Source organism: Bradyrhizobium manausense, assembly GCF_001440035.1.
GTDB classification, from domain to species: Bacteria; Pseudomonadota; Alphaproteobacteria; order Rhizobiales; family Xanthobacteraceae; genus Bradyrhizobium; species Bradyrhizobium manausense.
Genome location: NZ_LJYG01000044.1, coordinates 79,463 through 130,890, shown reverse-complemented (window position 1 = coordinate 130,890; position 51,428 = coordinate 79,463). Strand labels below are relative to the sequence as shown.

Below are 51,428 nucleotides of genomic sequence, written 5' to 3'. Positions count from 1 at the left end.
AAGCCGTAACCAAATTGCGGTGAACGTCATGTCGTCGAGCAACTTCGACAACACTCGCCCCAGGAGCCAGACTCTCCTCCACGATCCGAAGCTTCTCGGCACTCGTCCACCGCCGTCGCCGCTCAGGACCGGACAGAACCGTAACCGTCGTCACGTTTGCTCATTTGCTTGCGAATTAATGCGCAAACCATCTCACGCCCGTACCCGATCCGGGAAGGCGGCCTCCACCGGAGGCGTACACGGGGGTGGCGATACTTGCCTTGCATCCGAACTCGTAAGGCGCGCGGGCTTTGGCCTTCCCGATGCACTCGGCCAGAACGCCTCGCCGCTGGGCGAGATCAAATCGGAAAGGTGGGCGACATCGCCTCGGAATCCACGGGCGACTTCACATCGGTACGCCTGGGCGACTTCGTCGGAATCCGCAGGCAGAAGCACCGCTCTGCGCTGGAGATCGCGGAGCGCATTCTTTGGCTTGCCTCACAGGGAGAGCGGGAGGCCGCAACAATTAAAGAGCACTTGCTGAACGAGTTTTTGGCGAGCGGTAGCTGTAGCGTAAGAGCTGAGAAGGCCATCTCGATAGCAAGCACGGCTCCGCGTTTATCTTCGCACATAAGCTGTCGGGGATACTAGAGCGGTTTCCAGTTGATGTGAATCGGAACGTCACAGTGGGCTGGCCTTGGACTCGCAAATCAGATTCGGTGTCATCTGCGGCAACATGCGGGGGCATACGATGGCGAAGGGGTACTCCAAGGACCTCAGGGTACGTGTGGTTGAACTTGTCGAGTCCGGCGAAAGCGCCCGCGAGGCGGCGCGCATTCTCAATCTTGGCGCTTCGACGACGATCCGATGGATGGATCGCTGGAGGAAGACCGGGGACGTCAATGCCAAGCCCGGCGGCGGGCACAGCCGCTCGCCGTTGGAGCAGCACAAGCAGTGGCTGATCGAGTTGATTGCCACGGAACCGGACCTGACGCTCGACGAGATCCGCGTGCGTCTGCGCTCTCAGAGAAGGCAAAAGGCCGGCATCGGTTCGATCTGGCGCTTCTTCGACCGTCACGACATCACCTTCAAAAAAAACATTGCACGCCGCCGAGCAGGATCGGCCTGACGTTGCTGCCGAGCGCGCCGCGCTGAAAGCCGAGCAGCCCAAACTGCGTGCGCCGCGCCTCGTCTTTATCGATGAGACCGCTGTCACGACGAAGATGGTCCGGCACTATGGGCGTTCTGCTCGCGGCAAGCGTCTCGTCTCTGGCGTACCCCACGGTCACTGGAAGACTCTGACGCTTGTTGCCGCGCTGCGCATCGACGGCCTCACGGCGCCCTATGTCATCGACGGTGCAATGGACGGGCCGTCGTTCCTGGCTTATGTCGAGCAGGTCCTGGCGCCGACCTTGCGCAAGGGCGACATCGTCTTCATGGACAACTTGCGCACTCACAAGATCGCCGGTGTCCGCGAGACGATCGAGGCTGTTGGCGCCTGCGTGCGGTATTTGCCGGCCTACTCGCCTGACCTCAATCCAATCGAGCAGGCCTTCTCCCGGTTGAAGGCTGCACTGCGCAAAGGCGCAACCCGCACGGTCGATGCCCTGCTCAAACTCATCGGCAAGCTCGTCAAATCGGTTGCCCCGCAGATGTGTGCCAATTACTTTAGACATGCTGGATACACCAAGTGACCCACATCATGTGGAAAACGCTCTAGCAAGTAATTGAGATCCTCTGCCGGAAGAAATTCGAGCCCTGATTCAATTGCAGTTACGCATCGCGGCCGAAATCGCGGCCGCGGCGCCAACTGCCGACAGACTGAAATTGAAAAGCCATTCCACGGAATGCGTTTTGGCCCTAACCGATAAATCGTAATCACTCTTACCCTGCAGCCCTCTCGGATCAAAATCGGCTAGTGACATGTCGAGCGCCGACGCTCCATTCGACTCCTGAGACAATTTTATCGAAGTGACATCCGCACCGAGAGCCGCCTCGATAGGCATATAGTTATCTACGTCCTTTAATTCTTCTTTGATTTCACTCACGTGCTCGACCCCCTGAATCCTCATCTTCGGGTGTTTATCAGAATTGCAGAAGACAAACGCCGTCTGCTTCTTGTCGTGACTCTCGGCAAATGCGTAAATTCCATTTCCCCAAGGCCTTATTCCCCAAGGCCCGAACGCCTTGGAATCCCAGCGCACGTTTAAGTTAACCAGCTCCTCCTTCGAGAGATAATGGACGTCTTCCGTACTCGAAGCGACAGACACAAATTTTGGATCTACTCCCATTTCTTGGACATAGGTAATCAGAAAGCCCGCGATGACCTGCGCCGTGCTCAACGAGAACCCGGCGCTCGCCCCAGCGGCATCTTGAATGTCTGCACTTGGTTGCTGCGCAAAGTTATTCAGCTCCCATGAGAACTGGTGAATCCCAATTTGATTGTTGTCAGCTTCCCGTACGACGCCCCCCAAAAAAGCATACGAACAGGCCGAGACGCATTGCCCCTCATCAATGTCAGCAGTACTCGACAAGTCAGGGTCGGTTGGGGCGGTAGTATGGCCCACGGCGACGCGCAAGGAGTACTTCCGAAACAAGCGCCCTAGTTGAACGCCCGCAGACAGATTTCCACCCGGTGAGTTTAGGTACACGTTCGGGTACTCGGGATGGGTCTTGAAAAATTCTTCGGCCTGTTTCGGCGTCTCGGCAACAATAGTTCCTTCCGCTGCTATCCAAGAGCACTCAGCGCAGTTGCCGCCCCGGCTTGCTGTCCAAAAGTGCATTGGCTCTGCCCGCAGCGAAGAACTCGCGCTAACAAGCAGCGCTACGGAGAACAGAACACCAAGGAGCCGGTCAGAATGGTGGTCCATGAGCGCACCGCAGCATTTCACAATATTGTAGCCCTGCGACTGCCTTCTGAAAAGTACATTTCAACCACAGCGCGACGGAATGATGCACTTCCAGGCCGGCCCAACCAGCGTGTAAGCTTCGGCTGGTTTTCGCGATGGCCCGGTCCCGAGCGCGTCGTCTTAGAGGAGCTTTTGCACGCCCGCCATTCGCTCTCGTCGAGTGTAAGCGTGGCTCGGCGACGAACGCTCAACTTTATTCTGGATTAGCGCCGTGCCGTGGGCACGATAGCCAAAGGAAAGCACTCAAACTCGTTGAGGAAGAACGTGCGCACGGTTTCATTCCTCGCCTGTCGCGTAATCTTGCGCGGCACTTTTGGTCGGACAGTACGCGCAGCACGTCATGCATGGTCGCGCTCGGCACCCCAGGCGAGAACGTTGAACCGGTATTTCAATTCACCCGAAAACCATCCGAGCCTGCTACGGTACGGAGTAATGGAGGCTGATATGATTTCTCCGCAAAACGTCATCTGGGGGCCGAGAGAAGGTCGTGATCCTGGCATCCGCGTGCTTCAAGATGAAGTCGAGGCAAAGTTCATTCCGTGGATCGACTTGGAACGTGAACTTCGCGATCGACTGATGCCGCAGCTGTTCGTCGATCCATCAGGATTTACATTCGTTACGCGCGATTACCACGGCAAATCCAACTGGCTCGTGCAGCTTATGGACGAGGATGGCGAATGGTATTGCGATGTATGGTTTGGAGTAAATCCAGACAACGGTTGGGCCGTTGACGGGATGGTGCACTTTGGGGAGGCCGACGAGGAGCCGCATGTTTGGCAAAGCTACCAACGCTACTCGGACGGCACATATAGACGGCTACCGTCTTGGGCCTCGAGTCTCGATGAGTACAAGAGAAGGGAAGGGAAACCGACGTCCCAGCGATGATGGAGATTGAAGCTCAGAAGAGATCACGCCGACCCAAGCAGGACGAGGCGATCGAGACGCCCATTTCAGTCGTAGCAACGCGAGGGTTGGCGGCGCGCCTGCGGCCGAACGATTGAGCGTCGTCATCCAGCTGATTCAATTGGAGCGTTAACGCATCTTAGGAGGAGGTCTGCCGATCTTTGGGCGTGTCTCTCGTGATCGGGCCGCGGGGCAAGAATATATCTCTTCATGTTGCCTCCAGGGAACGCAGCTTTCAAAAAACCTAACCTGCACTCTATACCTGCGACTTATCGCTGTAATCTACTTGAATTGCATCGTATTCGCCACTCTGAGCCTTCGCATCAGCGGCATGACCGGCGTTAACGCGACTCCTGCGCCCGTGCTGGTTCGACAGCCATCGGCGAAGGGTGAGCCTGCATTGGAGGCGTACCATTCACTCATTTCGCCCTGCATCGACGGGACTCAATGTAGCGGCACTGAAGGGACGCATCGGGCCACATCTTCTTAAAGACTTCGATGAAGCCGGAAGCGGCGAGAGCAATCCGATCCTCACGAACGCGACGCAGTGGATTGTATCCGTATGGCTGTGATGGATCGCTGGCATTCAGATAGATCATGTCTGATGCGCGCCTCGATGGTAAGCGGTGTGTCTCCCGCACCTTGTTCGGCGTGAGCTGATCGGCAACATGCGAGCCGTCATATACAGTAAGGTTCGCATATATGGTTGACCATATAGTTGACGCTTCAGAGCCACGGGGCCGGGTGGATATCCAGGTCGGAGCGGGGCGTCGGCGGCGGTGGAGCGCCGCAGTCAAGGGGCGGATCGTGGCGGAGTCATATGCGCCGGGCACAGTTGTGTCCGAGGTGGCGCGCCGGCACGACCTCTCACCGCAACACCTGTTTGCTTGGCGCAAGGCCGCGCGTGCGGGTCTGCTGAGCTTGCCGGCGGAGGATGCGCCGCTCTTCGTTCCGGTGGTGTCGGAGCTTCGTCCCGCTGGGATGTGCATGGAAGCGGCAATGCGGAACGGGATAACGATCAGCATCGAGATTGGTGATGCGGTGGTTCGCGCAGCGGCGGGGGTCGATCCGGCCTGGCTGCGCGATGTGCTGCGGGCCGTGAGGGCGACGACATGATCGCGGCTTCGGCGGGCGTGAAGATCATGGTCGCGACGCGGCCGGTCGACTTTCGTAAAGGTGCCGATGGTCTCGCCGCGCTGGTGCGCGAGCAACTCCACCATGATCCGTTCGCGGGAACGATTTTCGTCTTCCGTTCAAAGCGAGCGGACCGTTTGAAGATTTTTGCCTGGGACGGGTCCGGGCTCGTGCTGCTGTGGAAGCGGCTGGAGCATAGCGCGTTCCGCTGGCCGCCGATCAGCGATGGCGTGATGCGTTTGTCTGCCTCACAGCTCGCCGCGCTGATGGACGGCCTGGATTGGTCGCGCCTGCATGTCCGCGACATTGGTCAGCCGAGCGCAACGTCGTGAACCCTGTGACCAATTGAACCATGTCGGCTGCAGTCTTCCACAAGGGCCCGCGAATCAGCTTGAGTACCGGGCGTGAGCGAGACCACGGATCAACTTCCGACCGATATCGAGGCGCTGCAGGCGCTGGTTGCGGCGGCACGCGCGGAGCGCGACGCGGCGATCGCAAAGTGCGACGCGGCGATCGCCGAACGCGATCAGACGCTGTCGCAAATGGATCGCCTTCAGCATCTCTTGCGCCAGCTGCAACGCGCACAGTTCGGTCGCCGCTCGGAGAAGCTCGATCCTGAGCAGTTGCAGCTGGCGATCGAGGACATCGAGCAGGCCATTGCCGGCGATGAAGCGGCCCAGGACAGGAAGGACACGGCAGGCGCACGCCAGCGTGCTGAACGGCGCCGCGCCAGCCGTGGTGCGCTTCCGGCCCATCTGCCGCATATCGACGTCACGATTGCCCCGGAGGATACCAACTGTCCGTGCTGCCGCGCGCCTCTACATGTGATCGGTGAGGAGACCTCACGGCGGCTCGACGTCGTCCCGGCGCAGTTCCGCGTGATCGTCACCCATCGTCCCAAATATGCCTGTCGGGCCTGCACGGATGGCGTGGTTCAGGCGCCGGCACCAGAGCGGCTGATCAAGGGCGGCTTGCCGACCGAGGCGATGGTCGCCCATGTTTTGGTCGCCAAATATGCCTGGCACCTGCCGCTGTATCGGCAGGCTCAGATACTGCTGGCGCAGGGTATCGACATCAAGCGCTCGGTTTTGGCGTTCTGGGTGGGCTATGCAGGCGCAGAGCTTCGTCCGCTTTGGCTCAGGCTGCGCGAGATCATTTTGACCGCGAACAAGATCGCGGTGGACGAGACCACAGCGCCTGTGCTCGATCCCGGCCGCGGCCGCACCAAGAAAGGCTTCTTCTGGGCGATCGCGCGCGACGATCGGCCGTGGGGCGGGGCCGATCCGCCGGCAGTGGCCTACACTTATGCACCTGGTCGCGGCGCCGTCCACGCGCTCAAGCTGCTCGACGGTTATCGCGGCATCGTGCAATGCGACGGCTACACCGTCTACAAGACCATTGCCGACACCGCGCCTGACGCGGCGATCACGCTCGCCTTCTGCTGGGCTCATCTGCGGCGGCGCTTCTTCGACGTTGTCCAGGACGGTCCTGCCCCGATCGCGAGCGAAGCGCTCGAGCGTATTGCCGCTCTCTATGCGATTGAGAAGACGATCAGGGGCCGTAGCGCCGACGAGCGTCGTGCCATCCGCCAGGAGCGCAGCAAGCCGCTGGTGCTGGCGCTCAAGGCCTGGTTCGAGCAGCAACTCACCCGCGTCTCGGGCAAAGCGACAATCGCCGAGCACATCCGTTACGCCTTGAACCACTGGATTGGCCTGATGCGCTTCCTTGACGACGGCCGCATCGAGCTCGACACAAATATTGTAGAGCGAAGCATCCGTCCTCTTATCCTCAACCGCAAGAACGCACTGTTCGCGGGGCATGATGAGGGTGCGGAGAACTGGGCCTGCATCGCTTCGCTTATTGAGACCTGCAAGCTCTGCGGCGTGGAGCCGCAGGCCTATCTGACCGACGTCCTCACCAGACTCGTCAACCTCTGGCCGGCCTCGCGTCTGGACGAACTCATGCCCTGGGCGTGGAGCGCCGAGCAAGCTAAAAGCCTCGCCGCTTGATGAACTCGCTTCCTGGACCGCGACCGCTCCAGCCGGCCTCGTCGCCACCGGCTCCGTGTGTTCCGACAACGTCAACAACCCGTCGCGCACCGCCTTGCGCCAGGTCGACAAAAGCTGCGGCGACAGACCGTGGCGCCGCGCGACGTCCGAGACGATCGCGCCCGGAACAAAGGATTCTGCGACGATCCGTCCCTTGACCTCGCCGCTCCAGCGCCGCCGAACCCGTAGCTCCGATGCGTCGACAACACGCTCGATCATATATGCGAACCGTCCTCTTCAAGACGGAACGCATATTGCCGGTCTGCTCAACAGCAACAAGGTGCGGGAGACACGCCGCTTACCCTCGATGGCACTTGGGCCACAATGCGCTCCACCAGATCGCGGTGAGGGTCGATGAGCGCAAGTCCGTTGCCGCGCTCGATGTCCTGCAGCGCCATCATCTCGAGCAGTGTCGACTTTCCGGTACCTGTCTTGCCGATGATGTAAACGTGTGAGAAGCGGTCTTCGTCTTTGATACCGAAAACTCGCTTGTCGCCGTGAAAATCGGTGCGCGCGAAGTGCGTCAGATTGTGCGTATGCATACCTCTATCATCAGGTAGTTGCCCGACGATCCGAGAGGTGGGGACGTGCCGCACTGCGTCGGCAGCATCACCTAACCATTTTGTACAACCTCTTTAGAACTGTCTCAAAAAGGAGTACCGTGCAGGCTTCACTTGTAAGGGAGTCAGTCATGAAGCCCTTTAATCGCCTCGTCCTCTGGGCAGGTTCAGTAGGTCTCAGCCTAGCATTCGCGAGCCATAGTGCAGCGCAGTACTATCAAATAACACCGAGGACGATGGTCTATCCGTACTATCAGGGAGCCAACGCGATTTATCGACATTATCGAGCTTATGATATCGGCTCACCGATGTTCTTCCGACGCAATCTCCCCCCACCAAGCTGGAATTACTATTCTCGATCAACCGGCGGGATCTTCGTAAGGCCTAGAAACTGCTACGGCCCATACTGCTAGCAACTCTCATTCCACCATCCGCTCTTTTTTTCGATCGAGAGTTCACCGAGCAAGAAGACGCTTGTGATCATGAGAAAGAGAAGCCACGCGAACTGATCGTGAGTGAACAGTGGATCTCTGCTAGCTAGCCAAAAGAAGAGAAGGAGGCCCAGTGCATACGCCGTGTGAAACGGATATCGGCGAAGTAGCTTCTGCTGTAGCTGCGGTCGGTATATTGAATAGATCCAGACGACAAGCATTGCACCCTGGGTGCACACTAAGACAATTGTCATTGCTGCAATTATACACCCCCGTAAGATTTTGAATATTCAAGCGTATGAACTTATCCGGCCCCAGAATACCGACGTGTCGTTCCTCGCACGAACTCCAATGACGTTAGGACAAGGTGGCGATATACCCGGCGAACACGCACGAAAACGTAACCTGCTCCACCTGCGCGCTTTGTCAGATGCCGAGATCGGCGATCATTGGTTTCCTGCGCACGGCCCGGCCAAAGACAGAAAGACTGGATAGTACCTCGGCTAGCGCCGAACTCTCGCGTTTCCGCGTTCTCGTGCCGATCTGACACGAGTTCGCGTCTCCACCGGACCGGAGTTGAGGGCGAATATTGGGTCAGAGTTGATCTTTCGACGTTCCGCCCCGCGATCCGGGACCTGCATGCGTGTCCGGGTTTCGGTGGCGAGGCGGAGGCATCGGGACGAGCGTCCATACGGTCGATTAGGCATTTATTCTAGTCCCGCTCAGTGATGGACGCTCGCCTCCGCCTCGCGATCGAGCACCCGAATGGGTCGGGCGCTCGTAGCGAGGAGGACACGATGTCCAACATTGCTCTTTCCCAAAAGTCCATAAAGCTGATGAAGCTGTGCGAGATTGAAGGCTTCGATAAGCTCGATGATCTTCTTCTCTTAGCGACTCTTGCGGACACTATGTGCCCAGCCATCTGCATGATGGAAGGGTGCGACCACACCGCCGAGATGGAGCCCGATCAAGACCAGGGGTTCTGCGAGGCCTGCGGCGGCAACACCGTCGTATCAGTGCTTGTGCTCGCCGGCCTGATCTAGGAGGCCGACGATGCTGGTTCGAAACTACTACCACTGCGCAGAGTGTAACCGCGAGTGGAGCGACGTGTCGCCCGTGCAATGTGACGAGGATTGTCCGCATTGCGGCGGCCGACACATGTCCCCGTACAAAAGCGAAGACGCGGAGAAGCGCGATGATGAATAAAATCGCCCTTCTCAACGACGCCTTCCGGCAGACGTTCCGCGGCGGCAAGATCATGATGACGATCGGCGTCGCAGAGCTACCAGACTGCTTAAAGGCCGAGGCGCTGCGTCAGGTCGCGGACTTCTCCGGATTTACGGAGGAGAACGATCCGTATAGCGAACACGACTTCGGAAGCTTTGACCTCGTCGGTCGAAAGTTCCTCTGGAAGATCGACTACTACGACGAGAATATGAAGTACGGCTCAGAAGATCCGAGCGATCCCAAGCGGACCACGCGTGTGCTCACGCTGATGCTCTCCAGCGAGTACTGAATAGAGCAAGAAGTGACCGCCTTCCATCTAGACACAGCGGACAAAGGCTCCAGCAGGAGGAGTACCGCTGTGGGGACCATCGGAAGGCCTGCTGAATCCTTGTGGTTAGGCGCCCGATCAGGGCGGAATTGACTCGGACACGATCTGTCCAGCCCTCGCTAGTGCGAGGGCTTTTCTTTATAAGAATAAACCCCCAGCTTTAGCTGGGGCGTGCGTTTAAAGGCGAAGCCCGTGAGAGCATCACTGTTGGTCGATATTACCAACCAACATTAATGGATCATGAATAGGCGCCTCTACCAGCAGACCCACTCAACGTGGGTCTGTGATTACCATATCGTCTGGTGCCCGAAGTACCGTGGAGCAGTACTGAAGGATACGTACATCAAACAGGAACTAAAGCGAATGTTCAAGTACATCGCGCAGTGGAAGGGCTGTCCCATCCACCAGTGGCACATCGGAGACGAACATCTGCATCTCTACCTTTCCATTCCGCCAAAATATTCAGCGGCGTACATCGTGCAAGTCCTGAAAGGAAAGAGCTCCATGTGGCTCAAGAAAAAGACGAAGAAATTCCCGCAAGGCACGTTGTGCGCACGAGGGTACTTTGTTTCTACCGTCGGACTGAACGAGCAGCAAATTCGCAACTACATTAAAATCCAACGCCACCACCAGCGAGACATGCCCACACTGTTTAGTCCGCCTAACGGCGGACAAGAAAGAAACCACCGGCTTTAGCCGGTGGTTTTCATTTATGTGTAAAAAGCATTACCCGAGCGGGGAAGCGTGCCACAAACGTACGATTCGCACATTATCGGAGCTTTGGAAGTTTGATCCTGAGCAAATGTTGGAGATGAATAAAGAGAAGGGCAGCGGATATTTCCTGCATTCGACAATCTCGCATCTGTGTCATGTGTCGTGCCGCGTAGGGAGATTCGCCTGAAGAGTATGCCAATATCCCATGCTGCTGATGAGCGAATCGTTCGGGCGAGGGAGTGTGTCGCATTTCCTGCAAGGGACTATTTGCGATGCTCACATGAATCTTTCCTTCGCGGGGAAGTTGAATTGACCGTTTCCTGCTCCTACATTCTGCCAAGCCATACTTCAATCGCTCTTAGTGTAAGATTCAGATTATGGATTTTGAGATCGATTTTCTTCCAGTGGGTGACGCCTCGAAAGCTGGCGACTCGATCGCCGTCCGTTACCAGGACGGCAACGAGTACAAAGTGATGGTCATCGACGGTGGGACAGATGACGCAGGCGACGCGCTCGTGGCCCACATGAAAGCCACCTACGGTGACCGGATTGTCATTGACGACGTGATCTGCACGCACCCTGATAGCGATCATGCCTGCGGTTTGCGTGCCGTCATGAGAGAGATGCCTGTACGGCGGCTCTGGCTGCACGGAGTCTGGCACCATGCAACCGAGCTCCTGCCGTATTTTGCGGACAAGCGCTGGACTGCGGACGGCCTCGAAAAGAAGATTCGATCGGAATACTCGGTCGTCGCTGAGCTAATTGATCTCGCTGATGCCCAGAACACGCCGGTTTACGAACCGTTCGCTGGCCAGAAGATCGGGCCCTTCACGGTTCTGTCTCCGACGCGCTGGCACTATTTGCGACTCGTGCCGCAATTCCGCAAAACGCCAGACCCTGACGTGGATCAGCTCAAGGCGGAAAACATGTGGATCGAGGGTGCGAAGCCCGGCATTCTCAGCGGACTGATGAAGACTCTTGCCGAGAGGGTGGTCGAATGGATACCGGAAGGTTGGGATGTCGAACTGCTGAAGGACGGAGCAGTCACCGCCGCAGAAAACGAGACTAGCACGGTACTGTACGGCAGCTTCGGCAACTTCTCGGTGTTGCTTACCGGTGATGCCGGCGTGAACGCCCTCTGGTGGGCGATGGATCACGCGGGCAACGCGAGCCTTGATCTATCCAACGTTAACCTGGTGCAGGTACCGCACCACGGCAGCAGAAGCAATGTCGGCCCTGCGGTTCTCAATCGGCTTCTCGGACCCCGGCTGCCGAAAGGATCGGCGAAGAAGCGTGACGCGATCGTGTCTGCGCCGAAGGACGATGCGAGCCATCCGCGTAAAATGGTCATGAACGCCTTCTTGAGGCGAGGAGCGCCCGTCTGCAAGACGCAGGGGACGTCGTATCGATACTTCGTCGGTATGCCTGCTCGTCCGGGCGAGCGCCCTGCCGTGCCATTCGATTTCTTCGATCAGGTAGAAGCATATGACTAACGGTCTCGGGCTCTTCGACGAATATAACCGGCAAGCACGGCTCTTTCCGGCGCTGCTTGCCTTGCTGCCACCGCTCCTCGCCCTCCTCGCCTGGTTTCCAAATCTACTGCTATCGAACCTGGGCAGTACGCTGCTGACGCTTCTGTGCAGCTGCGGCATTCTCTTCGCGCTCGCCGTGTTTAGTCGGGCGACCGGCAAGAACGTGGAAAAGCGCCTCCTGAAAGAATGGGGTGGCTGGCGCACGACGTTATGGCTTCGCCACAGCGACATCAGTCTCGTCGCGCCGACAAAGCAGCGCTACCATCAAGCGCTCGCAAGGCACGTGCCCAACCTCAAACTCCCGACCGCGGTACAGGAACAAAACGATCAGGCCGGCGCGGACGCCGTGTACGCGTCTGCCGTCGAATGGCTCAAGGAGTATTGCCGAAAGGGAAAATACCCGCTGGTCCAAAAAGAAAACATCGAGTACGGATTTCGTCGCAACATGCGAGGAGTGCGGCCGTTTGCGATTGCTGTGACCGCCGTCGCGCTGGTGCTGAGCATCGGAGCTATGATTCGCGAAATTTCGATTTCGTCCGCGGGCATGACGGCTGCGCTACAGAGCCTCCCGATTGTGGTGTGGGGATCAACACTGCTCCTTCTCATCGCGCTCGGCGCCTGGATGATTGCCGTCACCGATGCTTGGGTGCGGGAGGGAGGAGATCAGTACGCGCGTGCTCTGCTTGCTACATGCGAGGGTTTATAGCCCTACTCGCAAATTGCGTGTTCGCGGCCAAAATTCTAAAGCTGCGCGCAATACGGCTAATTCAAAACACACAAAAGCCGCCCCGGAGGGCGGCGCCTGTGTTTAATCGTCCGATCAGTTTTTCCTGCATTGCTCTTTGCTGGTAATGCCGCGGTCAATCGATCGAAATCGGTTGCCCACGGGTTGCCCAAAAAACTGATAAAAACGAATTTTCCTAGCTCACTTTTGATCGCCGCTGCGCATCGTGAAGAGTTGCCATAGAGGCAACAGCTGAGCCATTTTTCGCTATACCGAGCGAAGAATTCGACTGCCTCCGCTACTGTCGATCCCGCGGTTCGAGTCCTACCCGGGGAGCAAAAGTAATATTCGGTAATACACCGAACACGCACCTTCGCTTGTTGGCAGATGCTTCGACAACGCTCAAAGAGGGAAGTAGAAGCTATCGAACTAGACGCGGAGAAAACAAGACCGAATCGATTTTACCTCTATCCCATCTTTCATATTTCCACTTCACGAGAGCTGAGACGAAGTCGTTAGACCTTAGCTGCTCAGCAATGTGTGCCTGTACGTGTGGATCAACGAGCGCACGAGCAGCTCCGATTGTCCCTTCGGCACCTAAGCCCGCTAGCCACACGAGCCATAAGTCTTTCGCTTTCGGATTCCGTCCGACAAAGATGACCCCATAATCATCGTTGCCGGAGTTGGGATGTGTAATTCGCAAATCGCCAAACAAGCCATGAGAAATAATCCACTTAGCTTTTCCCTTTGGGCGGTGTGCGGTCTGCTCGGCGTCTTCAAGTGCCGAAAAATAAAATGCATTTGCGCCTGCATCTTTCAGACACTGATTCAGCTCTCGACTGAGCGAATTCCCGACGGGACCGCAAATCAGAATCACGTCTTCGGACGAAAATGCTTTCGGAGAAACGTCATCGTCAGAACATGAAATAGTAGAAATCGTCTTGAAACCAACTTGAGCCAACTCCGATTCAACCAGCTTTGCGGCACGCGTGTCGCATTGATTCACATGGGTGAGAGTGCTTGATCCATGCTCTTCATAAAAGACCCCTGTAACAATCTTCGGTTTTGACGCGAACCGGTACACCGAAAGTTTCTGCGCATACGAACCCTCACGGTCAAGACGAAGTACTCTGACTTGCAAATAGAATGCGAGTAGCAAGGCAAGAGCTAGAAGAATAAAGGCAATATAAGGATGGTCCGCAAATTGCTCTCTAAAAAGACTACTAAAGAGGACAAGAACACTGGGTATGGCAAACGCGATCCATTGAACAGTCAGCCGCTGGCGGTGGATAAAGTGGTCCATACAACACCCATGGCGTAGTAAACGAATTCCCCGGCGATACCGGGGAATTTACTGCAACTAACGTCTGCTGTAACGATACTTTTGAAAGGCCATCTCAATTCGTTCGCTAAGAATTACAAGTAGCCAGGCAATAGTGCCTATCAGAATGAGGATGCCAAAAGCGCACCAAACGTTTGCTGCTATCTGCAGGAACTGATTCATCGTCATCTCCCACTTTCACGGGTTGCAATATCCTGCGTAGGCAGGCGTCCGGCGTCGCCTAGCCAAACGTCTGCCAGCGAGGAACAACCAACGGGAGAGAAACTCTGGCCACACTATACCTATGGTTCCGCCAGTCAAGAAACCAACGCTGAACGGCGTTAGGGAAGACCTCATCTCGCCTTCATTGTGTGACTGCGGGCACTTTTCCGCGTCTAGCGCTTCGCCTCTGCGCGAAAGAAAATCGATGTATGACTCGCAAGACCATCGTCGTCTCAATATCGCTGTCGCCCGAGGAATGCGATGACGTTGATCGCATCAGAAAACGAGAGATGCGAACAAGGACCGGCCTTATCCGAGTAGCTCTGCGAGACTACATTCGCAGACAAACGCCCGGTCCTTCGTGACGGAGCAATTATCCACACGCCCCGCTCCACAAAACCCGCCAACCGAGTCAGAATCCAGATTCAATGGATGTAGAACTTCTCACTATAAAGGAGGCGGCGCATATATTGAGAATATCCGTACCATCACTACGACGCCTGCAGAGTGATCGACACATTCCGTTCATCAAGATCGGAGGATGCGTTCGCTTCGACAAGAAGGATATTATCGACTATCTCAATAAGCGCAGATATCCCGCGATGCATTAAGCGACGCGTGAATCACAATGTCGTTCAAATCTATTTTGAAATACCGACTTTTTGCTCGAGGACAGAGATGCGGGACATCAGTAGATCGATCTCTTTTGCATAACCCTCGACATTGCCGATCCTATCTCTCAATTCCTCTACATCGCGACGAAGATCAGCGACTTCAGCGCGCAGATCACGGAAATTTTGATTAGTCTCATTGCGGAAATCATTAAATTCGTTGCGGAAGTCGGACAGCTCTGTTCTCAGGTCGGCGATGTCCTCAGCAACAGCAGCGAATCCTGTCTGAATAGCTTTTTCAATAGAGGCCAAAGTCGGTTCTGCCATATCGATGCAGTATACCACGCACAAAAGCCGCCCCGGAGGGCGGCATTTTGTGTTTGTTCGCTCATCAGCTTTTCCTGCATTGCTCTTTGCTGGTAATGCCGCGGTCAATCGATCGAAATAGATTGCCCACGGGTTGCCCAAAAACTGATACGAGCGTCCTTGTCTGGCTCTGTTTTGCCTACTCCTGATCATCGTGAAGACTTGCCATAGAGGCAACAGCTGAGCCATTTTTCGCTACACCGAGCGAAGAATTCGACTGCCTCCGCTACCTGCGATCCCGCGGTTCGAGTCCTACCCGGGGAGCCCGACGAGAAAAGTTGCCGCGCTGGCACATTGTAATTTCAGCGAATAAGTAAGCCAATCTTTCAATCTGCGTTCTTCTGAACAGTCAGTTGTTTGCGTGTCCTGTCAATTTTTGTTGCCCACGGGTTGCCCAAAAACTTTCCGTAGGTTTTTATCGTCGCCGATGCGCGACGTCATACCGCGAATGTGATACAATCCTTTCATATGAATGAAGCGCTGATCGACACGATTGATCTCTCCCGCATCCTTGATGCATCGCATGAGGACAAATGGGTCGCGATTGCGCCGGATTATTCCAAGGTCATCGCATCCGCGAATTCAGTCGATGAACTGATCCGGTTGACGGGGGAGGGCGATGTAATCTTTCATCGCGTCTTGCCGCATGATGTGAGTTTTATCCCGAGCGTCTTCTAGAGAATGAAATACAAATATTCCGTCGTTCCGGGGCAGTTGGATATCGGCGGCCGCGTCACAAGGCGTCCGGTAGTCGAAGTTGAAATCTCAAATGGCAAAGTCGCGAGAAAATTCCTTGCGCTCATCGATTCCGGTGCCGATCAAATCACCATGCCAGCAGCGATAGCCGAAGCGCTTGGCATTGATCGAGCGGCATGCAAGACACGATCGGTATTCGGTATCTCAATGGAGCATTCAGAAGGTTTCGTCGCCGAGCTCTCTTTTCGATTGCGGAATCAGGCGAGCAGTTTCACTGCGCCAGTCATATTCATTGACACGGATGTACCCGTGCTGCTTGGCCGCGAGGGTTTCTTTGACCATCACCGCATCAGGTTTGAACAAGATCACGACACGTTCGCAATTGCCCCTATCAATCGTCAGTAGCAGCGACCTCGAAAACACATGCGCGGCGCCTGCGGCACATTCATCGGCCGAGGAGGCGGCATGTACGAAGGGCGCGGACCGAGCTGCTGAATTTGTTGATTGTAATATGGCTGAGCTCGGAGGCGTTGTTGGTATCCCCAATCGACGACTCCTTCGGCAATGCGCACATATCTGCAGACTTGTCGAAATTCAGGACCGAAGGGGCCTGCGAAACTTAAGACGGTGCACACTTGCTGAAAGCGATCTGCCGTGGCTTCTGTGCAGGGAGTAACAATGCCTATTACAATTAAGCAGTTCCGTAGAAATGGGCGCATGAGCGGCCTCCATCAATCGGACATAACACCCTACTTTACGAGTCTCTAGGTTTTAAACAATGGCCTTTTCTTGCGTTAGCGAACACCAGTTTCCTTGCGAATAGCCAGCTCACCAATTCCTAGTATTCCGATGATTATGAATGCTGAGACAGCGAACCCGCTCATCGTGACTAAGTCCCATCCCGGGATGAGAACCACAAGAAAGAGCGTCCAGTCGTACACTGCTACGAAGTGGTAGCGCAGAAGCATTTTTCTCATTCGGGGTCTGGTGCTTGAAATGACCCACAAGACTAATAGAAGGCAGCCAAAGCCAAGGAGAAACCAATCGAACTCCATCATTGATGCAAGGATAACATGTAAAGAATCACAAACGCCGCCCTCAGGGCGGCGTTTGTGCGTAATCGTCTTATCAGCTTTTCCTGCATTGCTCTTTGCTGGTAATGCCGCGGTCAATCGATCGAAATAGATTGCCCACGGGTTGCCCAAAAACTGATACGAGCGTCCTTGTCTGGCTCTGTTTTGCCTACTCCTGATCATCGTGAAGACTTGCCATAGAGGCAACAGCTGAGCCATTTTTCGCTACACCGAGCGAAGAATTCGAGTGCCTTCGCTACCTGCGATCCCGCGGTTCGAGTCCTACCCGGGGAGCAAACTAAAACGAGGAGGCACGAAGCTGCCTTGGCTCATTTCAGGGCTTGGATTACGCATATTCGGGGAGCGTCCCTTTGGACATCTCCAACCGCTTCTGCTCTTCCTGCCACCGGTTGCCCGCGGGTTGCCCATGCTCGGCACGCGTGAAGCGTCGGGGATTCAGCAACTCGATCGCCGCACGCATCGTCGAGGGTGCGACATGGGCATACCTCATCGTCATCACGATTGTGGAATGACCGAGAAGTACTTGTACCGTGTTGAGTGGAACGCCCCTCATGGCAAGATGGGATGCAAACGTATGACGGAGAACGTGCCACGAAATTCGTCGCAAGCCCGCCTTCTTACATACCCTTTCGAGATGATCGCTCAACCAGCTATGGTTCAGCGGTCTACCCATCGGATTTGTGAAGACATAACCGGTCTTTTGTCTTCTTCGGAACAGAGTCTCGTAGACGTCTACATCGAGCGGGATGGACCGTATTCGATTATTCTTCGGAGGGCCTATATTCTTCTCGCGATCGCAGTAGGAGGCCTTCACGATCACCACACGATTTTCCCAATCGATAGCTGACCATTGAAGCCCCTTCAGTTCACCTTGCCGCATGCCAGTGCGAAGTGCCACTAGGAGCATCTCGCGCATGGTGCCGGTCGCGGAGGCGAGGAGCATCTCGCACTCATCTGGAGACAGATAATCCGTTTGAGGTGGCGGACATTTGGGCCACGGTATACCTGGTGGCCTTGAAGCAACCTCAAGCCAGTCATAGGCGCAACTAAGGCATTTGCTGAGCACAGTCAGATGGTTCTTGATGGACTTATTGCCGAGCCCGTTTTTGACCTTTAACGCTTTGTACTTCTCGATGTGATATCTCTTAATCTCTCCGACCGGTATCTTCCCGAAGAACGGAATGAGGGAACTCTTGAGTGTGTATCGCTTGATCCTCTGCTCGGAGAACCGGTTGTTCGGTACGACATAGTCGTCGAACCATTTCCAGGCGAACTCCTCGAACGAAACTCTTTTGTTATCCGTCGCTCCGTGGATCGATTCACCCCGCGCAAGTCTTTGTCGGAGGGTTGCCTCAAACGCCAGGGCGCCAGTCCGCGAGTTTTCAGGGCTCCGTTTTCTGTAGCGTATTCGGTCAGCTCGGAGATCTACCCACCATGATTGTTTGATCTTTCGTACAGCCATAATCTTTTTTAGTCGATCGTTTCTGTCCGCCGTTTCACCAAGTACGAGACGATGTCCCGTTTGCTGAAACGAACACTGCCACCGATTTTAATGGAGGGAATTAGCCGGCGTTGTTGTAGTCTCCGGACGCTCGGCACTGACATTTTTAGTAGCTCTGCCACCTCAGCAACGGTCAGCAGGTCGATTGTTGGATCGAAATCAGCCGACATATGTTTCAAAGAGCAATGCAGAATCGGCTTCAATTGCCGATGAGCAATATGACTCTACCATGAGGATCGCAATTACCGGGTTCATGCTAAGCATCATCTCTCGTTGCCAGGTTGTTTGTAGACGCGAGAAGTTGCCAATAAGGCAATTGAAAACGCCTGTTGAGTATCTGGTCTGTGAGAAGATCCAACTGTCGCGCTCGAGCCATGATGTCGAGTCCAACACTGTCCATAGGCATGGTCGGGACGCAACCCGACATCGTATTCCGTTTGAGCTTTGTATAGAGCTACCTCCTCCTCGCACCCAGAGGGTAATCTTAGCCCGCACTGAGAGGATCTCCTCCTCTGCGCCGCAGCCTGCGGCTAACGGATTACAATCGTGAAGCGACGCACGAGCAGGCAAAAGTGATGAGGCATACCGCAAAAGCCGCCATATGACGGCTTTTGCGTTGTAAGGCCCCTACCTATCCACGCCTAACGCCGACTTTGAAGGTCAGCGATCGCCGCTTCCTTCTCCGAAGGCGTCATGTGCGGATCACGGCGGATCATCTCGATCTTTCCTTCGATGAAAGCGCGTGCTTGGGCGAGATCTTCCTCAGTCTGCGGCGTCTTCCGGGCGAAGGCATCGCGCATATCAACAATCGGCGCGTCAGTTTTTTTCTGGGTCTCTTCAATCGCCGGCGGCGTCGGCGGGGGACCACGATCAAGCGGCATGGCACCTTCTCCTTCCGCCGGCGATCGCGGCGGTCAACTGTTGACGATGAAGGCGTAGTTAGGGTCGAGGAACACCAAATGGAAGCCCAGGTTATCAATTCGCAGGTTCGAGTTTGACGCGGCCAGCAGCGCCCAGCTACCCCAGTGGCCGTTGTTGTCTGCGCTGATGAGTTGCGTTCCGAGCGCGCCCATCGGTTGAGTGTTTAGATATGCCGCCTGAAAGGTTTCCACAATTGGAGCCCAGGAGCCTATGAAACCCGTCTTCTGTTGGGCATCGGTGGCATCATAGTCGTATTGATAGATTAAGTCCCAGCCACCGCGGGTGTGGTTGTAGAGCAACGCCTGATTGCGATACCTGTTAGCTCCGATCAACCAAGTGCTGTTCCACACCGGCAGCACTGGGTACGGATGGCCATGAGCGGATGCTGTCGTGAGGTAATTCGCCAGAGATGTGAAGGGAATGTCTGTTTGCCAGTGGTCATTCCGAGCCCAATCGAAGACCCGAAAATGAGGCGTGCCCTGAGCGTTATAGGCCACAAACGCCTCCACACCGAGCCCAGACCGGTTGGTCGCCGTGAGGTACAGCCATGTGTTTACATTGCCGCCTGGCGGCGATGGACACACGAAGTCGCAGGAGAACGACGTACCGTGACCCCACCCCGTCTTGAAGGGTGAGGTGTAGAAGACGCCATAACCCACTCCGCCGGGCGGGGGCGGCTTCTTCAGTTCGTCAGCCTGAGGACCCAAGCGCTCGACTAAACTCGCGACCGCTTGGTCGCGCGCAGCGAAGTTGGCATGGGGATGGGTGACCGCCATGCGCAGCTTGCTTTGCATGAACGCATTTCTAAAATTTTGATCCACCGGCGTCTTGGCCGTTATCTCTGCGAATTTCGCCTGATGATCCTCGATGGCCTTGTGCGCACGGTTTGATGGTGGAACTGGACTGCTTATCCCATTTTTCGACATAGTGAGGCCTCCTGCCTGCGCTCACGCCTTTCCTAGCGTGAGCTCGCATTCTAGTTCAGGCAACCGGTGGCATTTTGTGAAACAGATCACAATCGAACGTTGAGTCGCACACTCTTTGGCAAGCTTGAGCTTGTGAAAATGTCGGCCCGGCCCCTGGTTCGATGAATCGAGTTGGCCGAGGTCCTGGCAGATTCCATCATGTTCTAACTCCATCTGCGGTTCTCGAGTCTGGTTTGCCCATGATAACTGGAGCGCGCTTCATCAGCTTGAACTTCCCCCCGTTCTTCGGACAGTGTCCTAGACAGTTGTTTGCATTGTAGCGGCAGCGTGCAGTTGCGCAAACTGACGCGGCGGCATCTTCAGGGCGGTGTGGATGCGATCATTGTTGTAGTAGCGGATCTGCCGGTAGGTTTCCGCGATCAGCTCGCCGTATGAAGCGAAACGATTCGGATCGCCGAGCTCGACCTTGAACTTGTCGTAGAAGCTCTCCTGATACCCGTTCTCCCACGGGCACGCCGGATACGATCGCGAGATTGCCGAGCCGACCGTCTCCAGCGTTCTGACGAACGAATGCGCGCGGTACTCGCTGCCGTTGTCGGAGTGGAAGATGACGGGACGCGTATGACTGAAGAGCGCATCCTGGAGAGCCGCCATCGTGAGCGCGAGTCCCTTGCTCTTGGAAATCGACATCCCGACGATCTCCCGCGTATAGAGGTCGATGACCGTGGCGACGTACAGCTTCTTTTTCTTCCACCACAGCTCGGTGAAGTCGGCGGCCCACGCGTGATGCCGGTACGAGGGCGTCACCGCGAACAAGAGGTTGGCGTAGATGACCTGGATCTTCTTTTTCTTGAGCCATTTTTTGCCTCTGCGCCGGTACGCCTTGATGCCGAAGAGCTTCATCACGCGCTCGATGGCTTTGTGGTTCCGGCCAAGGACGAGCGCGATGCGTGGGGAGCCGTACGAGGGATGTTCGCGGAGCACCTCCTCGATCTTCACCTTGAGCATCCAATCCCGCCCGGCTCTCTTTTTCGCGTAGTACAACGTGGAGCGGGCAATGCCTAAGAGCCGCGCCTTGGCGCTCTTGGTGAGTGACGCATCCTCCATCACTTCTTTTTTTGGGACTCGGAGAGCTTGAGGGTGATCTCTCCGACAAGACGAAGTAACTCGTCGCGTTCGCGCCTCAGTTTCGCGAACTCCAAGATGGAGGGTACGTTCTCGACCTTGCTGCCGAGCCAGCCGTATACGGTCGTCTCGTGGACGCCGTGCTCCTTGGCCGCTTGCTGGACGGTGACGGATCCCTCCTTGATGCGGCTAATGACCTGCTCCCGGACATCCGGAGCGACTTTGAACTTTCTCATATGCGATTAATTCTAACGGGTAATCCCGTCCAGAATCAGTGTCCGAATTTTGGGGGGAGGGTCAAGCGAAAATGAACAACGTCGACCCATTCGCTTGGCTCAGCCTAACACTTCAGCGTATCGTTAACGGCTGTCCGAGCAGCGAAATCGACGCGCTTATGCCATGGAACCACGCCGCGTGAACGGCCTCAGCTCGCCGCTTACTAGTCAACTACCAACCCTGACAATTGATGGAGAAGACGTGCAACTGGCAATAATGGTCAATAAACCGCAAGGAAGTTGAATTTTGAATGAAAGCGTCCTGCTGAGCACGGTTGCTCTGCTTCTGCCGCTGACCTGGCCGCGCGACCACCCTCAATGGTAGCTCCGATCTGTGGCTTCTATACCGGGGTCAAGCGGCGGCTCCGCACATCATTACTGGGACGTGGTCAACGTCGGCGGAGCAGTCCAAAGGGTGTCGGCGACTAATCTGACCACGACACCATGGACTCTTGAGTTGTCGCGATGCGCCGCGGTACGTTGGAATGTCGCGGCGACAGCGTAGCGAACGTACGTTCGAGGAGACTCGATTGATCACTTAGACGCGTCCTCAGCAACTTAGCACGTACGGCAAGGCAAGTTATAGAGCCCATTTCTCCATTGAAGCATGCATAAACCCGCAACCGCGGACGCAGGCGCCGGAAGATTGTATGCCCAGCCAGCGAGAAGAGCACAGAATACTATATTGGTTGCGATTAGCATCTCGGGATGAAGAACCGCCATAAAACCCGTGGCGGATGAGGGATACGTTTGCCATTGATGTCCACAACAACAGAGGGTTCGATGTTGCTCTCTCTACACTCTGGGAGTCGGAAATGAAGCGGGTCTGCATTGTCGGAGGCGGGCCCGCGGGGCTCGGTGCGGCAAACATGTTTCGTAAGTCCGGTGTCGATTTCCAACTTTTGGATGAAGGCCCGCCCCTCGATGTGCGCCAGCACGATTGCGCCGATCACCTAGGTACCGGGATAGGCGGAGCTGGCCTCTTTTCGGATGGAAAATTCAGTTATTATCCGTCCGGAACCTCTCTCTATACGCTATCGCCCCCCTCTCGGCTCAAAGCGGCGTACTCCGAAACCATCATCGTCTTGCGAGAAGCCGGTATCGAAGCCCCAGAATTTCCCGTCCGCAGCTTCGATTGCGGGAACCCCGATGTCGGTGTTGTTCACAAGGCTTATCCTTCACAATCTGCCACCCTGGCCCAACGGCGTAAACTAACAAGCGCTCTCGCCAACCAGTATCAAGTTGGTCGGATTAGACCTCTATCCCGCGTTGAAGGCATCAAACGTGCGGCTAATGGATACGTGGTCACGTATCGTGACCGGCCTTCCGATAGAACAATATCCGCGACATTCACAGATGTGGTGCTCGCGACTGGTCGCTTTGGTGGTCTCTCACTCAAGCGACTATGGAATTCGCCGAGCCTCGTAACTGAGCAGCAGCGGTACGAGCTTGGCATTCGCATTGAGCATCCAAATGGAGTCGGCTTCCTTTCCAAGATCAAGGACAATGACGTGAAGCTGCTCATAAACACGTCGAGCGCTCCGGTGCGAACATTCTGCACGTGCCGCCACGGCGAGGTTTGGAACATCCGATACGACGCAATGTCGGCATTGTCCGGCAGGTCGGACGGTCCTCCCACGGATTATTCCAACTTTGGCCTACTTCCAAGATTTGCGGGGGATCAGGCGCATCGAGGGCGTAAGATTTGGGAGCATTTCATTCATACTTTCGGGAAGGCACGGCAAGCGCTTTGGCAACCGCTCAGAGGGTTTATGGATGGGACGTCGATGGAGCTCACTAGAGTCAATTTGGCAAATAGACCCTGGTATCCTCGGGAAACTTTTGTTCCCGGAGATATTGGCGGCATAATTCACCCCGAGCTAAAAAGGATCTTGAGCGACAGCATCTACGCACTGCTTCGTCAATACCCCGATATCGATTGTACCGACGCGGTGTGCTTGTTCCCCGCAATCGAGGGAGTAGGGTGCTTTCCGAGCACGACCCAAGAGTTGCGAACGCGTAGTGACGGCGTATGGTGTTGCGGCGACTTGGTAGGCAAATTCCGTGGTCTTGTGCCGGCATTGGTAAGTGGCCACTACGTCGGGCTGGCCATCGGGAATGAGTAGTTTAGTACTTCACACAAGATCGAGAGCTGACGCATGAATATAACTGAGGAGCGACCAGTTGTTTTTACGGCACTTTCCCGTCACATCTTTTATGCCAGAATGCTAATCTGTAAGTTCGCACTTCTGCACGACGCGGTGCCGATAAACCCTTTTACGAATTGGGGGTATTTCCTAGACGACTTAGTCGATCGGGACCTCGTCCGCCGAGCCAATAACAATATGATCATCAGAGCTGACGAACTCTGGGTGTTCGGTCCCATTTCGAATGGGGTTTTGTTCGAGATTCAGCTTGCTATGCAACTTGGAAAAGCAGTTCGGTTCTTCTCGGTTGGACCTCGTTACCAAGACATCTTGCCGCTTCGTGCCGACGCCATCGAATTCGAAGCCGATGTGGAGAGCTCAAAGGAGAGTGCGGCACTCATCGAAAGACTGGCGATGCAGGGGGCTGACCGAAGCCAAGCTACTACCAAAACGCATGAGGACCGATGATCATAGCGATCGAAGGCATTGATGGAGCGGGTAAAACACATGTCTGCAGGCTGCTGACCAAACGGCTCGAAGCACGTAAGGTGCCGGTCAACTTGTTGGAAAGGGCTGCAGTAAAGCTAGGCGACGAATTTTCCGATCGTTTGCTATCAAGTTTGCGCTCGATGATCTGGCCGGAAAGTTCTGAGCCTTTATCAGACCCTTTCGGCACACATTTCCATCTTTATCTTTTGGCGGCTTGGTTTGTGGCGCTCAACAAATATATGCAACTGCTACCGTCGACAACACACCAAATCCATGTCATGGACGGTTCGTATTTTCGCGTCATTGCGAAGGCTTATCTCCGCGGGCAACTCAGCATAGATTGGCTTCACTCACTGTTCGAAGCGGCCCCTCACCCGGATTTGGTTGTCCTATTGGATGTCGCCCCCGCTTTGGCATGGAAGCGCCGGCCGACATTCAAGGCGACGGAGCTGGGTCGGTGGGACGGCTTTGCAGATAGTCCGGAGCAGTCTTTTTGCAGATACCAAAACGCAATCCGAGAGATCTTGCTGAAACTGGCAGCCAAGCGGGGCTGGACCGTGCTCGCGCAAACCGCCGATAGTTCTCCGGAGCAGATTGCAGAGCGGGTTGAAGAGATTGTGATGTCACGGCTTGCCTGACCGAACGACGAACTTAGGTCTTGGCGTATTCAAACTCGTTAACGATAGGCCGCGAAAGCAGTTTTGGAACGACATCTCCCCAATCACCTTGATCCGGTTGCCGCTGTTGATCGGGTTTTAGCAGCGTGAGCACCGCGTCCGGCACCGATCCACTCCCCAGGCGCTGTGCTTGACTGAGGACGTAATAGAGAGAAGGGGCTATATGGTATTTCTTGGCTATCGCAAGTAGCTCGGCCCAATTCAGCTTTTCTTTGCAGGTCGTCAATAGGCCATCCACGTCTCCAAACATCTGCAGTTTCAGAGTGCCGTGTTGGAACGCCTCTTGGTACAACCGCGCGGCGCTGAACCAGAGCATGCCGGTGGGGGATTGGACCTTTACAGATTGACCGAGGAGCGTGCGCTCCCCTGCCCCGCGCCACACGTCCGACAGGGACATCTCGGGGAAGAGGTTGACGTGAAAATCGACAAAAATTGGAATCGCAACGGCGCCATCGTCAGACGAGTAGCTTTTGATTTGTCTCTTCTGCCACGCCAAGGGAATCAATTTGGCCGGCACCGGAGAGGGCACGCGGGTAGTTTTGGTGAGGGAGTGGAGTGCGTGCTTTTCTCGAAGCGATCTCCATGTGATCTTTCGGAACAGTGGAGTAAATCTGCCATCTCGGGGATTGAACACACCGTGCTTGTATCCGAGCCGATAGGCTTCCCTTTGGACTCGCCAAGCGTCACGCGGCTGGATCATAATGTCAATATCTTGCATAGGCCGAAGCAGAGGGTCGGGATACACCGTGTTTGCTAGAGCCACTCCTTTAAGCAGGAAGTAGTCGACCTCTATCTTCTTCAGAGCATTGACGAGGCGGCCGAGTTCTCTGAACTGCTCCCGTGAGCGCGCCTGCGATAGGCTGCTCCAGTTGTGGATGTACTCAGCTATAAAGCTCGGTATCGCATTAAGCAGCTTCATCCGCTGCAGATGGAATGCCATCAAAGGTACCGTTTGGTACGTCTCGGCGCGCCACAAGACAAACGGCCAGTCTAGCGAGCTATTAACAACCGCGGCAAAGTGCGCGTCTTCGGCCTTGGTCAGGGTCACCCTGCAGCTCAGCAGTAATAGTGTCTCTTCTGGCGTCAGCTGCACCATGGAACCTTCCCGCTCATTTAGTCGATTTGCTCATTCACCTTCTTCTTTTTCGCGCCGAGGATTTTCGCGCGTTTCTAGGGGCCTCGGCGTTTGCAGTCCCATTTTGCTTATCGCCGGGCTCTCTTGGATCCAGCAAGCCTCTGTACTCCTCAAGTTGAGCCTCGAATTCGTTCTGGCTTCGATCGAAGCCCTGGCCAAATATCTCCTTTAGATCGATATGGTTAGACGCCTGTTTTTCCCTCGAAGGGCCGCTCGGCCTCAATAGAACGGATCGTGAACCCAGGTCGCCGAAGGGTAGCAGCGACGCAAGAAGCCTGGGATTTTGTCCGATGCTTTCGGTCGAGTATTTCTCCGCCAGCGATTCCGCCAGCGACCCAGTTAGAGTAATGACAAGCTTGCCGTCTTCTGTTTCGACCGTGTACCCAAAGACTGTGGACCGCGCCATTTTTTCTCTCTCCCAGATCGGGATGAGCGATTGTTGGTCATCGGAAATGACGTGCATCGCTCACCGCGTCGCGACCACCACGCGTGCAACACCGGACATGCTCTTGAGACAACTCTACGCTACCAGGCACGCAGCGCCCGATTGACGGCAAGTGATCGCCGGTGCAGCGTTTGGCCTCGCTTCCAGAGTCGATACTCCGCCTTGGCGAGAGCCACAGCGCGCCGACCAAGATTGCCCATCGCTCGTGCGTGCCGTGTATTTCCAATCGCACGCGCTTTCTTGGAAATTCCAAAAAGCGTTACAGCCAATCTCCTGTGTCTCCCGGCGGGCGAAACCGAATAGCGACGAGAGACTTTCTTTGAAAGCCACCGAGGGCGCGGGAAAGACGTAGTGCGCCGGGATCCGGAATTCCGCTTGAATCGACGATAGCGTGCCATGCTGTTCTCTCCGCAAAAACCACACGTGGTTATCTAATCACTACCGCAAGCATGCATTGTGCTGCTTGGCCGGCAGGTCGCCTCATGATTAATCGCCATCACAGCGCCCGAGCCAGCTAAGTTCAACCTGCCAGTTTTGGGAGGGGGCGCTGGTTGGCCGATGTCTCGGCAGGCTCCACAACGCGCCGGTATGCCGCTGTCGACCGGCCGGCAAATTTCAGGCAGGAAGCAGCGTTCGTCATAATGAGCGTTGAACAGCGAGAGTCCACTTCAGGTGAATGTGCGCGTTTGGCATTTTTTGCCGCCTAGCATCTTAGCTGCTGGAAAGTACATGATGCGAGAATGAGAACAAGGACGATGCTTCAAGTTCACTATCAATTACATGACGAGTCACCAGCTGGACACCAAATGCGGTTAGCTAGCGCTTTTGATCTTCTATTTGAGGAGGTCCTAAGAATGTGCTCCGTTGTTGGATGTGTTCATCATCACGTTGCACCAACCGAGTCGACTCATGCCGGGGGTCGGGAGTAAACTTATCTCTATAGAGAGTATGAACCGCGAAGAATTGGTACCAAGCACAAAGCTGATTGCAATATACGCGAGGGTCTCGACTGCGCGACAAGAGGAGGAGGGGACCGTCGAGACCCAGTTAACAGCGCTCCGAGATTTCGCTCGTCAGCGCGGTTATAGCATCGTCAAAGAATACATTGATGACGGCTGGAGTGGAGACATTCTTGTCAGACCGTCGCTGGATCAGCTCCGCCAGGATGCGCGAGAAAAAACATGGCAAGCCGTTTTGGTCTATGACCCTGATCGGCTAGCTCGACGATATTCCTACCAAGAACTGGTGATGGACGAATTGCGAGAGGCCGAAATTGAAATCATATTTGTTACTGTTTCTGCCCCTAAGAATAGCGAAGAGAAGATTTTGCATGGCGTGCGAGGTCTGTTTGCTGAGTATGAGCGCGCAAAAATCGCGGAACGCTTTCGGCTCGGGAAACTTCGCAAAGTAAAAGAGGGCCACATCCTCGTGAGTGAGGCTCTCTATGGCTATAACTACATTCCTAAGCTCGACGGCAAGCATGGATATTACGAAATTAATCCAGAAGAAGCGCGGGTTGTGAGGTTAATTTTCAGCTGGGTCGCCGACGACGGCTGCACCTTACGGAAAATCGTGCGCAAACTACAAGGACTCGGCATAAAGCCCCGCAAGAGCAAGCGGGGAGTTTGGAACACGAGCACGCTCAGCACATTGTTGAGGCACAAGGGCTACATCGGCGAAGCCCACTGGGGCGCATCATATGCTGTTGCGCCTCAGCACCCAATCAAACAAGACGCGTATCGAAAAGTAAAAAAGACGAGTCGTCGAATGCGACCGGGAGAAGAGTGGCTCATTATTCCGGTGCCTGCAATCATAGATAAAAAGCTCTTTGAACGTGCTCGGGCGCAACTCGACGCCAACTTCGCGTTATCTCAGCGGAACAAAAAGAATGAGTATCTCCTTGCGGGCAAGATTGGATGCGTCTGCGGGAGAAGTAGATCCGGTGAAGGTGTGCTGCGGGGTAAGCACCTCTACTATCGTTGTACCGATAGAGTGCTCAGCTTTCCTCTGTCGGCAACGTGCAAAGAACGGGGAATAAATGCGCGTATCGCCGATAGGCTCGTTTGGGACAAGATTGCCGATTTGATGGGCTCGGAAGAATTGCTCTCTGAACAGATCAGTCGCTGGTTGGGGACGCGCCGGGCAAAGGTGCAGTCATCTGGCGACGATGTTGCCGCGGCGGAAAAAGAATTAGCCGCATTGAAGGTGCAGGAGGATCGCTACAACAAAGCGTATGGCGCTGGCCTGTTCACGGTCGAACAGCTGAGAGAATACACGACCCCGCTGCGGGAGAAACTCACGTCGTTGAAAAACACAATTGCGAGTGCGCAACAACAAGAGAACGCTATTCATGTCACCGAAATGCCGAGCGCCGACGAGATCAAACAATTCTCTGATGCAGCGCAGACAACACTCCACAACTTGAGTTTTCAGGCGAGACGGGCGATACTGCTGAACACGGTAGAGAAAATCGTGGGAACGGCCCAACAATTACAAGTCCGTGGCTATATTCCAGTAAAAGATCATGTCGAGTTCAAAACTAGCAATAGGCATGGTCAGGATGCAACACGACATCGTATTTCCGTTTGAGTTTCAATTAGAGCTACCCCCTCCTCGCACACAGAGGGTAATCTTAGCCCGCACCGAGAAGGGGAGGATCATCTCCTCTGCGCCGCCGCCTACGGCAAACGGATTACACTCGTGAGGCGGCACAAGAGAACGTCTCCATTTTTGTCATTCATTTCGCCACAGCGTTTTGTTGCTTGAGTGGCTTACGCGCCTCCCCGGCTTACCTCTTTTCCGAAGCATGGGAGAATGTCTACTTTCAGGCACGAAAGAGCATTGAGAGTAAGAAGCAGCTTCGTTTTTTGCATAAGAATGTTGTCTAGACCTGTTCATTGCGAGCGCCGACGACCTTGGAGCGGACACCGGGATGACGGCAGAATCCATCGCTGCAATGGCAAGTGCGATCGTCAAGAAGATGGATACTCCCCCCACCGCCGGCCTGTTCAGACCTCATTTTGGTTTGGAGCCTTTCTCTTTGTGAAGCAGATTACATTGTCGACCGATGAATCCTGGTAAGTAACTTTCGGCAGGTGTGTTCCAATCCGGATCCTGGAGGGGCGCGGATATGCACAACATGCTTCGTCTACATTGGAATCTATTAGGTCTGCGTAAGAGCGTCCTGTCTTTGGCGCTTGTCGCGGGATCGGGCTTCAGTCTGATGGCGACTCCGACGGCCTGTTTTTCTCAGCCGCTTGATGCTGCCGCGGCAGGCTCAAGATCGGTGGGCCAAACAACGCCGATCGAGGCGCCTAATTTGTCCCAAGCCAAGATAGAAGAGATCATTCTGCAATTCATTCTTGTAGGTCTTTTCGGCGGCCTCTTCACATTCGTTTTGTCTACTTTGCGTGATTCCAAAGTGCGAAATGAATCTAACCTTGCCTCGTTGCGCGATCTGATTATGCAAGTTGACGACCTGTATCGTGCCACCAAGCAGACAAAACGAATGATCCGCGCGCGTCTCGAGCAACGTGACGACGGGTATCAAATCGTCGCCAAGTTCTTCGCTGCGCGGATGGAAGAGCTGAGTAACACCCAGCTAAAGCTCGAACAGATCCGCAATGCCATCCGAACCCGACGCGATCTCTTCGATGAAACGCGAAGAAAACGTATTCTTGACGAAATTGAATATTCTGACGACTACCTCCACCAAGTGGTGCACGAATTTGAGACAAGGAAGGTGACTTGGTGTGATGCGTATTGTCGCATTTCATCGTCGTGCAAGACATTAATGGATTTTTTCGGCGAAAGTCAGCAATGTGAAGAGATTGAGGCTGATATTAAGATCATGCGTGACGCGAACGCCACCTTAGATCGCTTCGGTGCGTTTAAAAGAATCATTGGAAAAACTGGAAACCAACGGCACAAACGGGTTTCCGATGCCTGCATGCTGCTCGTAATACGAGAGATGCGGGACATAGTTTTAGAGCGGCAGCGCCGATTAATCGATCGTTTGATGCGCGGGTCCATCAAGAGTCCGACTGCCGCATCATCACCGAACGATGAAATGTCTAATAGGATCCAAGAAGATCGCGGTGTGCTTGAAAGGGTCGGCTAATGTTCGAACCATCGTCCGTGCGATGATGTGTAGGCTGTTCGCATGCCCTATCGGGTGGTTCGTTCTAATAACTCGATTTACCAAAGTGTTTGTTGTTTGAGAGGCTTACGCGTTTCCGGCCCCTCTTTTGATGGCTTGCCCCGCTCGTTTGCGCTTGCATCATCGATGGTCTTTTTCAGGTCGAGCAGCATGTTTTTGACCCACTCCATGGATGTTTCAAGCGCCGTGAACCGCCCGTTTGAATACCAGGCCATTGCTATTAGGGCGCTCAAAAGCCCAATGAAATACTCCCAGCCTATGTGAATTGTTATGCCTTCCATGCGGCGAGCCTAGACGCGAAAGGTTTTCCGACCAAGGCTCGGGAATGTGCCTGGCAGATGCAGCCTGGCGCCTCGTCGAAATCCACGCGATCGAGCACCATTCAACGTATGAACATTGAGGCCATCGGCAGGGCGACGAATGAGCAGCGGCAGGTCACACCGACGGTCTCCAATGTTCTCGAAGACGGCACCATCGTTGAATTGGTATTTCGAATGGAAAATCGCACCACGTTGTTTGCGACCTCGCTAGCGGGACGCTGGACATTGGCTCGGCAGGTAGACGTGCCAGGCCGCCATCGACTGGTTCCGTTCTCGCCCAGCAACAATCTGATCAAGAATGAGGTTGTCCTGCTTCCATCGGAGCCACACTCTTATGGAACCGAGCAAGAGCTCGTCTCCGAGGTTATCAGCTTCATCCACCGCTATGCTGATCTCAGCCCGTCCTTCGAGCAGGTTGCGGCCCACTATGTGCTGCTCAGTTGGGTCTATGATGCCTTCAATGACTTGCCGTACCTTCGCCTTCGAGGCGATTTCGGGACAGGGAAGACCCGGTCGCTCCTCACGATCGGCTCCCTTTGCTACAAGCCGTTCTTCGCAAGCGGCGCCTCGACGATCTCACCCATCTTCCACACACTCGATGCTTTTCGCGGCACCCTGATTTTCGACGAGGCCGATTTTCGCTTTAGCGACGAGCGATCCGCGATCGTCAAGATCCTCAACAACGGCAACGTCCGCGGCATGCCGGTTCTGCGCACGGTCATGAACCGCCAGCGAGAGTTCAACCCGCAGGCGTTCCATGTCTTTGGACCGAAGATCGTCGCAACGCGGGGCCGCTATGAGGATCGCGCGCTGGAGAGCCGGTTCATCACGGAAGAAACGGGCGCGCGGCCACTGCGAAAAGATATTCCGATCAACCTACCACCGACATTCAAAGATGAAGCCCGCGAGCTGCGTAACAAGCTACTCCTCTATCGTTTTCGCAGACGGCACGAGATCACGCTCGATCCATCCCTCGCCGACCCGACGCTGGAGCCGCGCATCAACCAAATCATGCTGCCGCTCCTCAGCGTCCTCAGCGATCGCCTGCTCCAGGCTGAGCTTCGCAATGCGGCGAAGCGCGCTCAGGATTCAATCATTGCCGAGCGTGGCCTCCTTATGGAGGCGCAGGTTCTGGAAGTCCTCATGGAGCAAATGCTGTCTTCCAGTAGAAGCGTCGTCCCGGTGGCGGAGGTTACGAGCGGAATGATCCGCCGCTACGGTGCGGAGTATGAGCGACCACTAACAAATCGGTGGATTGGAAGCATCTTGCGCAAAAAACTGAATCTTGTGACCTACAAATTCCATGGGGTGTACGTGGTGCCTATGGCTGAGCGTGAGAAGACAGAGATGTTATGTCAGCGGTATGGTGTGAGCGTCACTATCGACGCCGCTTCAAAGGAGGGACATGGGGACGTGGGGACTTCTGGCGCCTTCTAGGGCATCAAGGGCTTTGACGGGTCTCGCAAATATATGCGAGGGGAGTGCTGGCATTCAGCTCACGAGAGGCGCTCTCCTACGTCCCCACATCCCCAAGTCCCCATCTCCACCCGATCTTCATGCCGGATAAGGCATCCTTTCTGAAGCCACGATAGATAGAATGAGGGCCGCAGTTTTGTAGTAAGTGCCGAGTCGGCACTTTTTCGTGTCTCGGACGAGACCACATTCAAGGGGATCATAGCATGCGTGCCTGTCATTTGCTGACCGGCTTGCACCAACTATGCATCACCGACACCAATCATACCTTCGTCCGTATCGTCGTCGCTGGGGGCTCACCCAGCAGGAGCTCGCATTTCTAATTGGTATCAAGAGCCGAACTGCCATCTCTCGAATTGAAGGGTTGAAGCGAAAGCCAAGCCTCAATGCGGCACTCATATGCATGATGATCTTCGATATACCTGCATTAGAGTTGTTCCCGGGGCTCCTATCGGAGCTGCGTCAAGCCATTCTCGCGCGAGCCAACGAACTCTATGACGAACTTCAAGGCAATTCATCGAAAGCGGCGCGCCTGAAGCTCGATTTTCTTGAACAGCTCGTGGAGCGAGTGAACGCGAGACATTCTGAATCAACTGTATGAGGATGCTCCGCCGCTATGCCCTCGTCCTCTCGGTCTATCTAAACACGCGCGGCTTTGCTTTCATCCTCTTCGAAGGTCACCTGTCGCCCTTCGATTGGGGGATACACGAGACACGCGGCCCCCGAAAGAACGGCACATGTCTCACTCGCATCACAACTGTTTTCGATCGATATGCGCCCGATGCTCTCGTCATTCAGGACACGACGGAACAAGGAACAATGCGAGCGCGGCGGATTTGCAACCTGAATACCTCGGTTGTTAAGCTCGCGAATGATCGCGGCATTCCCGTGTTCGCGTATTCGCGGGACCAGGTTCGACGCGCGTTCGAGGGCTACGGATGCCCGAACAAGGCAAGTCTTGCTGAGTTAATTGCGAAGCACATTCCAACCCTTCAGCAATATGTCCCGCCGCCTCGCAGACCGTGGATGAGCGAAGATCGCCGAATGGGACTGTTCGATGCCGCCGCGCTCGCACTGGTGTTCTTCCAGCACCTCGCCACCGGGTAGTGCGCCCTATTGGGTTCGGAGAAGCGATACCCGGGGTCCGAGTTCATGCTCGAATACCATTCTGCGGTCTAGACTCCATCATGAGCCGAAGCAAGCAGGCGTCTCATTCGATATGAGGAAACGAGAACAGGACGTCATGATAAAGCAATATGCCGCTAATAAGCATCGGCTCACGTGTCTTAAGCCCCGCTATTTGGAAATCTTTGAGTATCGAGTCGGCCTTGCAGATGGGTGCTTCCATACACTACGCGAAGCAGGCGAGAAGTATGGGGTCAAAGGGGTGAGAATTGGACAGATAACTGTGCGCGTTGAATACGAGCTTGAGCAGTTGCAGATGCGGATCAGACATCAAGAAAGGTGACCAACGCGCCTGCACCCAAGCGAGGGCCCCGCTAGATACCGCGTGAGAGCGGATTTCCATAGCATTATCGGTCCGTGAGCATGGCTCGACGCTAGCAGCTTCCCGCCGGGCGAGCTTCCTTCGACATATGGATTGAATAGGAGTAGCATCACGGCATTGAAGAGCGAGCATTCGGAGGGCGTACATGCCCAACCTTCTGCAAATCGCGCCTGTTGCGGCAGCGCTGATGATTACAGAAGCAGCTGAAAGGAAAGCGGAAGCGATCCGATCATTCGAATGGCACGGCCTGGTCGAATACGGGGACACCGGCGAATTCGAATCGTGCTATCTGGCAAAGAGCAGCCACAAAGAGCCTTATCCGATCCTGTATATCGCAGAGAAGGCGGATCGCACTCTCGAACTCAAAGTGACTTTCGGTCAACGCGGCGTGCCGATCCGGAAGCGGGATGAATTACTGCCCGACAACAAGAGGCCTCCAGCATTTCCGTTTGCTCTCGACGGGCCAACCAAAGAGAGCAGGTTCTTGAAAAATGCGAGCGTGGGCGTGCGCCTATATACCACCACATCGACTAGTGGATCGAACGAGCTTTTCTCAAAGTCATACGCAGCCACTCTCTTCCTGTCTGACTTCAGTTATGGGATTATTTCAAAAGAGTTCAATTATAGAGTGTTCGTTACGATCCCATTGCCAGCTGCCGATCCACTTCTATCAAAATTAGCCACAGCCGACGGTCTGACGGCTTTGGTACCCGAACCTGTGGGCTCCGACGTATCGATCTCGTTTCGGCATCGTTCAGTTTGGCTCCCGTTCGCGAATCCCAAAAGCGATGCATCGGAAGCTCTTGTCGCCTTAAACGAATGCGTCAACAGACACTTGCCACCGTCACGGGATCAATCGGACCAACACAAAGGATCATCATCCACGAGTTCAGAGCACTAGACGAAGAGACCATGCTCGATGCACGGCAGCCGCCTTAGTAGAAATTGAACTTGATCCAATCTCTGACCGATTCGATGCTTAACAGAAATCCGAGCACAACAAGTGCTGCTAGAGCAATCAAGCGTTTGGTGGTCGGATCGGCTTTCGAGAATGCTCTAGCCCAGTTGCGGACTTTCTCGACGGCATTCATTGAACAGCTCTCGATGCGTGCGCCTGGATAACGTTCAGGCATCGGTTGGCACGGGACATACCCGTTATGGTCTTAGCGATCGCGAAAATCTCAACAATCCATGCTTCAGGTATTCATGCACGATCGCCTCACTTCCGCTGCTGAGGCAGTGAAAGGTTGTAGCCGTGAGCTGCCCGAATATCAGAGGTAGGGTCGGAGGTAGAGCAGGCTTCGCGGGCAGGATATGCTCCAAGACACCCGAGACGACGTAAGAAACAATTAGAACCGGGACCGATACGATGGTTGTCGCTGCGAGCACAACAGTAGTTATTAACGCGACTGGAAGCACAATCGGGAGCGCGAGAAGAGAGAGTAGGCTCAACGCCAACACCCTGAGCTCACGACCTAGTCCAACGAAGTAGAGAGCGATGTTCAGAAATCCCAATATGGTGCCAATAACAAACGGGATTGCAAATAGTATCATCACTAAAACGAACATAAGCGGCAACCCAACTAGCACCTCACGCCGCGATGTCATCTTCGCACCCAAGATCCACAGCAGAAAAGCTATTCCCGACAGTAGCTGCAAAGTCTTGGTCACAAATTCAGACAGAGATTTGCTGCTGAGTAGATATAGCAATGGGTTGCTGCCGCATTGCGACGCCACATCGCGCGGCGCACAATCCCACCATTCAAAGAGCTGGTAGGAGACAAGCGCGTGGATGCTCTCCTCGTTCCAGCGGGACATAGTTGCATTATCGAAGCCAATGAGCGCTAAGCCTTCGAGAAGAAGATAGAGCAGGAGAGACGAGCCAAACCACACGGCAGCCGTAGCCCAGAAGGAGCTTTTTCGATGCTCACCCTGATGTTTGGAGTCTTCTTCGTGTGGTGACGTATTCGCCATCTTGTGGCGTCCTTGTGAGGGGAACCGCGCGACAGCCGATCTAAGCGCTACAGCATTCAATCAAGCTTGCTGCTTGCTCATCTTGTTCTCCGCCAGGACCTCACCATTTGTGCTAGAGAGCGGCCGTCCGCGGCTCCGCAACTCTAATCTCCGACGGTTCTCACGACAACAATGCAAATCTCGGCTGCATCCTAGCTTCCTTCTGGATGAGGTCTTCACTTCAGGACCGAGATCTCTGCAACGCAATTGTCCTCGACGAAGACGAGCTTCGTTTTGGACAGATAACAGCGCGAGTCGAATACGAACATGAGCAATTGCAGATGCGGACCAGAGATCAAGGAAGGTGACCGGCGCGCCTGCACTTACTATTGCTGCACTCGCGAAGCATCGCAGCATTCAGCTTTTTGCATATTCGCGCGATCAAGTGCGAGGCGCCTTCGCGTGCTACGGATGCTCGAACAAGCAAAGCTTGGCAGAGCTGATTGCGAGGCATATTCCGGCGTTCGCACAATACGTTCCATCGCCCCGGAAACCATGGATCAGTGAAGACCGGCGGATGGGCTTGTTCGATGCAGCAGCGCTGGTGTTCTTTCGGTCGATCGAGGATGAGATCGGATAAAGGAAGCACTTGTGAGACCAGCGCGCGAAGAGAAGGAGGGTCTGCGGCCCTAGGCGCTCGACCGAGCAATTCTTGCTATCCGAGCTGAACGCGTTCCCGTTGCTGCCCGGGGGAGTGTCACCTCACCGTCACTGTTGCGGTGCAATCTTACGAATGTTAGGGCGCCGTGCGCCGCCAGTGCATATTTCCGCGTAACAATCCGAGTGGTTGCGCAGCAGCATAGTTGAGGCGTGACATGAGCAATCGTGCTCGGCTTTTCAACCGTGAATTACTTCTACGCCATCGTGTTGAGTGGCTCGTTTGGCAGCTAGCTCAACTCCAGGAGCTTCGAGCTCGGGTCACCAAATCCCCAAGTCCGAACAGCGGATGAGTTGTTTGCGCGGTCCCAAACAGGCGATCTCAGCTGCGAGCATTGGTAGAGTTCGCCTGCGCACCATAAAGCCCCCGTTTTAGCGCGCCTCGGCTCCGCGGCGGCGCGGCAACTTAGAATATTCCTTGATTTTACGATTAAACCGTTCAATAAATATCCAATTAAATAGGGCGCGGGTTGTGTGCCCCGATAGCTGCCCACAAGACGGCGGCATACCGAGTTCGTCGTTAGTCGAACTAGCAGCGTCGAGCCATCGGCGGGCACCGCAAATCGCGACTGTGATTAATACGCCGTGAGATAGCCATCCGAGTATGAATTCGTGCGACCGATCATGCGCGAACTATTGGCGAAACAGCAAATTACTTGAAGGAGATTTGTTATGGGCAGGGCAGTCCTTGTACTTGCTATCTTTGTTTATGGAGCGTGTGTCAGCTCCACTTGGGCCCAGCAAGGCGCTTGGTGTGAGGCCAACTGCAAAGCCCTCTGCACGAAAATATGGGGCAGCGCCGGAGCCGCGAACTGCTTTGCGCAGATTCCGTGCTCGAATTACGTCGGCAAGGCTTGCGCGCCCGCGTCCGTCGTGAACGCGCGATACACTGCCTATTGTCACAACAATGCAGGAAAAGGGACGTACCGCTCGGCTTGCAGTCACTTTCCGATGACAATCAGCCTCTTGCGGTTACAGTCGTGGTATACTTCGTTAGAATGAGAACACACCTATTCATAGCCGCCAGCGCAGTACTTTGTATCCTTAGCGCTGGAGCAGTTCTTGCTCTCTGGCGTGGGTCTTTTTCAGCTGCAGTTGCAGAACCGGCACATCAGGCATTGTCATCAGCATTCGCGACGGCGCCGACATCCGGCCCAGCGCCGCTTACGGTGGAGTTTTCTTATCATGCCGATTTTGATAGATACTACTCGATCGATTTTGGGGACGGACAGAGCAATAGTATTTCAGTCTGCGGCAGACCTACAGGGTCGTACCGCGGCGGGTATTGTAGCTTCACCGCCACCCACACCTATTCCTCACCCGGCATCTACACCGCGCGACTGATCGAAAGTTGCGTTAGAAACACGCTGTGTAAAGCACCTTTTGAACAGAGAATTGACGCTGCCGCGAAGATAACCGTCGGCAGATAGACGAACTGCATGTTTGTGCAGAGATATTGATGGGCACCTCACAGGTGGCACAGGCTATGGTTCAGCAGGGTACGAGGGCGATTGCGGTAACCGGGAGCATGCCATGAATATTCAATACATTTACGATTCGGATACTGCCTCTATGCCTCTGGAGGCCAAAGCTGCTTTGAACACTGTCGCTACTTATTTCGACGGTCTCTTCACAAACAACTACACGCTCTACATTGATGTGGGATGGGGCTACGTAGGTGATTCCGCCCTCACTGACGGAGGTGCAGGGAGCTATAGAAATCAAAGCACCTACACCTATGCTCAACTCCTCCAATCAACATACGCATACACTCAATTGCCGGCAACGAACCCGCTTCCGGGCGGAAACTATGTTATCTCGCAAGCGGAAGCGAATGTCCTTGGACTATCGACGATCGCAGGCAGCGCAAACAACCCAGATGGATGGATCGGGTTCGCCACTACGCCCGGCACGGGCGAAACTTGGGCTTTCACCCCCTCCGAACTCACATCGACCTCGGTGGACTTCGTTGGCACAGCTGAGCATGAGATCACGGAGATAATGGGGCGAGTCTCGTGGGAGGGGCAGAGTGAGTACACTTACACGGCGGTCCCAGCTTCTAATGGAGATGTGAAGGAACAAGCATCTCCTTTGCCGGTGACAAACGCAGAATCGGTAATGGACCTCTACCGTTATAGTTCAGCGGGCGTCCGCGAAACTGCCACTGGTGGCATAGGTAGTACCGGGTACTTCTCTGTCAACGCAGGCACCACAATTCTCGGGATTTGGAATAATGATCCAAAAAATATGGATGATCCTGCTAGTGGTGATTTAGGTGATTGGGCCAACGGCAAGAACGCTGGGCTCCTAAACAGTTTTGACGCGTTCAACAACAACGAAACGCTTGACGTAACTGCGCCGATATCTTCATCGGACCTTACGTTGATGCATGCTCTGGGTTGGACCACCACCACAACACTGCCGGACTTGGAGATTGATAGTCTGACGCCGCTGAACGCAACGGTGACGGCCGGTAGCTCGATTTCGCTTGGGGCAGTCATTCATAATTACGGCACCGCTTCGGCAGGTGCATTTAAGACGCAAATCTACATCTCTCCCCACAGCACATACGATTCAAGCGCCATCGCGCTTGGTGCCGACTTCTCGGTCGCCTCACTAACCGCAGGGTCCGTGATCAATTTCAATGAGTCGGCCACGGTGCCAAGCAACCTCTCCTCCGGAAATTATTACCTGATCGTCATAGCCGATTATCTCAATCAGGTCACAGATCTCAATATCGCTAATAATTCCTATTCGGTCCCAATCGCATTGAGTTCTGTACACTTTATCAATACCCGCGCAGATCTATTGGCCGCCTTACAGCACTTCGACTTCTCGGGTCACTATGTCCTCGGCGCGAACATTGATGCTACGGGCGTCACCATTGCGCCTATTGGCTCCTCAAGCAGCCCATTCGGCGGCACATTTGACGGAAATGGCCACACGATCAACGGACTTCACATTGTTGGAAATGGGACCTTCGTCGGTCTATTTGCGGATGTTGGAGCCGGCGGAAGGATATCGGACCTCGGGCTGACGAATCTCTCTGTCTCCGCACCGCGTGGCTATGACGCTGGTGGATTGGTGGGCCGCAATTTCGGGACAATTGAGAACTGCTACACGACCGGAGCAGTGAGCGGCACAGCCGGAAACTTTGTTCCTGGACTGACCGGAATCGCGATCGGCGGAATCGCGGGTTGGAATTTCGGTAGGATTGAAAATTCGCGCTCCTCTGCAAACATTACGAGCAACAGCACCAGCTTTGTCGATCTGGGCGGACTTTCTGGAGGCAATACAGGCACCATCGACAATTCACACGCGAGCGGCGTGATCACCGGGCACAGTGGCGCATACGGCTCAGGGCTTGTGGAAATCGGGGGCCTAGTCGGAGCACTCGGATTTAGTAACGGAACGAGCGGAGTAGTCGAGCACTCATACGCTTCTGGGTCAGTCATCAGCACGGGCTCGAACACCTCCGCTGGTGGCCTCATAGGCGCGTCGCTGAACAACAGCCTAATCACACAGTCGTACGCAACAGGGCCGGTGATCGCGGGCGGGCCTAGTTGGGTCGGAGGTCTCGTTGGCAGTCTCTTCAATGGCACCGTCTTGCAATCCTTTGCAACGGGCTCGGTCCGTGTCGGTGATTATGGGGATGCTGGCGGACTCGTAGGCCAAATGAGCGCGGGCACGATCCTGGAATCGTACGCAAAGGGTGCCGTAACCGGAACCAGCTCTACAGACGCGGGCGGTCTCGTCGCGCATTCCTATGGTGGCACCATCAGCCAATCCTACGCGACAGGAAAAGTCACTGCCGGTATTTCCTTTGGCATTGCTGGCGGTCTCGCTGCCCAAAGCAGTGCTTTCACCACGAGCTCCTATTGGGATTATCAGACCACGGGACAGCTGAGAAGTGCGGGAGGTATTCCTGAGCCGACTACCTATCTAAAATCCGGCATCCTACCCGCGGGCTTCGACCCATCAGTTTGGATCGAGAATGGTGGATATCCACATCTGCGCTACGTGCCACAGTCGAGCGTAATCGGCGGGAAGATTGCCGGAGCTACTGTATTTGCAGACGACAACGGCAACGGTACGCGCGATCCAGACGAATCCTTCACCATTACCGATGACCAGGGTAGCTTCGAGCCGATCGGGGGTACCGGGCCGCTGGTCGCATACGGCGGCATGGATACCTTCACCGGGCTCTCCTTTAAGGGAATACTTGAAGCTCCGGAGGGGTCCACCAAGATCAGCCCGATCTCGACGTTGGTTGTAGCGCTTCAGAACCAAGGCGTTTCCAACGCGGACGCACAGGTGCTTTCGGCGCTATCGATCAATCCAGCTGTTGACATAACGAGCTTCGATCCGATTGAGCAGCTTCTCGTCAATGACGTCGACGCCGCGCAAATCTACTCAAAGAACGCCGAGATCATGAATACCGTCGCGGCGATCGCATCGGCGCTCACGAATACTGGATCGATCGCTCAAAACTCGGTGCAAGTATTCAATGCACTCGCCACCATCATGAACAGCCAAGGTACTGTACCGGTCGACCTGACCGATACGGCTCTCATTTCTCAACTCTTCACGGCGGCTGCGCTGGCATTGAGCGTACCAATCGATCCAAAACTTTTGTCAGCCGCGGCGAGCGTGGTAGCAGTCAGCAACTCGATCATCGAACAGGACGCGTCACATTCAATCGGCCAGACCCTGATGGACGCGGTGAGCCGCGTGGAGCGCCTCGGCCAAGGAGCACTTTCAGATGCGCTTCAGAAAGCCGCGGCGGATCCGAGCTTAATCGATTCTATTGTGAACGCGTTCATGGGCTCTAACCTCGCCAGTGCGCTCGCACCGGAGACCACGGGCGCTAACCATGCGCCATGGCTTGCAACGGATGCTATATCGGCGCACCCGGTTTCTGAGCTTGCCGGAAAGTCCAGCAGCAACGTGTTGGATACAACAAATGGCAAGCTCCTGTTTACGGATGCGGACGTCTCAGACACCCATCAGGTCGGTGCAGTGCTTGAACAATCTTCCATCAAATGGACAAATGCTGACGGAACAATCTCATCGACGACGCTGCCGACCAACACGTTAGATGCGCTCATCCATGCTGTCCAAGCAGCCGTCCTCAGCGACAGCACGAATGGGAGCATTGGAGAAATCTCATGGAGCTTCAGCGCCGCTGATCACTATTTCGATTTCTTGGCGGCCGGCGAGTCGCTACGTGCTACCTACGACGTCGCAGTTAAGGATAACCAGGGCGCCACATCGCTCGAGCCGGTCACCATCGTCATCAACGGCACCAACGACAATCCGATCGCGCTTCCCGATAGTAACGGCGTGGCAAAGGGATCAACGATCTCGGTAACCGCGCTCGCAGGTGTGTTGTCGAACGACACCGATGCTGACGTTCACGACCATTTGGTGGTCGGCGCGGTGAACGGATTGGCATCCAACGTAGGCCACGTGGTGAAGGGTACCTACGGGTCGCTGACACTGAATCCTGATGGGAGCTACCGCTACGTGGCCAGCCGCGCATCGAATGATGACCACGACCGCGAAGGAAACCATACCCATGAGTCTGGGGGAGACGATCAGTCGACCGATGTTGTCCGGCAAGATGTGTTCACGTACACGATCTCCGACGGCCATGGAGGCTCGGCGACCTCAACGCTGAGGATCGTCGTTTTTGATCCGGGCACCAAATACCAATCTGGCGTCAATACGACTCTCATTGGCGGAAACGGCCCCGACGTGTTGGATGGTTCAGCGGGGCACGATGTGGCGATCGGAAGTAAAGGTGCCGACGTCCTGATCGGCGGTGACGGCGATACGATTACGGGGGGCCATGGTCGGGACACGTTCCTTTTCCGCCCCAACTTCGGAGCGAACGTGATCACGGACTTCAATATCAGCAATGATGTACTTCAGTTTGATAAATCACTCTTTGCAAGCGTGACCGATATCCTAGATCACACAACGAACACTGCCGCTGGCGCAGTGATCAACGACGGACACGGAGATACGATCACCCTTACCGGGCTGATGCTCTCCCAACTGCAAACGCACCAGAACGACTTTCATTTGGTTTAGGGCGAATTTCAAACGGACTAAGCGCTCACGATCCGCCGGTTTGAGGCACGACAGCATTTGGAGCCGTTCACTCAGAACAGCACAAGTGTAAGTCTGACGCGGACTGGACATTATGAGCCTCTTAAAACGACTTGACGATGAGATTGATGAAAAGAAGTAGGACGAAAACTCCGCAAATCCGAAGCTCAATGAGCTAAAGCCCTCGCCGCCAGATGCTCCCAGTACTCTGCATCTGCAAGGAGCTTCCAGCTCTTCTCAGGTTGTCGCGCGGCACTCTGTCGGCAAAGCAAGGCCATTGCGCGAAAGCGGCGGGCAGCTTCCATTCCAACCTCCCATGTTTTCCCCAAACATATTTTTCAATTTTGCGATGGAGTCATCATGAATATAACCGATAAGCAAATTTCTCTTTGAACCGCAGCCAATTAGGTTCCCTCGACCAGCTGATCGGGAACTAGTTTCGGTTTAGGCTTCACATCGGTTGCGGACGCTCGCTGTGGCCGCTTGGTGCGCGTCAAAGCGCACTCCAGCTATGGGCGACCTGGCATCGCGAGTGCGCGAGAGCACAACGGCATATGCGAAGCTCGCGAGCGGCACGTTGCAAATGTCCGAAACCGAACCGACCGGACGCGTGGCTTGCTCTCTAAATCGTCCGTTGCTGAGAACCGAACCATATTGGCGATCAGCCTGGCGGAAATGCCGGGCTTTTCGTCGCACTCACTTCCCGGGATCACGAGTGCCGGCCTCCGAGCACAGCACCGAATGGCATTTGTGCTCTCGCCTCGGACGTCAGTCCTCGAGCACGCTATCATTTCCCTTGAGCCCTGGGGTGGTTTCACGCTCTGGGCGCAGGTGCGAGCGATAACGCGGCTCGCGCTCACGCGGCCGTTCCGACGGATTGCGACCAATTTTGGCTTGGAGCTCCGTAAGATCTATGAACACGTCGGCTTGCCGGCGGAGCTCGTCAGCGATCAAAGGCGGATGGCAGGCGATCGAAGAGACCACGGTGACGCGGACGCCGCGGCGCTGCACGGCTTCGACCAGCGAGCGGAAGTCTCCATCCCCGGAGAACAACAACGTCTGGTCCATGTGCTCTGCGAGTTCCATGGCATCGACTGCAAGCTCGATGTCCATGTCACCCTGGACCTTGCGGCGACCGGACGCGTCGATGAATTCCTTGGTCGCCTTAGTGACGACGGTGTAGCCGTTGTAGTCCAGCCAGTCGAGCAGCGGCCGCAGCGAGGAGTACTCCTGATCCTCCACGACCGCGGTGTAGTAGAACGCCCTGAGCAGCGTCCCGCGACCTTGAAATTCGCTCAGCAGCCGCTTGTAGTCGATATCGAAGTTGGCGGCATAGAGATTGGCTCCATCGATGAAAAGCGCAATCTTACTGGCGAGTGACATGATGGGCGGTCTCTGGACCGCGAAGTACCACGCTGGGGGCTCAGTGCATGTGAACCCGCCTAAGAAGCACTTCCAAAGCTCTTCATCTAAGCTTGATCACACAAAGGCTATACCGTAGTCCTTTAATCTTCAAACAGTTTTGCGGTCGACAAGATTAATTCGTAAGCATTTTCCGAACGGCGGCCGCTGGCGGCATCGGCGAACGATCCGGCGCGCGAGATTGGGTTCGCGCTATCGACTCTCCTCCGATGTGCGACAGTTCTTTCGCAGTGCAATCGTGAACTCGCTCTCGCCTCAAAATGGCACACACAAGCGTACGGCATCCATTGCCGAGAAGATGGACCGACCCCGATCGATCTCCCTTCCTAACGCTAGGCCAATCTGGTCCGGCGACCTGCCCCGTCCTCCCAGTCATAGGCTATCGGACCACTGGCACGTAGCTCGTCGCGCAAAGCAAACAGGAAAAGAGCCGGTCCGATGCTACGCGCCTCGCTCAGTCTAAGAAGCGCTTCCTTCATCGATTGCGCGCGACTGCGATCGGGCGTGACGATTAAAACGCGGAATGCTTTCCAGCCGAATTGAGTTTCGTGCTTCTTCGCTGAATGTGCAGCAAGGTACGCCTGCATTTTGCGCGCGACGCTCGTTTGCGCAAGGTCGGCACGCATTATCGGCATCGTGCCACGGTCAATTTCCACCATGAAGCAGCGACGCGAGCTATCCGAAAATCTGACACCGAAGGTCAAGTCCGGCACAAGCCCGATCTCCTGCGTCTTCCCATTATGCGACACCCCGACTCGCATTATGAGTGGATTGCGCATGCTGCGCGTCTGCTTTGGAAATTCAGATATAAGCTCATCTGATCGAATGAGAGAGATATCGTCTCGCTGCCGCAGCGCGCGATCGAGCGACACTTGAAAGTCAATAATCTCCAATTGATGTTCGATAAATGGTCGACCTGCATTCCGATTTCTTCGGCTCAGCTCGAGATGTGCGCACTCGATTCCGCGCCCCGCAAGCAATTCGGCGCCAAGCTCACCAAGTGCGTACACCATCGGTGCCGACCCTGACGTGGGATAGTAGTCGAGCTGCGCGTGCGGACGGTCGACATATCCGGCATGGAAGAGACGACATAGTCGATCGTTGGCGCGATCGAGTGAGCGATCAACGAGCGCCGCAATGTGCGTGGAGCGCAAGAAGCGATGGCGCGCCAGCTGCCGCAAGATTAACACGTCACCTTCAGTGACTCGGAAGGTGGGTGGTTCTAACGACCGGCGGAAGCGAGGCCGGCGCTTCGTGGAGCAAGCTGATGCTGTATTCATAGGCCGAATGTAGCAGATCCGACATCGCCCGCAGACGATCGATCCCGCGCGTTCAACGCAAACGTGAACAATCGCCGCTGTGGCACATACGTTCACGCGCCGGCACATAGCAAAACACGCTTCGAAACGCGTATTGGTGAACGGTGCAGACGAGCGCAGCCTCAGGCGCTATCTACATTTTCGAAGGGAGGTGGTACACATGGACCTAGACGGAAAGATCGCCCGAGTTAAAGAGCTCATCGTGAAGCGCGAGGAATTGGATGTTGAACTCGGCGAACTTCTTGGCGGCGCAGTCCGCGAGCGCCGTATCCCCAAATGCTCAATATGTAATGAACCTGGACATCGCGCGAGCACGTGTCCTTCAAGAGCAAACCCTGCCCCAAACTAAAAACAAGCCCGCTTCGGCGGGCTTCATTTTGCGCCCTACGAGCGCCAATCATTACCGCCCAGGTCCTGCGGCGGCGCAGGACCTTCATCAACCGGCTGCTCTAAGCTAGTCCCCGGCTTTTGGATATCCGTCCGAGCAGCCCGGTGGATTGGGCTAACGGCATAGCGCGCTCGAAGACGCTTGCGAAGAGCCTTCTGCTCATCAACTGTCATGCGCGGCTCCTGATACAGGTCCGTGGCTGGGACGCCAATCGACAGCGCGGCATCTGTCAACCCGCGGACATACGCGGCGAAATGGTACTGCGGCTGATTGAGGATGAATTCGGGAGTAGTTCGCATGTCGCGCGCAAGCGCATGGGCAGCTGCATCGCTGATCTTCGAAGCCCACTTTATTGCGGTGGCGCCATAAAGTGCGTCAAGCACCTGTGGCTGCATTTGTTGCAGCCGCTGATGCGCGAGGATCAAGCCCACGTTGAGCTTACGCGCCTGATCGAGGATGACGGGGATTTTTGGATCACGCTTGATAAAGTCCTGACATTCATCGATGTACACGAAGCATGGCAGGCGCTTGTGCTTCGGAAGAAGTTGTCGTTTGTGTGCCGCGAGCAAGATCATGGAAATGAAGAAACGTCCAACAATCTCCACGCCATCTTCTTGGAGAAGACTCTGCGGAACATTGATGAGGATGACCTTCGCAGCCCCCATTTCGGTAAAGAAGTCGAACTTGGACTTGGGGGCAGAGAACATCCTGGAGAGAGTTCGGATGCGCTTAACGGCAAACAGACGGTCGACGACTTGCTCCTTGGTGCGGTCGAATTCCTTACTGTTGAATTTAAGCTCAAAGAAGCGCCTCGAATCCGGATCGAGCATCGAGACGTACTGCTGGAACTGAGCGAGCCCGCGTGGCTGCATGAGGGAAATCAGCGTGTCGAGCGTTGCCGACGGAATAGTCAGCAGCAATTCGATCGTGAAGTGAAACAGCGTATGCTGACGGCTCGTCATCTCCGCCGAAAGTAGTGCACTGAAGATGTAGTCGTACAGCGAGAGCACAGCGTTGCGGAAACCTTCGTGCTCGGCAGGGGAGTAGGAACGCGCGTCATCCAGGCCGACATCGAAGAGGTTGAGCGCGACCGGCCACTCGATATCTTCGGCGTCAATGACAACGAGCTTGCCATCAAGGGGCTCTCCCGGCGCGAATACTTTCAAACCTTCGATCGCTTTAATGAGGTCGCGGTTGCTCTCCATGACAACGATGGACGCTTGATCACCGGCTACCAGGTCGAGGTCTCGCGAGATCAAATACTGGAGGAGTGTCGATTTTCCGGTGCCTGGCGGAGCCACGATCCACGCGTGCTCAAAGCGGGATTTTTGAGGTAGCGAGAAGGGAACAGGGCAGAGAAGGAGATCGGCGAGGGGAGTACCTTTGAGATACGTCTCGGCGAGCTCTATGGGAGGAAGATCGGAATCGCTGGCATAGATCATCGGTCGTCGGGGCTTCTCATCTTCTGGAGAGTTCCCAGACGCTTCGCACAAATTGACGTACAGACGTTCGTACAGTCTTGTAAAAAGACCAACCTCGACGTTTTCCTTTCGGCAGATGGTACCCATAATTCGGTCCACGACATCGCCAGGCTTGCGCAACAGGCAGACGAGCGGAACGGTGAGTGGTGCAGCGTCCGCGTTCTCGGACAACTCGGGCAAACTCGAAATAAAGCCCCAACAGACATCGCGCAGGGCCGTAGTGAGCAGATCGCTTACGCGTTCCTCGTTGGCGAGAAAGTGCTCTTTCGCGCGCAGGTACCGGCGCAGGTCTGCATGCTGCTTAATGGAAAGCGTCGCGCGGTGGAGGTCGATATCGGGGAAGGAGAAGATGGTTGTTTCCAGAGCGAGGATCTCCTCCTGGCATCGGTCCAGCACCTTCAGAAGTGCGGCTGACGACGGAAGGTCAATTAGCTCTCCAACCTGTTCAGCAATGTACGTATTGATGCGAGCGATTGAGTCCTCTCGTGCCCAGATGGACCTGAGATGCGCAGCGCGCACTTGGTTGTACAGGTCGATCGTCTCCGCGAGGTCACGCGCTCGCTCATCCGTGAAGCGACGAAGAAATGGAGTAAAGACCGACGGGCGTGAGTATTCAGAACTCAACGATTTCCTCCCGTCCATTGAACGTGGCCGCCTCCTCAAGATATCCCTTTAAATTGGTCGCGGCTTCTCTGACAGCCTGTTCTGCCCCAATTAGTTCGTCCATGCTCTCACATTCGACATGCACACCACGAATGAGGCCATCGACCGTGATCCGAAGCGAGAGCGCTGCCATCGTGGCACTTACCGCGGCGCGGGCTAGGCGATAAAAGGTTTTTCCAGTACCCAACAGCTGCGCGTTCGAACCGGCGGACCATGAAGGGTGGTCCCGAGTGCTCTCGAGATGCTCCCTCGTTGCCTCTTTGTGCCGTTCGCGTGACTGGCTCTCATAAACTACACGATTGCCGAGCCCATATTTTTTGATGAGCGCGTGCGCCTCTGCATTAAGGTCGATGCGCGCGTCAAGCATGAAGATCATCTTTCCGGTCAAATGACGTCGCTCTGAGCGCTTTAACTTGAGCGCCATGAACTGCGCAGGTGGTAGGACGACATTCACTGCCTCTGGAGAGTCGCGGGCGGTCTCTTGTTCGGAGATCGAAGCTAACCGATCAGGGGCGCCGTCAAGCTTGCGAGCCTCTTGGTCAGGGACCGCCTCTGACCGTTGATCTAACTCTACCTCGGTTCGAGCATTTTCTAAGCCGTACCTAACCCACAGAATACCAACGAGAATGGCCGCGGCGATAAGAGCTGCGACAGTGTGCAGTGCTGCGTCGTTAATGCGGTAAGTAGATGTCGTGCTCTTCTCGTCTACGGAAGTCGTACTCTTCTCGTTTACGTCAGATCCTGTCGTACTTCTTGGTGAAGGCGGCCCATCGCCGGGAATCATGCACACACCAGTCGTCGTGTCACACCACGCACACCCTCCGCCGCAACCTTGAGCGTCCGAATTGTTGCCCGGGGGGTTCTCACGACTAGTCTGTTGGCGACCCAATGGCGATTTCCCGGTTAGCTGTGCCATACGCCGTACAAGCTCAAGTCGCCGCTGCCACAATTTCGCGCGGTCATCTAGTGAACCGCGTTCAATTGATAACGCCGAATCGCAGGCGCTGATGCCCGCATTCAAGCTTTGAGCATCCGTGAAGCACGCCTGCCAGTGCTGCAGAAACTTGTCGTACTCGATGTCATACGGCTGCTGGTCCGGCGCGTTCTGCTGAACAGTGTTCTGTTCTGAGTAGTTTCTATCAGCAGTTTGCGGCACGGAAGAAAGACTGAAGACAAGCACGTCGTCGCGGTGCCCGATTACGTGGCAACTCGAATCTACGACCGGTGCCTTGCCGTACATTGTAACGCCGCGCTGATCCGGCGAAACGGGTCCTGTTACTGCATACGGTAGCGCACCACATACTTTGGAGAAAACATAGGCTGTCCCTGAGTATTTATTGCCGTCTCTGCGTCCGTCAAAGAGGAGGGTTCTGGACTGAACCCCGGCTTCCAGAAGCCCGGCGGCCGGGGTTTGGTAGTGAAACTGTCGCCGCGCACCGGCCGCAGAAAGCGAGACCAAGGAGCCATTGTGATCCCAGAGGGTGGCTTGCTGGGCGGCCGTTTCGGCAGCAATCACAACTAGCGACAAGCAAACGCACAAACAGATGTACGCGCGAGTCGCATGTCCACAGCCCGCGAACTTTCTAGCCGATGCGCTCCGCTGCAGCGTCACACCTTACCCCTCCCGTTCGGGTCCGGCGGAAGTGCAATGCTAGCTAAAGACAATCACATCCACGCTCTACAATCCAGACGGTTCTTGCGAGCCACCTGTAACTGCGAACGGACCTCATGCGGCGTTCAACCTTGACCTCATAAGGCCGCCGTTGCCGGCGGACTATTGGGACAGCAATAGCAACCGTTCTGCTACTTTAGCGAGCTGCTTTTCGGAGGCATTTGCATTTCGCCAAACCGACTTAATGTGGAACGCCTTTCGGCCTACTGTAACTCCCGATCGAGCTGGCGAGGGAGGAAAACATGGCGCAGCGTCTGTGCAGCGTGTGCGGAAAAGACAGAGATATGAAGAATGGCAAAATATGTGAGAAAGGACATTTTGTTTGCTACGAGTGCCAGAAGGGGCGGACGAGGTGTCCGTTGGATGGCACTAAGCTCGCGTAATCCGCTGGCGCCTGCGCCGTCAGGCCGCGTTTGAACGAGCACCCGAAGTATTGATTCACTAACGCGCTTACGACGCCGTCGCAGCCCTTAAGTATTGTATGTATCTGTCGCGCGCGGCCTCGAGACTCGCGTGCTCCGGTGCGTATTCTTCCCTGAACATTTCAGCCCTGTCGCATATGGGCTGGATTCCGGATGGCAGCGCTTTTTTCGGAAGGGCAGCCGCGATGGCATCCCATTGCTCTTTCATTTTCGCAATCGAGCGATCCTTGGCACAGAATCTTAGTACCGTAAGTAGCTTATTGTCCGGCACTCCGAGATCGACGCCGCGCAACACCTCTACGCCCATCCCGTTCAGTTCAGTTCTGGTGTCTTTATCCACCGTAAACAAGCCATCGATTTGCTGCAGTTCAAACTTGGTGCCGTGAAAACCAGATGATTGCGTCGCGTACCCCTTCCGGTACATTTGAACTATCGCGGCGCGCACCTGTGGCTCAAGCCATTCTTTGAACGCAGCCATATAGATCTCTTCTTCGCTAGGTTTGGGGTTTTCCCTAAGCCGCGCCTCTCCCTCGGCTTTCATGGTTTGATGGACCTGTTGTCGCAATGCGCCGAACTGCGAACGGAGCGTCTCTGGACTTGTCCTGAAGGCGCGCCTTTCTAAGGAAGACATTGTTGTTATTCTATCATGCTCGTCACGAGCACGATCGCGATGGTCGGTTCGACAACCCTTGCTGCCCAAGGCACACCAATTTTGGATCTCGCTGAATCTGGAATACGCTTGTTCGCCGCTTCGCGGAACGTTTGCCACTTGTGTCAGTGACGATGAGCGTGTTGATGCGCGTAGGTATGCGACAACAGGTCATTTTTCGTCGACTGACGCCGAGGGGATGCAGCTGGCCTTCGAGATGGGGGGAACATGCCTCGCAACGGCAGCGCTGACGTTGACGTTGACGTCAACGTCGAGGCGATCTCAAAGTGAAGACCGAGAAAGAGAATTCTGCGAAGACAGATGCAAGCTTTCGATTGGCAAGCGCTGCGATTCGCTTCTTCAACAAGCATCACGCGTGGATAGGCTTGATCTCAAGGCAAAGATCTTCTCTCCCAGTTTGTATGTAAGTCTCACAACATGACGTCCTCCCCATGAAGAGATTGAACGCAAGGCAACTCCTCGGACGGAAGTCCGTTGCAGCTTCAATCTCGAACTGTAGGGGAACCAATGACCGCGCTCGCGCGGCGTTGTGCGTCAGCACAACGGAAGTCGCGCGCACCGCTTTGCTGTATTGCTCTCACATGGTTAAGCATGGCGGCGGATGCCAACCGCTCACCCCGCCTTACCTTAAAGGCGGGGCGTACGGCGGGGGATAGGGAGCAGATCAGCTTCCAAGAAGGAAGGGCTGGCTTTGGAGGGCCAGCCCCG

Annotated in this window: 49 protein-coding genes and 2 pseudogenes; 28 read left to right on the top strand and 23 right to left on the bottom strand. The window is 55.2% G+C overall.

The genetic code is table 11. The features are described from left to right. Nucleotides 1–154: transposase (locus AOQ71_RS43000; RefSeq protein WP_157083472.1), on the bottom strand; the 154-nt coding region annotated here is incomplete at its 3' end. Nucleotides 155–730: 576 nt separating this feature from the next. Here AOQ71_RS43000 and AOQ71_RS42995 point away from each other — a divergent pair. Next, a protein-coding gene (locus tag AOQ71_RS42995) for an IS630 family transposase (RefSeq protein WP_157083468.1) occupies nucleotides 731–1,673 on the top strand; the annotation gives its coding sequence in 2 pieces (ribosomal slippage) (nucleotides 731–1,069 and nucleotides 1,071–1,673; 942 coding nt in all). A 69-nt stretch (nucleotides 1,674–1,742) separates the two neighbouring features. On the opposite strand, the gene AOQ71_RS10210 is transcribed toward AOQ71_RS42995, so the two are convergent. Then, nucleotides 1,743–2,849 (bottom strand): COG3904 family protein, encoded by a 1,107-nt coding sequence (locus tag AOQ71_RS10210; protein ID WP_057745384.1) that lies wholly within the window; start codon nucleotides 2,847–2,849, stop codon nucleotides 1,743–1,745. Nucleotides 2,850–3,332: 483 nt separating this feature from the next. Between AOQ71_RS10210 and AOQ71_RS10205 the strand changes: the two genes are divergently transcribed. The 4 genes from AOQ71_RS10205 to AOQ71_RS10190 all read left to right on the top strand — a co-directional run bounded on the left by AOQ71_RS10205 (nucleotide 3,333) and on the right by AOQ71_RS10190 (nucleotide 6,934). Continuing rightward, nucleotides 3,333–3,773, top strand: coding sequence for a hypothetical protein (locus AOQ71_RS10205; RefSeq protein WP_157083467.1), 441 nt, complete (start codon nucleotides 3,333–3,335; stop codon nucleotides 3,771–3,773). A 720-nt stretch (nucleotides 3,774–4,493) separates the two neighbouring features. Then, entirely contained in the window at nucleotides 4,494–4,907 is a 414-nt protein-coding gene (gene tnpA / locus AOQ71_RS10200; protein ID WP_057745375.1) for an IS66-like element accessory protein TnpA, read from the top strand. After that, entirely contained in the window at nucleotides 4,904–5,257 is a 354-nt protein-coding gene (tnpB, locus tag AOQ71_RS10195; protein WP_057745370.1) for an IS66 family insertion sequence element accessory protein TnpB, read from the top strand. Before tnpA (AOQ71_RS10200) ends, tnpB begins: the two co-directional genes overlap by 4 nt. 72 nt (nucleotides 5,258–5,329) lie before the next feature. Next, entirely contained in the window at nucleotides 5,330–6,934 is a 1,605-nt protein-coding gene (locus AOQ71_RS10190; RefSeq protein WP_057745367.1) for an IS66-like element ISBj7 family transposase, read from the top strand. A 111-nt stretch (nucleotides 6,935–7,045) separates the two neighbouring features. On the opposite strand, the pseudogene AOQ71_RS42990 reads toward AOQ71_RS10190, so the two are convergent. Together AOQ71_RS42990 and AOQ71_RS10185 are read right to left on the bottom strand one after the other, a co-directional pair. After that, a pseudogene (locus tag AOQ71_RS42990) lies at nucleotides 7,046–7,192 on the bottom strand (transposase); the annotation flags it as partial. Between the two features lie 47 nt (nucleotides 7,193–7,239). Next, entirely contained in the window at nucleotides 7,240–7,515 is a 276-nt protein-coding gene (locus AOQ71_RS10185) for an ATP-binding cassette domain-containing protein (protein WP_057745363.1), read from the bottom strand. Between the two features lie 816 nt (nucleotides 7,516–8,331). Here AOQ71_RS10185 and AOQ71_RS50215 point away from each other — a divergent pair. The 6 genes from AOQ71_RS50215 to AOQ71_RS10155 all read left to right on the top strand — a co-directional run bounded on the left by AOQ71_RS50215 (nucleotide 8,332) and on the right by AOQ71_RS10155 (nucleotide 12,471). Then, nucleotides 8,332–8,511: a hypothetical protein gene (locus AOQ71_RS50215; RefSeq protein ID WP_430648617.1), complete on the top strand. Its 180-nt coding sequence runs from the start codon at nucleotides 8,332–8,334 to the stop codon at nucleotides 8,509–8,511. Between the two features lie 250 nt (nucleotides 8,512–8,761). Then, the gene (locus AOQ71_RS10175; RefSeq protein ID WP_157083466.1) at nucleotides 8,762–9,007 is read left to right on the top strand and encodes a hypothetical protein; all 246 of its coding nucleotides are present in this window, start codon (nucleotides 8,762–8,764) and stop codon (nucleotides 9,005–9,007) included. A gap of 152 nt (nucleotides 9,008–9,159) precedes the next feature. Beyond that, complete coding sequence (locus AOQ71_RS10170; RefSeq protein WP_057745354.1) at nucleotides 9,160–9,480, top strand: DUF3768 domain-containing protein; 321 nt, start codon at nucleotides 9,160–9,162, stop codon at nucleotides 9,478–9,480. Nucleotides 9,481–9,759: 279 nt separating this feature from the next. Further along, nucleotides 9,760–10,215, top strand: coding sequence for an IS200/IS605 family transposase (gene tnpA, locus AOQ71_RS10165; protein WP_057745351.1), 456 nt, complete (start codon nucleotides 9,760–9,762; stop codon nucleotides 10,213–10,215). A gap of 395 nt (nucleotides 10,216–10,610) precedes the next feature. Then, nucleotides 10,611–11,726 carry a ComEC/Rec2 family competence protein gene (locus AOQ71_RS10160; RefSeq protein ID WP_057745348.1) on the top strand — a complete coding sequence of 372 codons (1,116 nt, stop codon included), beginning with the start codon at nucleotides 10,611–10,613 and terminating at the stop codon, nucleotides 11,724–11,726. Continuing rightward, a complete protein-coding gene (locus tag AOQ71_RS10155; RefSeq protein WP_057745343.1) occupies nucleotides 11,719–12,471 on the top strand; it encodes a hypothetical protein in 753 nt (250 codons plus the stop codon). The genes AOQ71_RS10160 and AOQ71_RS10155 overlap by 8 nt, the downstream gene beginning before the upstream one ends. A 439-nt stretch (nucleotides 12,472–12,910) precedes the next feature. Here the strand turns inward: AOQ71_RS10155 and AOQ71_RS44990 are convergent, their stop codons facing one another. Beyond that, nucleotides 12,911–13,792 carry a hypothetical protein gene (locus AOQ71_RS44990; protein ID WP_157083465.1) on the bottom strand — a complete coding sequence of 294 codons (882 nt, stop codon included), beginning with the start codon at nucleotides 13,790–13,792 and terminating at the stop codon, nucleotides 12,911–12,913. A 449-nt stretch (nucleotides 13,793–14,241) separates the two neighbouring features. On the opposite strand from AOQ71_RS44990, the gene AOQ71_RS50210 reads away from it, so the two are divergent. Both AOQ71_RS50210 and AOQ71_RS50205 read left to right on the top strand, forming a co-directional pair. Then, complete coding sequence (locus AOQ71_RS50210) at nucleotides 14,242–14,397, top strand: ribbon-helix-helix protein, CopG family (protein WP_083514102.1); 156 nt, start codon at nucleotides 14,242–14,244, stop codon at nucleotides 14,395–14,397. A gap of 63 nt (nucleotides 14,398–14,460) precedes the next feature. After that, nucleotides 14,461–14,643: a helix-turn-helix domain-containing protein gene (locus AOQ71_RS50205; protein WP_083514101.1), complete on the top strand. Its 183-nt coding sequence runs from the start codon at nucleotides 14,461–14,463 to the stop codon at nucleotides 14,641–14,643. Nucleotides 14,644–14,673: 30 nt separating this feature from the next. Here AOQ71_RS50205 and AOQ71_RS44985 read toward each other — a convergent pair whose 3' ends face one another. Beyond that, complete coding sequence (locus AOQ71_RS44985) at nucleotides 14,674–15,198, bottom strand: hypothetical protein (protein ID WP_157083464.1); 525 nt, start codon at nucleotides 15,196–15,198, stop codon at nucleotides 14,674–14,676. 279 nt (nucleotides 15,199–15,477) lie between these two features. Here AOQ71_RS44985 and AOQ71_RS10145 point away from each other — a divergent pair, with 279 nt between their 5' ends. Both AOQ71_RS10145 and AOQ71_RS10140 read left to right on the top strand, forming a co-directional pair. Further along, entirely contained in the window at nucleotides 15,478–15,687 is a 210-nt protein-coding gene (locus AOQ71_RS10145; protein WP_057745338.1) for a hypothetical protein, read from the top strand. Between the two features lie 3 nt (nucleotides 15,688–15,690). Next, entirely contained in the window at nucleotides 15,691–16,110 is a 420-nt protein-coding gene (locus AOQ71_RS10140; protein WP_057745335.1) for an aspartyl protease family protein, read from the top strand. Between the two features lie 389 nt (nucleotides 16,111–16,499). On the opposite strand, the gene AOQ71_RS44980 is transcribed toward AOQ71_RS10140, so the two are convergent. The 7 genes from AOQ71_RS44980 to AOQ71_RS10105 form a co-directional block, all read right to left on the bottom strand. Beyond that, on the bottom strand, nucleotides 16,500–16,997 hold the full coding sequence (locus tag AOQ71_RS44980) for a hypothetical protein (protein WP_157083463.1): 498 nt from the start codon (nucleotides 16,995–16,997) through the stop codon (nucleotides 16,500–16,502). Nucleotides 16,998–17,124: 127 nt separating this feature from the next. Next, nucleotides 17,125–18,261: a tyrosine-type recombinase/integrase gene (locus tag AOQ71_RS10130; protein ID WP_057745327.1), complete on the bottom strand. Its 1,137-nt coding sequence runs from the start codon at nucleotides 18,259–18,261 to the stop codon at nucleotides 17,125–17,127. Between the two features lie 8 nt (nucleotides 18,262–18,269). Next, the gene (locus AOQ71_RS50200) at nucleotides 18,270–18,470 is read right to left on the bottom strand and encodes a helix-turn-helix domain-containing protein (RefSeq protein ID WP_057745323.1); all 201 of its coding nucleotides are present in this window, start codon (nucleotides 18,468–18,470) and stop codon (nucleotides 18,270–18,272) included. Between the two features lie 471 nt (nucleotides 18,471–18,941). After that, nucleotides 18,942–19,181 (bottom strand): hypothetical protein, encoded by a 240-nt coding sequence (locus tag AOQ71_RS10120; RefSeq protein ID WP_057745320.1) that lies wholly within the window; start codon nucleotides 19,179–19,181, stop codon nucleotides 18,942–18,944. Between the two features lie 33 nt (nucleotides 19,182–19,214). Continuing rightward, nucleotides 19,215–20,147, bottom strand: coding sequence for a hypothetical protein (locus AOQ71_RS10115; protein WP_063958220.1), 933 nt, complete (start codon nucleotides 20,145–20,147; stop codon nucleotides 19,215–19,217). A 297-nt stretch (nucleotides 20,148–20,444) separates the two neighbouring features. Beyond that, complete coding sequence (locus AOQ71_RS10110) at nucleotides 20,445–21,254, bottom strand: IS3 family transposase (RefSeq protein WP_057745313.1); 810 nt, start codon at nucleotides 21,252–21,254, stop codon at nucleotides 20,445–20,447. Beyond that, a complete protein-coding gene (locus AOQ71_RS10105) occupies nucleotides 21,254–21,508 on the bottom strand; it encodes a transposase (RefSeq protein ID WP_057745310.1) in 255 nt (84 codons plus the stop codon). The genes AOQ71_RS10110 and AOQ71_RS10105 overlap by 1 nt, the downstream gene beginning before the upstream one ends. 65 nt (nucleotides 21,509–21,573) lie before the next feature. On the opposite strand from AOQ71_RS10105, the pseudogene AOQ71_RS42975 reads away from it, so the two are divergent. The 4 genes and pseudogenes from AOQ71_RS42975 to AOQ71_RS10090 all read left to right on the top strand — a co-directional run. After that, a pseudogene (locus AOQ71_RS42975) lies at nucleotides 21,574–21,690 on the top strand (transposase domain-containing protein); the annotation flags it as partial. A gap of 672 nt (nucleotides 21,691–22,362) precedes the next feature. After that, complete coding sequence (locus AOQ71_RS10100) at nucleotides 22,363–23,673, top strand: hypothetical protein (RefSeq protein ID WP_157083462.1); 1,311 nt, start codon at nucleotides 22,363–22,365, stop codon at nucleotides 23,671–23,673. 33 nt (nucleotides 23,674–23,706) lie between these two features. Continuing rightward, a complete protein-coding gene (locus tag AOQ71_RS10095) occupies nucleotides 23,707–24,162 on the top strand; it encodes a DUF7768 domain-containing protein (protein ID WP_157083461.1) in 456 nt (151 codons plus the stop codon). Beyond that, nucleotides 24,159–24,821, top strand: a complete 663-nt coding sequence (locus AOQ71_RS10090; RefSeq protein ID WP_057745301.1) for a dTMP kinase — start codon at nucleotides 24,159–24,161, stop codon at nucleotides 24,819–24,821. Before AOQ71_RS10095 ends, AOQ71_RS10090 begins: the two co-directional genes overlap by 4 nt. Before the next feature lie 13 nt (nucleotides 24,822–24,834). Here AOQ71_RS10090 and AOQ71_RS10085 read toward each other — a convergent pair whose 3' ends face one another. Beyond that, nucleotides 24,835–25,956, bottom strand: a complete 1,122-nt coding sequence (locus AOQ71_RS10085) for a nucleotidyltransferase family protein (RefSeq protein ID WP_057745299.1) — start codon at nucleotides 25,954–25,956, stop codon at nucleotides 24,835–24,837. Between the two features lie 34 nt (nucleotides 25,957–25,990). Further along, nucleotides 25,991–26,401: a hypothetical protein gene (locus tag AOQ71_RS10080; RefSeq protein ID WP_157083460.1), complete on the bottom strand. Its 411-nt coding sequence runs from the start codon at nucleotides 26,399–26,401 to the stop codon at nucleotides 25,991–25,993. 987 nt (nucleotides 26,402–27,388) lie between these two features. Here AOQ71_RS10080 and AOQ71_RS10075 point away from each other — a divergent pair. Then, nucleotides 27,389–29,029, top strand: a complete 1,641-nt coding sequence (locus AOQ71_RS10075; RefSeq protein WP_162268341.1) for a recombinase family protein — start codon at nucleotides 27,389–27,391, stop codon at nucleotides 29,027–29,029. Between the two features lie 541 nt (nucleotides 29,030–29,570). Next, the gene (locus AOQ71_RS10070; protein ID WP_057745289.1) at nucleotides 29,571–30,560 is read left to right on the top strand and encodes a hypothetical protein; all 990 of its coding nucleotides are present in this window, start codon (nucleotides 29,571–29,573) and stop codon (nucleotides 30,558–30,560) included. 77 nt (nucleotides 30,561–30,637) lie between these two features. On the opposite strand, the gene AOQ71_RS10065 is transcribed toward AOQ71_RS10070, so the two are convergent. Then, nucleotides 30,638–30,880, bottom strand: coding sequence for a hypothetical protein (locus AOQ71_RS10065; protein WP_057745286.1), 243 nt, complete (start codon nucleotides 30,878–30,880; stop codon nucleotides 30,638–30,640). A 57-nt stretch (nucleotides 30,881–30,937) separates the two neighbouring features. Here AOQ71_RS10065 and AOQ71_RS10060 point away from each other — a divergent pair, with 57 nt between their 5' ends. The 4 genes from AOQ71_RS10060 (at nucleotide 30,938) to AOQ71_RS44970 (ending at nucleotide 34,800) form a co-directional block, all read left to right on the top strand. Then, nucleotides 30,938–32,356: a hypothetical protein gene (locus AOQ71_RS10060; protein ID WP_157083459.1), complete on the top strand. Its 1,419-nt coding sequence runs from the start codon at nucleotides 30,938–30,940 to the stop codon at nucleotides 32,354–32,356. 280 nt (nucleotides 32,357–32,636) lie between these two features. Then, entirely contained in the window at nucleotides 32,637–32,993 is a 357-nt protein-coding gene (locus AOQ71_RS49680; RefSeq protein WP_157083458.1) for a helix-turn-helix transcriptional regulator, read from the top strand. A 2-nt stretch (nucleotides 32,994–32,995) separates the two neighbouring features. Continuing rightward, entirely contained in the window at nucleotides 32,996–33,499 is a 504-nt protein-coding gene (locus AOQ71_RS10050) for a RuvC family protein (protein WP_057745277.1), read from the top strand. Nucleotides 33,500–34,044: 545 nt separating this feature from the next. Further along, complete coding sequence (locus AOQ71_RS44970) at nucleotides 34,045–34,800, top strand: hypothetical protein (protein WP_157083456.1); 756 nt, start codon at nucleotides 34,045–34,047, stop codon at nucleotides 34,798–34,800. Between the two features lie 34 nt (nucleotides 34,801–34,834). Here the strand turns inward: AOQ71_RS44970 and AOQ71_RS10040 are convergent, their stop codons facing one another. Continuing rightward, nucleotides 34,835–34,990 (bottom strand): hypothetical protein, encoded by a 156-nt coding sequence (locus tag AOQ71_RS10040; RefSeq protein WP_157083455.1) that lies wholly within the window; start codon nucleotides 34,988–34,990, stop codon nucleotides 34,835–34,837. A 64-nt stretch (nucleotides 34,991–35,054) separates the two neighbouring features. Continuing rightward, nucleotides 35,055–35,873 (bottom strand): hypothetical protein, encoded by an 819-nt coding sequence (locus tag AOQ71_RS10035; protein ID WP_157083454.1) that lies wholly within the window; start codon nucleotides 35,871–35,873, stop codon nucleotides 35,055–35,057. A 343-nt stretch (nucleotides 35,874–36,216) separates the two neighbouring features. On the opposite strand from AOQ71_RS10035, the gene AOQ71_RS10030 reads away from it, so the two are divergent. The 3 genes from AOQ71_RS10030 (at nucleotide 36,217) to AOQ71_RS10025 (ending at nucleotide 42,665) form a co-directional block, all read left to right on the top strand. Beyond that, nucleotides 36,217–36,492, top strand: coding sequence for a hypothetical protein (locus AOQ71_RS10030; protein WP_057745263.1), 276 nt, complete (start codon nucleotides 36,217–36,219; stop codon nucleotides 36,490–36,492). Between the two features lie 865 nt (nucleotides 36,493–37,357). Further along, entirely contained in the window at nucleotides 37,358–37,999 is a 642-nt protein-coding gene (locus AOQ71_RS50195) for a PKD domain-containing protein (protein WP_430648616.1), read from the top strand. 103 nt (nucleotides 38,000–38,102) lie between these two features. Continuing rightward, a complete protein-coding gene (locus tag AOQ71_RS10025) occupies nucleotides 38,103–42,665 on the top strand; it encodes an NF038122 family metalloprotease (protein ID WP_057745260.1) in 4,563 nt (1,520 codons plus the stop codon). A gap of 786 nt (nucleotides 42,666–43,451) precedes the next feature. Here AOQ71_RS10025 and AOQ71_RS10020 read toward each other — a convergent pair. The 5 genes from AOQ71_RS10020 to AOQ71_RS10000 all read right to left on the bottom strand — a co-directional run bounded on the left by AOQ71_RS10020 (nucleotide 43,452) and on the right by AOQ71_RS10000 (nucleotide 50,681). Continuing rightward, the gene (locus AOQ71_RS10020; RefSeq protein ID WP_083514100.1) at nucleotides 43,452–44,066 is read right to left on the bottom strand and encodes a LabA-like NYN domain-containing protein; all 615 of its coding nucleotides are present in this window, start codon (nucleotides 44,064–44,066) and stop codon (nucleotides 43,452–43,454) included. Between the two features lie 371 nt (nucleotides 44,067–44,437). After that, nucleotides 44,438–45,286 carry a replication-relaxation family protein gene (locus AOQ71_RS42970; protein ID WP_162268340.1) on the bottom strand — a complete coding sequence of 283 codons (849 nt, stop codon included), beginning with the start codon at nucleotides 45,284–45,286 and terminating at the stop codon, nucleotides 44,438–44,440. Nucleotides 45,287–45,808: 522 nt separating this feature from the next. Beyond that, nucleotides 45,809–47,917, bottom strand: coding sequence for a type IV secretory system conjugative DNA transfer family protein (locus AOQ71_RS10010; RefSeq protein WP_157083452.1), 2,109 nt, complete (start codon nucleotides 47,915–47,917; stop codon nucleotides 45,809–45,811). Then, nucleotides 47,907–49,472: a hypothetical protein gene (locus AOQ71_RS10005; RefSeq protein WP_157083451.1), complete on the bottom strand. Its 1,566-nt coding sequence runs from the start codon at nucleotides 49,470–49,472 to the stop codon at nucleotides 47,907–47,909. Before AOQ71_RS10005 ends, AOQ71_RS10010 begins: the two co-directional genes overlap by 11 nt. Nucleotides 49,473–50,078: 606 nt before the next feature. Next, the gene (locus AOQ71_RS10000) at nucleotides 50,079–50,681 is read right to left on the bottom strand and encodes a hypothetical protein (RefSeq protein WP_157083450.1); all 603 of its coding nucleotides are present in this window, start codon (nucleotides 50,679–50,681) and stop codon (nucleotides 50,079–50,081) included. Nucleotides 50,682–51,428: the final 747 nt, after the last annotated feature.

Excerpts from the sequence above, each read along its gene's own strand:
- AOQ71_RS10210 (WP_057745384.1), bottom strand. The coding sequence starts at position 2,849 with ATGGACCACCATTCTGACCGGCTCCTTGGTGTTCTGTTCTCCGTAGCG.
- AOQ71_RS10205 (WP_157083467.1), top strand. The coding sequence starts at position 3,333 with ATGATTTCTCCGCAAAACGTCATCTGGGGGCCGAGAGAAGGTCGTGAT.
- tnpA (WP_057745375.1), top strand. The coding sequence starts at position 4,494 with ATGGTTGACCATATAGTTGACGCTTCAGAGCCACGGGGCCGGGTGGAT.
- tnpB (WP_057745370.1), top strand. The coding sequence starts at position 4,904 with ATGATCGCGGCTTCGGCGGGCGTGAAGATCATGGTCGCGACGCGGCCG.
- AOQ71_RS10185 (WP_057745363.1), bottom strand. The coding sequence starts at position 7,515 with ATGCATACGCACAATCTGACGCACTTCGCGCGCACCGATTTTCACGGC.
- AOQ71_RS10175 (WP_157083466.1), top strand. The coding sequence starts at position 8,762 with ATGTCCAACATTGCTCTTTCCCAAAAGTCCATAAAGCTGATGAAGCTG.
- AOQ71_RS10170 (WP_057745354.1), top strand. The coding sequence starts at position 9,160 with ATGATGAATAAAATCGCCCTTCTCAACGACGCCTTCCGGCAGACGTTC.
- tnpA (WP_057745351.1), top strand. The coding sequence starts at position 9,760 with ATGAATAGGCGCCTCTACCAGCAGACCCACTCAACGTGGGTCTGTGAT.
- AOQ71_RS10160 (WP_057745348.1), top strand. The coding sequence starts at position 10,611 with ATGGATTTTGAGATCGATTTTCTTCCAGTGGGTGACGCCTCGAAAGCT.
- AOQ71_RS10155 (WP_057745343.1), top strand. The coding sequence starts at position 11,719 with ATGACTAACGGTCTCGGGCTCTTCGACGAATATAACCGGCAAGCACGG.
- AOQ71_RS44990 (WP_157083465.1), bottom strand. The coding sequence starts at position 13,792 with ATGGACCACTTTATCCACCGCCAGCGGCTGACTGTTCAATGGATCGCG.
- AOQ71_RS50210 (WP_083514102.1), top strand. The coding sequence starts at position 14,242 with ATGACTCGCAAGACCATCGTCGTCTCAATATCGCTGTCGCCCGAGGAA.
- AOQ71_RS50205 (WP_083514101.1), top strand. The coding sequence starts at position 14,461 with ATGGATGTAGAACTTCTCACTATAAAGGAGGCGGCGCATATATTGAGA.
- AOQ71_RS44985 (WP_157083464.1), bottom strand. The coding sequence starts at position 15,198 with ATGGCTCAGCTGTTGCCTCTATGGCAAGTCTTCACGATGATCAGGAGT.
- AOQ71_RS10145 (WP_057745338.1), top strand. The coding sequence starts at position 15,478 with ATGAATGAAGCGCTGATCGACACGATTGATCTCTCCCGCATCCTTGAT.
- AOQ71_RS10140 (WP_057745335.1), top strand. The coding sequence starts at position 15,691 with ATGAAATACAAATATTCCGTCGTTCCGGGGCAGTTGGATATCGGCGGC.
- AOQ71_RS44980 (WP_157083463.1), bottom strand. The coding sequence starts at position 16,997 with ATGGCTCAGCTGTTGCCTCTATGGCAAGTCTTCACGATGATCAGGAGT.
- AOQ71_RS10130 (WP_057745327.1), bottom strand. The coding sequence starts at position 18,261 with ATGGCTGTACGAAAGATCAAACAATCATGGTGGGTAGATCTCCGAGCT.
- AOQ71_RS50200 (WP_057745323.1), bottom strand. The coding sequence starts at position 18,470 with ATGTCGGCTGATTTCGATCCAACAATCGACCTGCTGACCGTTGCTGAG.
- AOQ71_RS10120 (WP_057745320.1), bottom strand. The coding sequence starts at position 19,181 with ATGCCGCTTGATCGTGGTCCCCCGCCGACGCCGCCGGCGATTGAAGAG.
- AOQ71_RS10115 (WP_063958220.1), bottom strand. The coding sequence starts at position 20,147 with ATGTCGAAAAATGGGATAAGCAGTCCAGTTCCACCATCAAACCGTGCG.
- AOQ71_RS10110 (WP_057745313.1), bottom strand. The coding sequence starts at position 21,254 with ATGGAGGATGCGTCACTCACCAAGAGCGCCAAGGCGCGGCTCTTAGGC.
- AOQ71_RS10105 (WP_057745310.1), bottom strand. The coding sequence starts at position 21,508 with ATGAGAAAGTTCAAAGTCGCTCCGGATGTCCGGGAGCAGGTCATTAGC.
- AOQ71_RS10100 (WP_157083462.1), top strand. The coding sequence starts at position 22,363 with ATGAAGCGGGTCTGCATTGTCGGAGGCGGGCCCGCGGGGCTCGGTGCG.
- AOQ71_RS10095 (WP_157083461.1), top strand. The coding sequence starts at position 23,707 with ATGAATATAACTGAGGAGCGACCAGTTGTTTTTACGGCACTTTCCCGT.
- AOQ71_RS10090 (WP_057745301.1), top strand. The coding sequence starts at position 24,159 with ATGATCATAGCGATCGAAGGCATTGATGGAGCGGGTAAAACACATGTC.
- AOQ71_RS10085 (WP_057745299.1), bottom strand. The coding sequence starts at position 25,956 with ATGGTGCAGCTGACGCCAGAAGAGACACTATTACTGCTGAGCTGCAGG.
- AOQ71_RS10080 (WP_157083460.1), bottom strand. The coding sequence starts at position 26,401 with ATGGCGCGGTCCACAGTCTTTGGGTACACGGTCGAAACAGAAGACGGC.
- AOQ71_RS10075 (WP_162268341.1), top strand. The coding sequence starts at position 27,389 with ATGAACCGCGAAGAATTGGTACCAAGCACAAAGCTGATTGCAATATAC.
- AOQ71_RS10070 (WP_057745289.1), top strand. The coding sequence starts at position 29,571 with ATGCACAACATGCTTCGTCTACATTGGAATCTATTAGGTCTGCGTAAG.
- AOQ71_RS10065 (WP_057745286.1), bottom strand. The coding sequence starts at position 30,880 with ATGGAAGGCATAACAATTCACATAGGCTGGGAGTATTTCATTGGGCTT.
- AOQ71_RS10060 (WP_157083459.1), top strand. The coding sequence starts at position 30,938 with ATGCAGCCTGGCGCCTCGTCGAAATCCACGCGATCGAGCACCATTCAA.
- AOQ71_RS49680 (WP_157083458.1), top strand. The coding sequence starts at position 32,637 with ATGCATCACCGACACCAATCATACCTTCGTCCGTATCGTCGTCGCTGG.
- AOQ71_RS10050 (WP_057745277.1), top strand. The coding sequence starts at position 32,996 with ATGCTCCGCCGCTATGCCCTCGTCCTCTCGGTCTATCTAAACACGCGC.
- AOQ71_RS44970 (WP_157083456.1), top strand. The coding sequence starts at position 34,045 with ATGCCCAACCTTCTGCAAATCGCGCCTGTTGCGGCAGCGCTGATGATT.
- AOQ71_RS10040 (WP_157083455.1), bottom strand. The coding sequence starts at position 34,990 with ATGAATGCCGTCGAGAAAGTCCGCAACTGGGCTAGAGCATTCTCGAAA.
- AOQ71_RS10035 (WP_157083454.1), bottom strand. The coding sequence starts at position 35,873 with ATGGCGAATACGTCACCACACGAAGAAGACTCCAAACATCAGGGTGAG.
- AOQ71_RS50195 (WP_430648616.1), top strand. The coding sequence starts at position 37,358 with ATGGGGCAGCGCCGGAGCCGCGAACTGCTTTGCGCAGATTCCGTGCTC.
- AOQ71_RS10025 (WP_057745260.1), top strand. The coding sequence starts at position 38,103 with ATGAATATTCAATACATTTACGATTCGGATACTGCCTCTATGCCTCTG.
- AOQ71_RS10020 (WP_083514100.1), bottom strand. The coding sequence starts at position 44,066 with ATGTCACTCGCCAGTAAGATTGCGCTTTTCATCGATGGAGCCAATCTC.
- AOQ71_RS10000 (WP_157083450.1), bottom strand. The coding sequence starts at position 50,681 with ATGTCTTCCTTAGAAAGGCGCGCCTTCAGGACAAGTCCAGAGACGCTC.